Raw genomic sequence first — 55,727 nt, forward strand, 5'->3', positions numbered from 1 at the left:
TGCGCGGCGACCCCCTCTGGCCTGCCGGCCATCTCCCCCTCAAGGGGGGAGATCAAGCGCTCGGCCGCTACTGCGTCTTCACCGGCGCCGTTGTCACCTGCTCGCCCATCGCCTTGAGGTCGGCGGCTTCGCCTTCCTTTGACTTTTCCGGAACCTTGAACACCTGCCCCGGCCAGATGCGGTCGGGATCGCTGATCTGGTCCTGGTTGGCGAGATAGATGGTCGAGAAGCGCACGCCGTGACCGTAGACGCGCCGTGAGATCCGCCACAGCGTGTCGTGCCTGCGGATGATGACCGCGCCGTCGGCATGTTCAAGCTTTGGCGCCACCGTCTCTGGCACATCGGGCGTTGCCGCCGCGACGACGGCTGGAACCTCAGCGGCAGGCGCTGCCGGTGCCGCAGGTGCCCCGGCAACCGCCGGGTCAGCCGGAGCCGGCGCTTCAGCCGCCGGTGCGGCTGGTGCGGATGCGGCAGCAGCTGGTGCGGGCTTCGCAGGGGCAGCCGCGATAGTGGCTGGCGCCGCAGGCTTCGGAGCGGCCGGTGCTTCGGCAGCAGCCGGTGCGGCCGGCTCAGCAGGCTTTGCTTCGGCGGGCTTGGTCTCGGTGGGCTTGGCCTCCGCGGGCGCCACGGCGGCGATCGCTTCGCCGGGTTCGCGCTCGAACGGCACGGCGGCGCGGGCCACGACCTTCACGCCGTCGGCGTCGAGACCGTCGACATGGATGGTGTAGCTGCCGACCGGGATGTCGCGCGTCGCCTCGACCAGGAAATGACCGTCGGGCGAGGTCACCGCATCACCAAGCAGGATATCGTTGGCATAGGCGCGCACCTTGCGGCCGGCGTCAGCCAGACCGGCGACGAAGATCTTGTTGCCGTCGATCTCGACCGCCTCGACGACGATCTTGGGTGCAGCCACGCCTGCCGCCGGCGGCGCTGCAGGTACTGCTGGCGCTGCAGGGGCAGTTGCGGCTTCCACAGCCGGAGCAGCAGGTGCTGTTTCAGCGGGAGCGGCAGGCGCTGCCGCGACCACGGCAGGCGCAGCCGTAGCAGGCGCCTCAGCGGCTGGGGCAGCGGCCTGATCGCCGGCGGCCGGTGCCGCGGGCTTGGTCTCAGGCGCCGGGACGCTAAGCAGCTCGGCCGGCTTGCCGGGTTCCTCGACCATCGCCAGCACCTGGCCGGCGGCGTCCTTGGGAACCGAAACGACGGCGGTCTGCACGGAAGGGGTAACCACATCGTCGGCCGTCGCGCGCAACGCAATCGTATAGTCGCCGGGCTTCAGCGGATCGTCGAGAACGATGACGAAGGCGCCGTCCGGACCGGCGACAGTCGAGCCAAGCACCGAGGAGCCGTTGAGGATCTCGATCTTCGAATTGGGCGCAGCATTGCCGGCAACGACGATCGAGCCGTTGCTTTCGACGCGCACGACGTCGAAGCTCGGCGCAACCGGGCCGGCCGCGGCCGGCGCTGGGGTTGTTGGGGCAGCAGCGGGCGCGGCAGGTGCCGCCGGAGCCGCAGCTTCGGTCGCGGGAGCCGTTGCGTCGGCAGGCGCGGGTGCTGCGGGAGCCTTGGCATCGGTGGGCGCGGCGGGCGCCGGCGGCAGCCTTCCCTCGGTCCCCGGATCGGCCGGCTTTTCAGCCGGCGGCGTCAGCGATGCAATCGCCGCAGGCGGCGTGGGATTCAGATACGGGTCGAGTGCGCCCGATACATAGGCGGTTCCGACGACCGCGATGGTCCCACCGGCCGCGAACAGAAACGCCTTCAATGGATTAACAGCCATATTTCCCCTACCCCTTAGCCACCTGAAGCCGGTCTAGCGTGTTTTGCCGGCACCGACAAGAAAAAGCCCGGGCTTGTCAGCCCTTGGGGCTTGACCCCGCATTCAGACCCAATCACCAATCACGAATGAACACGATTCGATCCGTCTGCGTCTATTGCGGCTCGTCTCCGGGCCGCGATGAAATCTATGCCAAGGCCGGGCACCTGCTTGGCCGCTCGCTCGCCAAAGCCGGCCTGCGGCTGGTCTATGGCGGCGGCACCAAAGGCATTATGGGCGCAGTCGCCGAAGGCGCGCTCAAGGCCGGCGGCAAGGTAACGGGCATCATTCCGCGCTTCCTCATCAACAAGGAGGCGACCGAAACCGCGCTTGACCGGCTCGACGAGTTGCTGATCACCGACAACATGCACGAGCGCAAGCACAAGATGTTCGAGAAATCCGACGCCTTTGTGGCGCTGCCCGGCGGCATCGGCACGGTCGAGGAAATCGTCGAGATCATGACCTGGGGCCAGCTCGGCCATCACCGCAAGCCGATCGTCTTCGCCAACGTTCAAGGATTCTGGGATCCGATGCTGGCGCTGCTCGACCATATGGCCAGCGAAGGCTTCATCCACACCGCGCAACGGGTCAAGCCGCTGGTGGTCGAAGACCCCGAGGCCATCGTCGCCGCCATCATGGTGGCGGGGTCGTCGGTCGATGCGCCGACGGAAGGCGTGCAGTCTGTAATTGACAAGATGTGAGGACGAAGCCGGCCTTGGCGCAGGCGGCCAGGAATTGAGCCCGGTTGGTGTCGTCGGCCTGGCGCACCAACTGCGCCGCGTCGTGCTGGCGCTCAAGGCTGCCGGCTACGAAACACTGGGCAACACCTGGATCGGCGACAGCAACAAGGCCAGCCTGGCCCAGAAGCAGAAGTCCAATGCGAAGCCACTGATCGACTGCATCTGCTTGGCAAGGATCTGTAGCGTTGGGGCAGCTGACTTCGATCTGTCCAGCTTTTCTTGAGCTCCGTCTTGTGCGCAATGTAAGCACGTTGGCGACGATTTCCATTTGCAGCCCGCTTCGCAGTTGGTTATCGGAGAACATTGGGCGGGAACGGAAATTTGGAGAGCGAGACAAAGGGGAGATGAATCCGCGCGAGCGATTGACGGCCGCGAAGGGCGAGATCGCGTCGGAACCAAGGACGGCGATCCTGGTCCTCGGAATGCACCGCAGCGGCACCTCGGCGCTCGGCGCCCTCGTCGCCGCGCATGGAGCCACGCCGCCGAAACATCTGCTGCCCGGGAGCCTCCACAATCCCAAGGGACATTGGGAAAGTACCCCACTCACCATCGCCGACGACCACCTGCTCACGGCGGCCGCCTCCTCCTGGCAAGATTGGCTGCCGCTAGATCGGCAGTGGCTGCAGTCGCCGGCAGCCGAGCGATTTCGGCCCATGATGACGGCGATCATTGCCAGCGAGTTCGGCGATGCCCCCCTGTTTTTCGTCAAGGATCCGCGGATCTGCCGGTTCCTCCCCTTCATGGCCTCGATCCTGGCCGATCTCAGGATTGACCCGATCGCATTTCTGCCTGTCCGCAACCCGCTCGAAGTCGCCTGTTCGCTGCAGGAACGGGATCAAATGGCACTGCCGACAGCGTTCATGCTGTGGCTCAGGCACGTGCTCGAAGCGGAGCATCATTCGCGACACATGCCGCGCTGTATCCTGCGCCACGAAGACCTGTTGAGCGACTGGCGACATCAGATGGACCGCGCGGCCAGGGAGACCGGAATCGTCTGGCCTGTCACGTCCGATCAGGCCGACGCCGCAATCGCCGAGTTCCTGGACAAGGACCTGCATCATCAGCGGGCCTCGGTCGCTGATCTGCAAAACCATCCGGATGCCACGCCATTAGTCCGCAGCGCCTATGCCATTTTGCGCAGTATGGCGTCTGAAGGCGACAGCCAGGACTTGCGCGACCAGCTCGACAGGGTGCGGGCAACGTTCGATGAGAGCTGCGATGTGGTTGGCAAGGCCGTTGCCGCAGGGAACCTGGGCGCTAAACGGCTACACGGCGAACTGGAAAAGGGCATCGTCGAGCGTGACGCCCTCGCTGACGCCCAACAGGCCCTCATCCGAGACCGAGACAGCTTCATGGCGGAGCGTGACGCGCTTGCTCACGCCCAGCAGGACCTCATCCAAGCCCGAGACAGCTTCATGGCGGAGCGTGATGCGCTTGCTCACGCCCAGCAGGACCTCATCCAAGCCCGAGACAGCTCCATGGCGGAGCGTGACGCGCTCGCCCTGGCCCAAGACGGCCTCGTAGCCGAGCGTAGCGCGCTGGCCAGGATCCGAGACGACCTGGTGGCGGAGCGCGATGCGGCGCTTGCGTCACGCAGCTGGCGATTGACTGGACCGTTGCGATGGGTGAGCTCCATTCGTCGGCGATAGCAGCAAACACTCTAAACGCTGCTCGACAAACTGTGATCGCCTGTCAAGAAACCGTCACACGGAACCCGCCTCCCTCGTGTTACGAAGGACGGGTCGGCATCCGCGCGTCGGCATAGTCGAAATCTGAACCTGGTCGAAATTTCTTGGCGAGGCGAGCCGTGAACATTGCTCTCAACGCGGAAGGCCTGTCGCCTTGCCTGCCCGACGAGCACGGGCTGTTCTTCATCTACCATTTCACCGCCGAGGGCCTGCGCACCAAGGACGCGGCCGAGGTTGCATGGACATGGCGCAGCTACCAGCTGTCCGACCTGCGCGCCCGTCATGAGATCGCCGCCGAGCAGGCTCTGCCCGGGCCGGTGCGCGAAGCTTTCCTCGGCGCCAGCCAGGGTTGCCACATCGATCTCGAGGATGCCTGGCTTTATGGCGACCTGCCGGATCTGCGCCACGACTATTCGGCGGAAGCGCGCGGGCTCGGCCATTTCCGTTTTGCGCTCAACGACAAGACGCTGATCGGCGCGCGCAAGCAGCCACTGGAATCGGTCGATCTCATCCGCAAGGCGGTGGAGAGCGGCTCGCGCAAATTCCGCTCCCCCGCCGACCTGGTCGAAGCGGTCATGGGCCAGTCGCTCGACGGCATGGCGGCCGAGCTCCACGGTCTTGGCGATACGCTGGACGGCATCGAGGACCGTATCGTGCGCGATGCCTGGCACGGCGAGCGGCAGTCGCTGGTCGAGGCGCGCCGTCAACTGGTGGTCATCCACCGGCAGATGGCGACGCTCACAAACCTTTTTCGCCATCTCGACCATTCGCATCGCAATGAGCTGCCCGATCGGATCAATGACATGGCGACAAGGCTCTCGCACCGGGCACACACGCTCTATCACGACGGCGAGCAGTTGCAGGCACGCGCAAGGTTGCTGCAGGACGAGTTGATGGCCAAGCTGACAATGCAGTCCAACCAGCTGCTCTATGTGCTGTCGGTGATGACGGCGGTGCTGTTGCCGATGACCATCATATCAGGCCTGTTCGGCATGAATGTCGGTGGCCTGCCCATGGTCAATACGCCGATGGGCTTCTGGGTGGTCTCGGCGGTTTCGATCGTGATCGCCGCGGCGACCTACATGTTCGTAAGGCGGCTCGGGCGGACGTAACGCCTCGATCCCTTTGTTTTCACTCAATTCCCAAGGGAACGCGACGCGCTTTTCCTGGAATGCCCATCACGCCGTAGCGCGAAGATCCTCGACGATGGTGCCGGCGGCAGCGACCTCCGCCTCATGGTCCGGCTCCCGCCAGGTCTCGGCGAGACCCGCCGCATACCATTCCTGCATGGCCGGCAGGCCAAGCAATTGCGGGGGACAGGCTGCAGCTGCCCCTTCGAAAGACAGCCCATAGGATAGCACACGGAACGCCACCGGAGCAAAGAAGGCGTCGACGGCGGTAAAATGGCCGCCGGCAAGGAACGGCCCGCCGAACAGGGCAAGGCCATCGTTCCAGAGATCGCCCAAACGGAACAGATCCTGCTTCAGCGCGTCCGACATCGGCAACGGTTTCACCCGCAAGCCGCAATTCATCGGGCATGCGCCGCGCAAGGCCGTGAAACCAGAATGCATTTCGGCGGCGGCCGAGCGCGCCCAGGCTCGCGCCTTGGCCTCGGCAGGCCACACACCATGGTGGCGCTCGGCGAGATACTCGGCAATAGCCAGCGAATCCCAGACAGCCCAGCCGTCATCCACCAGGCAAGGCACGCGCCCGCTGGGCGAGAACGCCCGGTAGAGATCGAAACTGGGCCCGGTCGGAAACGGCGTCAATTGCTCCTCGAACGGAATGTCGAGGGTGCGCATCAGCACCCATGGCCGCAGCGACCATGACGAATAGTTCTTGTTGGCGATATGCAGCACGTACATCGAAAGGCTCCCTACTTCGGGGCCAACGCCACCGGGCGGATTTCACGGCCACGAAACATCGACCAGGAATACATCGCCAATGCCGCCCAGATCAGCGCGAAGGCAATTGCTTGCGTGGTGCCGAACGGCTCGTCGAAAATCAGCACGGCTATCAGGAACACCATGGTCGGTGCGATGTACTGCATGATGCCGATGGTGGAGAGGCGCAGAAGCTTGGCGCCGAAGGCGAACAGAAGCAGCGGCACCGAGGTGACTGGGCCGCAGCCGATGAGCAAAGCCATATCGGTGCCGTTGCTGGAGATGAAATGGTCCTGGCCGTTGACGACCAGGAAGACGATGTAGGCAAGCGCCGGCACCGACAGCAAAAGCACTTCGAGCAGAAAGCCCTGGCTCGGGCCGATCGGCAGCGTTTTGCGGAAGAACCCATAGGCAGCGAAGGAAAACGCCAGCGCCAACGACACCCAAGGCAATTTGCCGGCATCGACGGTCAGAACGGCAACTGCGACCGCCGCCAGCAACACGGCCGCGATCTGCAGCCGGTCGAGCTTCTCGCCGAGCAACAACGCGCCGACGACGATGCTAACTAATGGGTTGATGTAGTATCCGAGCGCGGTCTCGACGGTGCGGTCGACCGAGATCGCCCAGACATAGATGGCCCAGTTGACGGAGATCAGGGTCGCCGTCAGCGCCGCCATGGCGATGCTGCGCGGCGAGCGGATCGCCGCCTTGAAATCGGCTGTGCGGCCGGCCCAGACCAGCACTGCAGCAGCAATCGGCACCGACCAGACGATGCGGTGGGCGATCACCTCGATCAGCGGCAGATGCGCAACCGCCTTCATGTAGAAGGGCAACAGGCCCCATAGCAGATAAGCGCCGAGCGCGAGGAGAAAGCCGCTGCGGGCTTTGGAGTCGGCGTCGGGCTGGATCGTGTCGCTGGCCATGGCAAACGCTATGGCCCAGTGGGCCATCCAAAACCATCGCAAAATTATGATGGATCAATGGACTTCCGCTGATGGCTCAAGGGGCGGCGCCAGTTCCTCGCCCCACTTCGGGGGGCGAGGAAACCCACGTCTTGCAACCCTACTCCGCCGCCACCAATCCCGCCATGTCGCGGTTCTTCATCAGCTTGTAGACGATCGAATCCATCAGCGCCTGGAAGGAGGCGTCGATTATGTTTTCCGACACGCCGACCGTCCACCAGCGTGCGCCGGTGCCGTCATGCGATTCGATCAGGACGCGAGTGATCGCCTCGGTGCCGCCATTGAGGATACGCACCTTGAAATCGGCGAGCTCCATGTCGGCGATCTCGCTCTGGAATTTGCCGAGGTCCTTGCGCAACGCGATGTCGAGCGCGTTGACCGGGCCGTGGCCTTCGGCCACCGACATCTTCTCCTCGCCCTCGACCATCACCTTGACGATGGCTTCGGAGACCGTCTTCAACTGGCCGTTGGCATCGAAGCGGCGCTCGACCATGCAGCGGAACGAAGTGACGTTGAAGAACTCCGGCAGGCCGTGCAGCATTTTGCGCGCCAACAGCTCGAAGGAGGCATCGGCGCCCTCATAGGCGTAGCCCTCGGCCTCGCGCTCCTTGACCACCGAGATCAGCGCATCGAGACGATGGTCGTCTCTGGGCACATCGATGCCGCGCCGCTTCAGCTCGGCGAGGAAATTGGCCTTGCCGCCCTGGTCCGAAACCATAACGCGGCGGCGGTTGCCTACCGCCTCGGGCGGCACATGTTCATAGGTCGCCGGCTCCTTGGCCAGTGCGGAGGCATGGATGCCGGCCTTGGTGGCGAAGGCTGAGGCGCCGACATAGGGCGCCTGCGCTTCCGGAGCACGGTTCAGCAATTCGTCGAAGGCGCGGGAAAGCCGGGATATCCCGGTCAGCGCCTCGGCCGAGATGCCGGTTTCAAACCGATCGGCGAAGGCCGGCTTCAGCGCCAGCGTCGGTACGATCGAGACCAGATTGGCGTTGCCGCAGCGCTCGCCGATGCCGTTCAGCGTGCCTTGGATCTGGCGCACGCCGGCCTCGACGGCGGCGAGCGAATTGGCCACCGCCTGGCCGGTGTCGTCATGGGCATGGATGCCGAGATGGCCGCCCGGAATACCTGAAACAATGACCTTGTCGACGATGGCGCGCACTTCCGAGGGCTGCGTGCCACCATTGGTGTCGCACAACACCACCCAGCGCGCGCCGGCATCATAGGCGGTCCTGGCGCAGGCCAGTGCGTAGTCCGGATTGGCCTTGAAGCCGTCGAAGAAATGCTCGCAATCGACCATCGCTTCCTTGCCGGCGGCAACAGCTGCTTCGACCGACGCGTTGATCGAGTCGAGGTTTTCCTCATTGGTGCAGCCGAGCGCGACGCGGACATGATAGTCCCAGCTCTTGGCGACGAAGCAGATGGCGTCGGACTTGGACTGCACGAGCGCTGCCAGGCCCGGGTCGTTGGACGCCGACACGCCTGCCCGCTTGGTCATGCCGAAGGCGACGAACTTTGCCTTCGCCGTGCGCTTCTGCTGGAAGAAGGCGGTGTCGGTCGGATTGGCGCCGGGATAGCCGCCTTCGACATAGTCCATGCCGAACTCATCGAGCAGCTTGGCAATCGCGATCTTGTCCTCGACGGAAAAGTCGATGCCCGGCGTCTGCTGGCCATCGCGGAGGGTTGTGTCGAAGAGATAGAGGCGTTGTTTGGTCATTGTTCTGTTGGCGCGCGAGCACCCCCCTCTGGCCTGCCGGCCATCTCCCCCTCAAGGGGGAGATCGGCAGCTTTAGCGTCGGATCTTTTCCCGCAGCGACGGAGATTTGCGAAAGGCCCGATGACAGGCAATCTCCCCCTTGAGGGGGAGATGTCCGGCAGGACAGAGGGGGGTGCCGCGCGCTGTCATTTCCCCGCAAACCCATCCGTCGCGCGTATCAGCCGATCCAGAATCCCCGGCTCCGAATAGGCATGGCCGGCGCCTTCGATGAGGTGGAAATCCGCCTTCGGCCAGGCCTTGTGCAGGGCCCAGGCATAGCGCGCCGGGCACGGCATGTCGTAGCGGCCGTGGACGATTGTGCCGGGAATATCCGCGAGCTTATGCGCATCGCGCAGAAGCTGCCCCTCCTCCAGCCAGCCGGCGTGGACGAAATAGTGGTTCTCGATGCGGGCAAAGGCGATGGCGAAGTCGTCCTCGCCGAACTTGTCGCTGGTCTCCGGCTCCGGTAGCAGCGTGATCGTCTCACCTTCCCACAGGCTCCAGGCAAGCGCGGCTTCCATCTGCGCATTGCGGTCGGAGCCAACAAGCCGTTTGCGGTAAGCGGCCATCATGTCGCCGCGCTCGGCTTCAGGGATCGGCGCTTGGAAACGCTCCCATTTGTCGGGGAACATTTCGGAGACGCCGAACTGATAGTACCATTCGAGTTCGGCGCGGGTCAGCGTGTAGATGCCGCGCACGACAAGCTCGCTGACGCGATTAGGATGCGTCTCGGCATAGGCCAGCGCCAGCGTCGAGCCCCACGAGCCGCCGAACACCAGCCATTTTTCGAAGCCGCACATCTCACGCAGCCGCTCGATGTCGGCAACCAGGTGCCAGGTGGTGTTGGCCTCGAGCGAGGCGTTGGGTGTCGATTTCCCGGAGCCGCGCTGGTCGAACAGGATGACGTCGTAAAGCTTCGGGTCGAACAATTGCCGATGTTTTGGCGAGAAGCCGCCGCCGGGACCGCCATGCAGGAAAACGGCCGGCTTGGCGCCCCTGGTTCCGGAGCGCTCCCAGTAGATATGATGGCCGTCGCCGACATCGAGCATGCCGGACTCGAACGCCTCGATCTCTGGATAAAGAGTACGAAGTTCACTGTTCATTTCATTGCTCATATCTTCAGGCCGTGCGCGGGCCAGTCCGTGGTTTCGTGGTCGGGATGCTGGAAGGAGATGATCTGCTCCTGGCGGGAGTAGAAATCCGGATCCTGATGCATGGGCTGGTCAAAGATCGTTTCCACCCAAGGCAATCGGACCGCGTAGTTGACCTGGATCTGCGGCGCCAGATCGGAGCGGTCGTCGAAGGCGCCGATGGCGATCTCCAGTGCGCCAGGTTGGCGATAGGTCAGCGGTGTACCGCAGCGGGCACAGAAGCCGCGATCGATGTTGACCGACGACTGGAAATAGGTGGGCTCTTCGCGCATCCATTCGACGCCATCCTTGAGCACTGTCACCAGCGCGCCGAAAAACGAACCGAACTGTTTCTGGCACATGCGGCAATGGCAGATGGACGCCCGGCCGAGCTTGCCCTTGATGCGGAAACGCACGGCACCGCACTGGCAGCCGCCGGTTCGAACTTCATCGGTCATAACTTTTCTCTGGCGGCCATTGTTCGGTGTCATGGTCGGGATGCTGGTAGGAGACGAGCTCGGCGAGATAAGGCGCCGACGACATGTCGGCCATAGTGTCCTCGCCCGGCAATTGCGGGATGGTATCGACATAGGGAAGTTTTGCCTCCGTGCCCCACTGGATCAGCGGCACGATATCAGCCGGATTGTCGAAGGCGCCGATGGCGAGGCCGATGCCGTCGGGCGCGGTAAAGGTCAGCGGCGTGCCGCAATTGGCGCAAAAGCCACGATCGACATGGCTGGACGAGGCGAAATATTTCGGTTCGCCGCGCGTCCAGTCGAGTTTGGCGCCACGCACCGAGACCAGGGGCGCGTAAAATGAGCCGAACGCCTTCTGGCACATGCGGCAATGGCAGATCGAGGCGTCACCCAGCGCACCCTCGACGCGAAAGCGCACCGCGCCGCACTGGCAGCCACCGGTGTAGATCGGCCGGTTGTCGAGGCTCATGGCGTCTCACTCCGTTTCATAGTCATTCGGGCGCATGGCAGACGGCCTCGACATTGTTGCCGTCGGGATCCAAGACGAAGGCGCCGTAATAGTCCGGGTGATAATGCGGGCGCAGCCCCGGCCCGCCATTGTCCTTGCCGCCGGCGGCGAGCGCCGCGGCATGGAAGGCGTCGACCTCGGCGCGGCTGCGCGCGGTGAAGGCGACGTGCTGATGGGTCCTCGGCTTGTCATCGCTGGCCTGCAGCCAGAACACCGGCCGGTCGCGGCCATAGCCACCGACCTTGGCGCCGCCGGTATATTCCAGTGGCACCATGTAGATCAGCGAAGCGCCAAGCGGCGCTATCGCCTGGTCATAAAAGGCTTTCGACGCGTCGAAGTCGGCGACATTGATGCCGAGATGGTCGATCATGAAACAAGCTCCTCCCTTGCTGGCGCCGGCACGTCGGCGCCGGCCAAGCCGGCCCCGATGACGATGTGCTGGCAGGCATTGTCGATATCGCGGATGACGTCGTCCTTCCAGAAGCGCAGGATGTTCCAGCCACTGGCACTCAATTGAGCGCTGCGTGCCTTGTCGCGTTCTGCATCTTCTACGTCGGCATGCTGACTGCCATCAACCTCGACTACGAGGTGGTGGGCCGAACAGGCGAAGTCGACAATGTAGGGTCCAATCGGTACCTGTCGGCGAAAGCTCATCCCCATCAGCCGGTGAGCCCGCAACTCATTCCACAGTTTCAGCTCGGCATCGGTCATGACGCGACGCATGGACTTTGCATTCTTGCGCTGACGCGATGGAACGAGGTCGTGACCCATGCTCAGGCCACTCCGCGCTGGCGATTAGCGAAAACCAAGGCGAGGGCTGATCTCCCCCCTTGCGGGGGAGATGTCCGGCAGGACAGAGGGCGGTGCTGTCCCGCCAGCGTCTCAACCGGCAGCCATTGCGTTCTCAGAAAGTGGCCGAAATGAAAGTGGGCAAGAAGGAACGCTGGCGTTCCTTCGAACCCCCCTCTGTCCTGCCGGACATCTCCCCCGCAAGGGGGGAGATTGGCTGTCGCTGCCGCCTTCGCCAAACTTACAACGGTGCCTAGCGCCACCCTCACCGCTTCACCTCCCACGTCGTCACGCGTTCGTTGGTGACAGGATCCTTGCCGTCCTTCAGCTGCACGCCTTGCTCCAGAAGCTCGTCGCGGATGCGGTCGGCCTCGGCCCAGTTTTTCGCTGCAATCAGTTCCAAGCGCTTGGCGATCGCCTTGGCGATCGCTGCCTCGTCGACCTTGGCCGCGCCGATATCGAAGCCGAGGAACAACAGCGATGCCTTCAGCGATGCGGCCGCTTCGTTGCCCTCCGCGGCCTCACCGGCAAGCTGCGTGAGCTGCTGGAAGGCGGCATAGGTGGCGAGGTCGTCAGACAGCGCCGCCACAACCTCCGCCGGAACTTGCCCTGCCGACGGGGAGAGATCGGCGGCGCGCTTCCATTTGCGCAGCGTATTCTCGGCCTCTTCCAGCTTGCGTACGGAAAAATCGATCGGCTCGCGGTAATGCGTCATCAGCATCGCCAGCCGCAGCACCTCGCCCGGCCATTTGCGGCCGCCGAAAGTGTCGGTTTCCAGCAGTTCGGCGATGGCGTAGAAATTGCCGACGCTCTTCGACATTTTCTGGCCCTCGACCTGCAGGAAGCCGTTGTGCATCCAGACATTGGCCATGACGTCGGTGCCGTGGGCGCAACGCGACTGGGCGATCTCGTTCTCATGGTGCGGGAAGATCAGGTCGAGGCCGCCGCCATGGATGTCGAAGACGTCGCCGAGATAGGCGGCCGACATGGCCGAGCACTCGATATGCCAACCGGGCCGGCCCCTGCCCCATGGGCTGTCCCAGCCGGGCTCCTCCGGTGACGACAATTTCCACAGCACGAAATTCCCCGGGCTCCTCTTGTGAGCGTCGACGGCAATTCGCGCACCGGCCTGCTGTTCGTCGAGATTGCGCTTCGACAGCTCGCCATAATCCGGCATCGAGGCGGTGTCGAACAGCACTTCGCCGGCGGCGACATAGGCGTGGCCGCGTTCGATCAAACGTTCGATAAGGGTGATCATGTCAACCTTGCCGTCGGCGCGGCGCGCGACGAACTCGGTGGCGCGTGGCTCGACCGTCGGCGGCAAGCAGCCGAGTGCGGCGACATCCTTGTGGTACTGATCGGCGGTTTTTTCGGTGACGCGGCGGATCGCCTCGTTGAGCGTCAGGCTTCCCGACGCGATCTCGGCGCCGAAATCGCGCAGCGCGCGGGCGTTTATCTTGTCGTCGACATCCGTGATGTTGCGCACATACGTGACACCAGCCTCGCCATAGAGGTGACGCAGCAAACGGAACAGCACGTCGAAGACGATCGCCGGACGCGCATTGCCGATGTGGGCAAAGTCGTAGACGGTCGGGCCGCAGACATACATGCGCACATTCGACGGGTCGATCGGGAGGAACACGTCCTTCGTCCGCGTTAGCGTGTTGTAGAGGCTGAGACCCTTCGATGCGTCAGACATGCGTGCCCTTCCGGCCCGTTAAGTTCTGGATGGAGTCTAACCTGTGCCAAGGCACAAATCGGCTCCAGCCTGCTGGCCGGGGCGTTTGTCCACTCTGGGGAAAGATGAGGCGAAAACGTCCGGACCAGCGCGAAGCTAGCCAATAATGCAAATGCCACAAATGGCGGAAAACGTTTTCATCGGCGGCTTTATCGCCTTGGCCGGTGTTGCCGTCAAGTCGCAACTTCCGGCAAAAGCGTCGCTGGATCATAGGTCAGGAGCCGCTGAAACATTTTATTAAACATGTCGGCACAGTCATGAAACATTCGCCGGCTAGTCCACCATAGGTCACGATTCGGTCAGATTCGGCCGGCAAACGCAGACACGGAAATGTTACCAGGGAAGAGATCGATGTCACGAACCAAGCAGGAATCGAGCCGCGCCAAGCAACCGGCGCTCGCCAACCACTATCGTGCGATCGGCCCGGCCGCGATCGTCGCCGCCCTTCTCCACACCGCGAAGAATAAAAAGCCGGCGCCGAAAATCACTTCGCCCCGCGCTGCCTGAACAGGCATCGTGCCGCCGCCGACAAGGCGTGCGCCGGAACGGAAGGCTGAGGCCCCATAGCGCGCCTGAAAACAACAGCTCTTCCTATTGAGCAGGTTCTTCCCGAAGACCGGCTATTGAGCAGGTTCTTCCCGAAGACCGGACATGGCTTCTTGGGAGCGCGCTCTAAAACAGCGTCATCTGACTGTCGTCCGCGCCGGGCTTCTGGCGCCTGACCTTGTCGGGCTCGACGATGCCCATGTCCTGTATCTCGGGCCCGATGTTGGCGACCTTGTTGACGAGGTCGGAGACCGGAATTGCCTCGAAGAAATCGGGCAGCGCGGGCTTGAGCAGGTCGGCCACATCGCGCGGTTCGAGCGTGCGGCAGTCCAGCCAGCGGGCAAAATCTTCAGGCGCGATCACCACCGGCATCCGGTCATGGATATGGGCGGTGCCGGCATTGGCGTTGACGGTAAGAATAGCGCCGGTGTCCATTTCCGAACCGCCCGGCTCGGCATAGGTTTCGATCAGCCCGGCAAAGGCGATCAACCCGCCATGCCTCGGCCGTATCCAGTAGGGCTGGCCCTTCTTGCCGCTCCCGGATTGCTGCCACTCATAGAAGCCGGAGGCCGGCACCAAGGCACGGCGATGGCGCATGGCGGCTCTGAACGAGGCTTTTTCAATAGCGCCTTCCGAACGCGCGTTGATGAGCAACGGAAATTCCCTGGTGTCCTTGACCCAGGTGGGGATCAGCCCCCAGCGCACCAGCATCGCCTGGCGATCCGGGAAATTCGAGCCCGGCATGCGCGGCGGTCCCGACAGCGCCATCAGCACCGGCTGCGTCGGCGCGATGTTGTAGCGGGCCGGAAAATCGTCCAGCTCCGCCAGGCCGAGCAAGGCGGCGGTCTGGTCGGGCGTCGCGGTCAGGGCAAAGCGTCCGCACATTGGCAAGCTCGATGAATTGATCCGATCGCGAACGTGGCGATGGAACCGGCGCTGCGCAACCGCTAAAGCTGCTCGCTGCCAGCCGGTCCACAGGGTGGGCCTCACATAAGCGAATCGATATTGATGAACGAGCAGCGCAAGATACTTCCCGCAGTCTCGGTCGCCGTCGTGCGCGGCAGGACGGTGCTGCTGGTCAAACGGGCGCGGCCGCCGTCGCAGGGGCTTTATGCCTTTCCCGGCGGCAAGGTCGAGCCCGGCGAGACGCTGCAAGAAGCAGCAGTGCGCGAATTGCTGGAGGAAACCGGGCTGCGGGCGCAGGACTATCGTCCGCTTCGCGACATCCACATCGACGGCAGCGGCGAGAATCACCCGGTCGACTATCTGCTGACCGTGTTCGGCGCCGTTTATGCCGGCGGCGAAGCGACGGCCAGCGACGATGCCGAGACCGCCGCCTTCTATAGTCTTGATGAAATGGCGACGCTGCCGCTCGCGGGTGACGTCATGGAGGTGGCTGAAGAGCTTTTGGCCTGAAGCAGGCCCATATCTGCCCGCTCCGAGAATCGCCTTGCAGGCGACAAAATGTTTCGTCAGATAGACTTATGACCCGCACCTCGCTGTTCCTTGCCGCATGCATCGCCACCGCCACGGCTTTTGCCGTGCAGCCTGCGCTGGCCGCCGAGTCGCCGTTCGAGCCCGGGCTGATGCGACTGGCCGAGGTGCTGGGGTCGCTGCATTTCCTGCGCAATCTGTGCGGCGAAAAGGGCGACCAGTGGCGCACCGAGATGGAAAAGCTGATCGATTCGGAAAATCCCGATCCGGAGCGGCGTGCCCGCTTCATCGCCAGCTTCAACCGCGGTTACCGTTCCTTCGGCGGCACCTATACCCAATGCACGCCGTCAGCGACCGAAGCCATCAGCCGCTACATGAAGGAAGGCGAGACGCTGTCGCGCGACATCGCCTCGCGTTACGGCAACTGACGAGCGCCAGACGGCGTTTAGCCAACGCCTTTTCGAGCACCCGCCTTGTATCCACGGCACGTTGATGCAATCTTGGTGTTGCACTTGCGCAACAGTATTAACGAAACGTTAGCGCGCGAATGCGGAATTAACTCAAACTGAAGGTTTTCATCCCGCTCACCGGTCTAATCGGCTAAGTTTGAATCGGACCGAACGCAGGCGACGAAGTTTGTAAAGACGATCAAAAAAACGTCGTATTTACAGATACTTACTTAGCCTGCGTGAGATAGGGGCAGCCCAAGCCGGATCCGACCCGTCGGACCGCCGCTTGAAAAGGTGGACATCGCAAATGGAACATGGCGTCAACGACATCGACGCGCTGGTCAGGGAAGAAAAGCGCCTGACCGCGGTGGAAAGCCATAGCGAGGCCTGGGCGGAAGGTCTGTCGGCCGGCATAGAACCTGAAATCATCGCCGAGGCAGCGCTTGAAACCGCGTTCGGCGAGATGCTGCGAGCCAATGGCGAAACCTCGGCCCTTGCCCTGCTCGATCGCATGCGTGAAAAGGTGATCGCCGGCGCCTTCGAGCCGGAGCGGTTTCGGCACTAGGCGTCGCGCGTCTCAGAGGGTGCACTGCCAGCTTACCGGTTCTTTGACGACGGCGAGTCGTTTGGGCATCATGCCTGAAGAGCCTAGGCCCGAGGAGAGGCAAGCGGTGAATTTTTCGATGTCAGGCCGGCCTCGCGGCGTGGTCCTCAGCATCTGGCTTGCCGCTTCCTGCGCCGCGGTTCCGCTGGCGCTTGTCCTGACCAGCAACCCTGCCTATGCGCTGAGCGAGATCAAGCGCGAGGAGCTTCCAGCTCCAGCCGGGCCACCAGCCAATGGTGAGACGGCGCCGTCTGAAAATTCAGTGCCAATGCCCGATCTGCCCGGCACGGCGCCACCGGCCGCTAGCCAGCCGAAATCGCCCACGGAGCCCGAACAAAGCCAACCGGAAGCCCCCGCCAACGATGGCGGCGTGGCCAACCCGCGTGCCGATCCAGAAGCGCCGGTGCCCGAAGTCGTCTATGACCTTTCCAAATTGCCCGAGCCCGTCAGGCGCATGCGCGATCTGATGGTCGAGGCCTGCGTAAGCGGCGACATCGAGAAGCTGCGGCCGCTGATCGGCAAGGGCGACACCATGACCCAATTGTCGCTGGGCGAAATCGAGGGCGACCCGATCGCCTTCCTGAAAGAGCTATCGGGCGACAAGGAAGGTCAGGAAATCCTCGCTATCCTGGAAGAGGTGCTCAATGCCGGCTATGTCCATGTAGACGTCGGCACACCGCAGGAACTCTATGTCTGGCCATATTTCTTCGCCCTGCCGCTGGACAAGCTCAACGCCAGGCAGCGGGTCGAACTGTTCAAGATCGTCACCGCCGGCGACTATGACGACATGAAGCAGTTCGGCGCCTACATCTTCTACCGCGTCGGCATCACGCCGGCCGGGCAGTGGACATTCTTCGTCGCCGGGGATTGAACGGCGATTCCCCTGGGATGGCTACTGGCTAGGGCTAGAAAGCTCGAGGCCTGTGTCAGGCCATATGCGGATACCTTCATTTCGAAGGGCCGAAATCGCTTCGACCGCCGCGTTGGGATCCATTTGCAGCACCTCGGCGGCATGCCGCAATTCTTCCTTGTCCCGCAGCCTGTTTACCACCCAAGCCACCTTGCGCTCGATATCCACGCCATAGGCCGCCTTCGCCTTGCCAACAGCGTCGCTCGGGATTTCCTTATAGATGCCAACCAGCACTCCAAGATCGATGGCATCGCGATATGCAATTGCACGGTCCTGACATCGATCCGCGTTCGCCAGCAACTTCTCGGCAAACATATCCGCCGGGACCAGGGCGGATACATTCAGATCGTCGTCGAAATGGCCTCGCAGTTTTATGCGGCCTTCGCGGATGACTTCAAACTTGATCGTTTGGCCTTTCAACCGCACGATCGTCCGCAAGCCATATTGATCGATCTGGAAGTCCCGAACAGCCTCGACCGGCTCAGGAAAGAATGCTCTGACGCCACGTTCGGCTGCGGAGGTCCGCAATTCGCGATAGCCATCACTGTCGGCACACAGGAAGTCCACATCCAGTGAGCGGCGATATTCCCCGAATTTCATAACGATCGCAGTGCCACCGCCGAACCAGCACTGGTTTGCGGTCAGGAAATGGCGATCCATCAATCCGAGCGCTTCGGCAATGATCTGGTGCTCGGGCCTCTTGAATTCCATCATGACGCTCGCGGTGTGTCCTGTTGATATTCCGGCTGCGAGGAACGATCAGGTGAGGGAAATCAGCCGGCGGTCAAGAGCACGCCGTGACCGAATTTGTCTGCCAAACTTTGGATAAGCATCTTCTCACGCACAGTAAGACGCTTTTGATCGACAAACCGCCAATTACGCTCATACAGCGCAAATGCCTCTTCGGCCGGAATCGGGCGTGCCGCATCGCGGTTCCAGGCGAGCGCCTGGAGCTCCGGAAACTCCGCAGGGACAATCATGGGCGCGATATCTGCGTTCATAATGCCCTTAACGTAGTGGATAGCGCTTAAAAAATCCAACGCAGCAAGAAACCGCTAAGCCGGCAGCGCCTCGGAAAACTCTACCGGCCTGCCCTGCCCGGGCGTGACGATCTCGCCTTCCCACATCACGCGACGACCGCGCACAATGGTGCCGATCGGCCAGCCGGTGACTTCCTTGCCGTCATAGGGCGTCCAGCCGGCCTTGGAGCCGGCTTGCGCATTGGTGATGGTCTCGCGCCGCTGGAGGTCGACAATGGTGAAATCGGCGTCATAGCCTGCGGCGATGCGGCCTTTCCGGGCCATGCCGAAGATGCGCTGTGGGCCATGGCTGGAGAGGTCGACGAAGCGCTGCAGGGTCAGCCGGCCTGAATTGACGTGGTCGAGCATGATCGGCACCAGCGTCTGCACCCCGGTCATGCCAGACGGTGAGGCCGGATAGGGCTTTGCCTTTTCGGCCAGCGTGTGGGGGGCGTGGTCGGAGCCGAGCACATCGACAATGCCTTGCGCAATGCCGTGCCAGACGCCGTCGCGATGGCGGGCCGCGCGAACCGGCGGATTCATCTGGATCAGCGTGCCCAGCCGCGCATAGTCGTCGGCGGTGAGCGTCAAATGGTGCGGCGTCGCCTCGCAGGTGGCGACATCCTTGTGCTGTTCGAGGAACACGATTTCTTCGGCAGTGGAGATGTGCAGGACATGGATGCGGGCGCGGGTGCTGCGCGCGATGCGCACCAGCCGCTCGGTGCAGCGCAAGGCCGCGATCTCGTCGCGCCAGACGGGGTGTGAGGACGGGTCGCCCTCGACGCGCAAGCCGAGGCGCTCGCGCAGCCGGAACTCGTCCTCCGAGTGAAAGGCGGCTCGGCGGCGGGTGTTGCGCAGGATCGATGCGACACCCTCGTCGTCCTCGACCAGCAGGTCGCCGGTGGACGAGCCCATGAACACCTTTATCCCGGCAGCACCCGGCAGCCGCTCGAGCTCACCGACATCATTGGCATTCTCGCGTGTGCCGCCAACCCAGAAGGCGAAGTCGCAATGCATCCGGCTGGTGGCGCGGCGCACCTTGTCGGCAAGCGCCGCCTCGCTGGTGGTCAGCGGATTGGTGTTGGGCATTTCGAAGACGGCGGTGACCCCGCCCAGAACAGCGGCGCGCGATCCACTCTCGAGATCTTCCTTGTGCTCCAGCCCCGGCTCGCGAAAATGCACCTGGCTGTCAACGACGCCGGGCAGGACGTGCAGCCCGCGACAGTCGATCGCTTTGCCGGCCGAAGCTTGGCGAAGATCGCCCATTGCGACGATGCGACCACCCTTGACGCCGACATCGCGCGCGCCCTCGCCATCATGGTTGACCACCGTGCCGCCTGTCAGGATGAGGTCGTAGGTGGTGGCCATGGGCGTTCGGTCTCTTGCGGGGGGAGTATCGTCGGCTTACGTAAAGGCCGACCGTTTTGCAAGATCAGGTTCTTTGCCGCCCATGCCTTTTGCCCTGCTCAAAGACCGCGCTCTCATTTCTGTGTCAGGCCCGGATGCCGAGCATTTTTTGCAGAACATCCTCACCACCGACCTCGACACGCTGGGCGCCGGTGCGGCAAAACCCGGTGCGCTGCTTTCGCCGCAAGGCAAGATCCTGTTTGATTTCCTGATCTCGCGTAGCGGCGAGGACGGATTCCGGCTGGATTGCCGTGCCGACGTCGCAGACGACTTCCTGCGCCGGCTGATGCTTTACAAGCTGCGCGCCAAGGCCGAGATTGCTAGGCAGGATCAAGTGCTTGTGACGGTTGCGTGGGGCGATGATTCAAGCGCCTCACCTTCTGATTCAACGACACTTGCCGATGTCCGCTTCCGCGATGTGGTTGTGAGCCGTTCCTATGGCGGCGCATCCGCAGGTGGCGACCCGGCTGCGTGGAAGGCGCTCCGCATCGCCAAAGGCATTGCCGAAAGCGGTTCCGATTATCAGCTCGGCGACGCCTTCCCTCACGACGTGCTGCTCGACGAGACCGGCGGCGTCGGCTTCAAGAAAGGCTGCTATGTCGGCCAGGAAGTGGTCTCGCGCATGCAGCATCGCGGCACCGCCAGGCGCCGCGTGCTGATCGTTTCGGCCGACCATGCCTTGCCTGCGCCGGGCTCGGAGCTGACGGTTGCGGGGCGGCCGGTCGGCACGCTCGGTTCCAGCGCGGGCACGGTCGGACTCGCCATTGCCCGCATCGACCGGGTCAAGGCGGCGCTCGACGCTGGCCAGCCGGTACTGGCCGGTGATGTCACCGTCTCGCTCGCCATCCCGGCCTGGGCGCAGTTCAGCTTTCCCAGGGAAGCCATCGGCGCGGAGGACGCCTGATGGCTGCCGATCGCGTCGGAGCGCCACCGCGCGCGTGGCAGCGCATGCTGTCGGGACGGCGGCTCGACCTGCTAGATCCCTCGCCGCTCGACATCGAAATCTCCGACATCGCCCACGGGCTTGCCCGCGTCGCCCGCTGGAACGGGCAGACCCGCGGCGATCACGCCTTTTCGGTCGCCCAGCATTCGCTGCTGGTCGAGGCGCTGTTCAGCGAGTTGCAGCCGGACGCCTCGGCCAATGCGCGGCTGGCAGCACTGCTGCATGACGCGCCGGAATATGTCATCGGCGACATGATCTCGCCGTTCAAATCGGTAATGGGCGGCTCCTACAAGGAGTGCGAGCTGCGTCTCCAGCGCGCCATCCATCAGCGCTTTTCGCTGCCGCCCGAACTCGGCGTCGGCTTGCGCAAGGAGATCAAGCGCGCCGACCAGATCGCCGCCTATTACGAGGCGACGCTGCTTGCCGGTTTCTCGACCGCGGAAGCAACCGAGTTCTTCGGCCGGCCGCGCGGGTTCAATGCCGACCGCTTCGACTTTAAGCCGCACTCGGTGACCTCGGCGCAAGCTGCCTTCCTCAAACGCTACGCAACGCTTGAAAAGCAACGCCAGGCAACGGTTGCCGTGCATTCGGCGCAGTGAACATACGCTAAATTAACCAGCGGTAACCACAGTACCGGGTTTCGATCACGGTCAGCAGGCACGCCTCATGTCCGTTGCGCACGTCAAGGGTGGTTCGCCCGTCCGCAGACGGGGAGCCGGAGGCGTCGCCGCGCCACGGCAGATCGCCGACGAACTGCGCCACCAGAACGAGCGCTTTTCCGCGGCCGTCGAGAATATGTCGCATGGGCTGTGCATGTTCGACGCCGACGAGCGGATGATCATCTGCAACGGCAACTATATCAGCATCTTCTCCCTCGACGCGAAGATCGTGCGGCCCGGCATCGCGTTCCTGGACATTCTAAAGCACAGCGTCGACATCGGTGTCGCCTCACAGAGCGCCGAAGACCTGTATGCCATCCGCAAGCCCTATATCGAGCGCGCGCAAGCCTCGACCTACGAGGAAATACTGTCGGACGGACGCATCGTTTCCATCACGCACCGGCCGCTGGCCTCAGGCGGCTGGGTGTCGATCTATGAGGACATTACGGAGCAAAGGCGGGCCGAGCAGGAACTGAAGGAGCAGCACCGCCGCTTCGATGCGGCGCTCGCCAACATGTCGCAAGGCCTGTTGATGTACGACGCCGAAGGCACGCTGATCGTGCGCAACCAGCGCTTCCTCGACCTCTACAAGGTCACGCCTGACGACTTCCCGCTCGGCATGAGCCAGCGCGCCCTGCTCGAACAGATGGTGCGACTGCGCATCTATCCGTCGATGGACATCGACGGCGAGATCGCCAACACCAGAGCCAGCCTGCAGGCCGGTGAGGAGCGTTCGACAGACCGCAGCCTTGCCGATGGCCGAACGCTGCTGGTTGCGCGCCGGCCGCTTGCCGGTGGCGGCTGGGTGGCGACCTTCGAAGACATCACCGAGCGCCGGCGCGCCGAAGAGCGCATGAGCCACCTTGCCCATTACGACACGCTGACCGACCTGCCCAACCGATCGATGTTTCGCGAACGGCTCGACCAGGCGATGGCCGGCGATACACCGTTGGCGATCTTCTCGCTCGACCTCGATCGCTTCAAGGCCGTCAACGACACCTGGGGACACCCGGCCGGTGACTGGCTGCTGAAATGCGTGGCGGAGCGGTTGCGGCACAGCCTGCGCAGCGACACCGATGTGGTCGCCCGCCTCGGTGGCGACGAGTTCGCCATCCTGCAGTTCAATCCCAAAGGCGCCACCGATGCGGAACAACTGGCAAAACGCATCGTCGCTGTCGTCAGCCAGCCGTTTCGCGACAAGGGCCGCGACATGCATGTCGGCATCAGCCTTGGCATCGCGCTGTATCCCGGTGACGGCAAGGACGCCGACACGCTTTTGAAGAACGCCGACATGGCGCTTTACAGCGGCAAGAGCGAAGGCCGCAACGTCTACCGCTTTTTCGAGCCCGGCATGGATGCCTTGGTGCGGGCGCGCCTGGCGCTCGAAACCGATCTCGAGACGGCACTGAAGCGGCGGGAGTTCGTGCTGGAGTTCCAGCCGATCACCAACATCGCGTCGGGCAAGATCGTCGGCGCCGAAGCGTTGATGCGGTGGAATTCACCGACGCGCGGCCTGGTGGCGCCCGACGATTTCATCGCAGCCGCCGAAGACAGCGGGCTGATCGTTCCGCTGGGCGAATGGGCGCTGAAACAGGCCTGCAGCGTGGCCGCCGGCTGGCCGCCTGGAATGCGCATCGCCGTCAATGTCTCGGCAGTGCAGATCAGAAGCGCCGACTTTGCCCGCAGCGTGATTTCGGCGCTGGCCGTTTCCGGTGTGCCGGCCAGCCGGCTCGAACTGGAAATCACCGAGACCGTGCTGATGGATGAGAGCGAGACGGTGCTGAAGACGCTGAGGCAGCTGCGCGAACTCGGTATCCGCATCGCGCTCGACGATTTCGGCACCGGCTATTCGTCGCTCGGCTATCTCAGGCGTTTTCCCGTCGACAAGATCAAGATCGACCGCTCCTTCATCCACGATATCGACAACAAGGACACGGCGGCGATCGTGCGCACGATCATCGGGCTTGGTGCCGAACTTGGCATCACCGTCACCGCCGAAGGCGTCGAGACCGAAGCGCAGCTCGACATATTGCGCAAGGCTGGCTGCGTCGAGGCGCAGGGCTTTCTGATCGGCATGCCGTCAAAGGCCGCCGACATGGCTCGACTTCTCAAGACGAGGGCAGCGTCCCGGCGCGCCTGAACATCCCCGGCGTCATTCCATGCGCGGCGCGGAAGGTGCGCGAGAGATGGCTTTGGTCGGAGAAGCCGGCCGCAAAGGCGGCACCGGCGAGATCTGAACCTTGCCGGATCAGCAGATCGGCACGGCGCAGCCTGCGGTCACGGATGAAGGCAGCAGGGGTGAGACCCAGCACTTTCCTGAAATCGCGGATAACTTGAAAGCGCGTCACGCCTGCGGCTTCAGCGAGCCGCTGCAAATCGAGGTCCGAGTTCAGATGGTCTTCGATGACCTGTTCATAGACCCGGAGCCGGCTTTTCGATCCGAAGCTTTCGACCGCCTCGCGCCGCCGGCCGCCCCAATCGCCATGGCGCAGGATGAGCTTGCGCAAGGCGATCAGCATGGATGTTTCGGCGCTCGTGGCATCACCCGATGTCGAAGCCAAGTGCGCGACGCCTACTGCCTGGACGAGATCGGCATCATCGACGATCGCTTGCGAAAACAACGGCGGGCGATCCTGCCCGAGTTCGTCCGCGATCGCACCCATGAGCGAGGCCGACGGATAGAAGGTGCGGTAAGCCCAACCCTGGTCGGCACCCGCCTCGCCGTCATGCCATATCTCCGGATTGACGAGCAGAACCGTGCCCGACGGCGCGAGGACAGTCTCGTTGCCGATGCGGACCCGCTCGCACCCTTGCGTGATCAGGGCGACGACATAGGTCGGGTGCGTGTGCAGCTGGTAGCGATGCCGCGTGAAGCGCGCCTTGAGCATGCCAAGATCGCGAAAGCGCGGATGACGCCAGAACTGCGTCGTCTCCTGAGGCTGTTGAATTCCAGACACGGTCAATCCTGTTCAAGACGCTGCCGGCGCAAATCCTTTACGTGCTGGCATCGACAAGGCCGAATTTACGATAGCCGGCAAGGAGAGCGCAATGCTGCACAACGACCCCATCGCCGCCCTCACCCCGCAGGTGGTGGAATGGCGGCATCACATCCACGCCAACCCCGAACTCGGTTTCCAAGAGTATGAGACCGCGCGCTTCGTCGCCGACAAGCTGCGCACCTTCGGGCTCGACGAGGTTCATGAAGGCAAAGGCGGCACCGGCGTGGTTGGCGTCCTCAGAGGACGACCAGGCGTGCGCGCCATCGGGCTTCGGGCCGAACTCGATGCCTTGCCCGTGCTGGAGAAGACAGGATTGCCATATGCGTCGAAGAAAGACGGCGTGATGCATGCCTGCGGCCACGACGGGCACATCGCGATGCTGCTCGGCGCCGCCAAGCTGCTCGCCGACAACAGAGCCTTCGACGGCACCGTCTGTTTCATCTTCCAGCCGGCGGAAGAAAATGAAGGCGGCGCCATGCGGATGATAGAGGACGGACTGTTCGAGCGCTTCCCCGTGGAAGCCGTCTACGCCGTCCACAACTGGCCGGGGCTGCCGCTCGGAAAGATCGCGGCCCGTGCCGGGTCGATGATGGCGGCCGTCGACACTTTCGAACTGAACTTTGAGGGGACCGGCGCGCATGCCGCCATGCCGCAGCTAGGCGACGATCCCGTGCTCGCGGCCGGCGCCTTCGTTCAAGCCGTGCAGCGCATCGTCAGCCGTTCGGTCGACCCGCAAATGGCGCTGGTCGTTTCGATCACCCAGATCCATGGCGGCAATGTCGGCAACATCGTGCCGGGCAAGGTCTGGCTGCAGGGAACCTGCCGCTTCTTCGAGCCCACTTTGTCGGACCATTGCGAAAGGCTGATCGGCGACATCGCGCAAGGCACTGCCTCGGCGCATGCACTCACCGCCAAGCTCGCCTACAAGAAAGGCTACCCGCCGCTGGTCAACACGTCGGCTGCCACTGACCGGGCCGTCCAGGCGGCAACCGCGGTTGTCGGCCGCGAGCAGGTCGAGACCGCATTCAACCCGAGCCTCGGCTGCGAGGATTTTGCCTACATGGTCCGCGAAGCCGGCGGCTGCTATGCCTGGGTCGGCGCAGGAGCGGTCGGACTGGGCGAAGGGCTGCACGGCGATCGCTATGTCTTCAACGACGCCATCGTCCCCACCGTGCTCCGCTATTTCGTCACGCTCGTTGAGCAGACGCTACGCTGACGGCCGAGCGCCTCAGCGCAAGGTCTCGACGTATTTCTCGTGGAAGCTGACATAGCCGGGTTCGACGACTTTGAGATGGCGCTCGATCAGCTGGTGGAAGGCCGGCAGCTGATGGAAGGGCACGCCGGGATTGGCGTGGTGCTCGGCGTGATACGGCATGTTCCAGGCGACTTTGCGCACCAGCCAGTTGGTCAGCGTGGTGCGGGTGTTTTCCAGCATGTTGGCGACAAGCGGGCAGCGGCCATGCTCGGCCAGCAGATAGAGCCTGAGGAAGGGCTGGCCGAGCAGCGCGGGCACGATCCAGACATAGAGCAGTACACTTGCCTCGAACCACAGGGCTAGCGCGGCGACCACGACATAGAAAGCGATCATGGCGCGGGCTTCAGTGCGCACCTTGGGCAGGCCTTTCGGCGGCACGTAGCTGTCGTGGCAGCCGCCAATCGCGTTGGTGTAGAGTGTCTGCAAATGCCCCCACCACACCGGCAGGCCCGAGACGTGGACGATGTATTGCCGCATCGTCTCCGGTTTCGGGAAGGCGAGTTCCGGATCGTTCTCGGGATCCTGGGTGAAACGGTGATGGGCGAAGTGGAAATAGCGAAACCAGTCGGCGGGCAGCGCGATCGCCAGGCTGCAGACCCTTGCGGCGGCATCGTTGAGCCACTGCGTCTCGAACGCCGTCCTGTGCACCGTCTCATGCAGCAGCGTGAACAGGAAGACGATAAGAATGCCTTGCGGCAACATCAACAGCGGCCAGTACGACACCTTGGCCGCAATCAGCCCGCCGATAGCCACAATCGCGCCGAGATGGAAGGCGAGTTGGACCAGACCCGGCCCATCCGACTTGCCGGTCAGGCGGCTGCGCTGCTCATTGGTCAGAGACGCGACGACGTCGCGATGGTCTCTGGGTTCAAACTGGGCCGATACGGTCATGGCGCCAAGCTACTCGAATAAGAAAGCTTTCGAAAAACGAGGATTTCTGCGACATAGATAAGCTTACCTTACTATCGGATAGCCCATGACCGCGCTTCCTTCCCTGAGAGGACTTCAAGCCTTCGAGGCAGCGGCGCGCTCGGGGAGTTTCGCCGCAGCGGCGGATGAGCTCTCGATCTCGGCGGCCGCGGTCAGCCAGCTCATTCGCACCGTCGAGGAGCAGATGGGTCGAAAACTGTTCCATCGCGTCAACCGCCGCGTGGTGCTGACGGAAGCCGGCGTCGAGATGCTGCCCCGGCTGACCCTGGCTTTTCGGGAGATCGGCAGCATCGCGCGTGGCAGCGATGCCTTCCGCCCGCGGCTTGTCATATCGGTGCCGCCGTCCATGGCGATGGGCTGGCTTTCCGAACGTCTCGCCGGCTTTGTGGCCAGCCACGGCGCCGTCGACATATCCCTGCGCGGCGATGACGATCCGGTGCCGTTCGACCGCGAACTGATCGACATCCGGCTGTCCTTCGGCCCGCACTATCGTGAACACCCGACCGAAGACATTGTCAGGGACGCCGTCTACCCCGTCTGCGCGCCAGAACTCACCGCCAAAACCGACAGCCTCGCCGGCCTGCCACTGATTCACACCGACTGGGGACCGACCGGCGCGTCGTTTCCGTCTTGGCGCAACTGGTTCGAGGCGGCGGGCATAGAGCCCGGCCGCGCAGTGCAGCGCGGCCTGTCGGCGAACTCGTCGCGGGCAGCGCTCGACCTTGTCATTTCAGGGCTGGGCGTGGCGCTGGCGCAAGGCATTTATTGCGCCGGGGCGCTGGAAGACGGCCGTTTGGTCCGGGCGAATGCCCTATCGATCGCGCTGCGTCAGCCATATTGCCTGACGATCCCGGAACGCAGTGCAAGGCGCGACCTGGTGGCCGCGTTTCGCAATTGGCTGATTGAGGAATGCCGGCGGTCGGTGGGTTCGCCGGTGCTCGGCTGATGGACCGAACTGCTCAGAGATGGCCGGCCAGTGCGGCGACCATGTCCTTGTTCGTCGCCACGGGAATGATCTCGAACTCCACCAGGTCAGACCATTCGATGACCCAGCGCTGCAGCAGCGTGACGTCATCGGCCTCGACCAGCAGGAAGCAGCGGCTCATATCAGCCGCGATCCAGGAGTGGTGCACGACAAGCGCGTCCGGCTTCAATCTGCCGCGCTCGCCGAAACGGCGGTAGATCTCCTTGCGGTCGCAGCCGGTGAAATCCTCGATGACGATGAACTGCATTTTCCCCCTCGGTTGAATTACCGCCCGGGACCGCAAACTAACGCCCGGGACGGTCCAGCCGCTCCAGGAACCATTGCGTCAGCCGCACCCAGACTTCGTCCTTTTCGCCGGAATCCTCCCAGCCATGGTCGAGGTTCGGGTTGTCGTTGACCTCGATGACGAAGACGCCATCCTTGGTTTCCTTGAGATCGACGCCGTAAAGCCCGTCGCCGATGCAGCGCGCCGCCTTCACCGCGGTGTCGACGACATGCGGCGGCGTCTCTTTCAGCGTGAAGGTCTTGATGCCGCCCTGGTCGGGCTTGCCGCTGGCCTTGTGGTTGACGATCTGCCAGTGTTTTTTCGCCATCAGATAATGCACGGCAAACAGCGGCTGCCCGCCGAGCACGCCGACGCGCCAGTCATATTCGGTCGGGATGAATTTCTGCGCGATCAGGAGATCGGAATCCTCCAGCCACTCGGTGGCGAGCGTCTTCAGTTCTTCGAAGTTGCCGCATTTCTTGACGCCGCGCGAGAACGATGAATCCGGGATCTTCAGCACCAGCGGAAAGCCGAGCATCTGCGCCGCCAGTTCGAGATCCGAGGTGCCGGCTATCATCACCGTCGGCGGCACCGGCACCTTGTTGTAGGCCATCAGTTCGTTGAGATAGACCTTGTTGGTGCAGCGGATCATCGACAGCGGGTCGTCGATCACCGGCATGCCTTCCTGCTGGGCGCGGCGCGCGAAGCGGTAGGTGTGGTTTGAGATCGAGGTGGTCTCGCGGATGAACAGCGCGTCGTAGTTGGCGAGCTTGGCCAGGTCCTTCCTGGTGATCGGCTCGATTTCGACGCCCATCTTTTCGGCGATCTTGGCCCAGTAACGCAGCGAGGAAATCTCCGACGGCGGCAGTTCCTCATGCGGATCGACCAGCGTGGCGAAGGTGTACCGTGCCGGGGTGCGGCCCTTGGTGTCGCGCCACTCGCGGTTGGTGTACGTCTCGAGCGCCTGCACGAATAAGGCTTCTTCCTCCTCGGCCATCCTGGCCAGCGGCAGGAATCCGATCTTGCGGATCGAAGCCCATTCGGCGCTGTCCTTGATGTGAACCTCAAGCGCCGGAGCGCGGAACCAGTCGAACAACAGCTTGGCGAAGCGGTCCCAGACCTTCGACGGTCCGATGCCGAAGAAGATGCAGATTTTTTGCGGGAAAACGCCTCCAAGATCCTTGCGGCATTTGTTGAGCGCCAGCTCCAGTTCCGGCAGCGCGTGCTCGTAGAGCTTGCGCTCGGACAGGTCGATCATCGTCTCGACCGTCGGGATGACCTTGTGGCCGCGCGAACCGGCGAGCAGAGAGGCATAATAGCCGCGGCTCTGGTAGGCGTAATTGTTCGACAGGTTGATGACCTTCGGCTGCTGGCCGCGAAACAGCGCCGGATGCGCAAGATAGTCACGGTTGGTGATGATCTTGTGCGGCGTCGCCGCCGGGTCGAGATCGTTCTGACGGCCGGTGAGGATGACCCAGGTCATTGTTATCAGCGTTTCCCAAGAGTGATGGCAGCACGCAGTCCGTCGCGGCCGAATTGCGCCATGTTCATGAAGATGCCGTGCGGCACGGGAATGTTGGCGGCATCGAGGATGGTCTCCTGTCTTTCGTCCTCGACCCAGGGATCGTGGATCAGGATGTGGTCGCCATCGTCGCCGATAGCCAGCACCCAATGCGGCACCTTCTTGCCGAACATCAGGAAGCCGCTGATCAGCACCAGCACCAGTTTTCCCTGAGCCAGGGCGCCGCGGATATCATCGATGGTGAACGGACGGTAATTCACCGGGATGCCGTAAAGTTCCGCGCGGCGGCGAAAGTCCACCTGGGCAAGTTCCATCACCCGGCGCTTGTCGTCGCTGCGCACCGATTGCAAGAACAGCGCGCCATAGAAGGACACGAAGATTTCCGCCGCAAGCCCGCTTTCGTAGCCGGAAACCGCAAGGCCGAAGGGCTCGCAGCCGCCTGGGCCGGACATCATGAACACGGTCGTTGCCTCGCGCCATAGGCGGATTTCCATGACCGGATCGGGCACGAAGCCGGAATCGAAATTGGCCATCGCCATCATCAGGCAGCATGGACCGCAGGTGAACTCGCAGGTCTGCTGGTAGAATGGGACTTTGGTGGCGACCGGAATATCGCCGCGCAAGGTCTTCTCGTAGCGCAGCGCGGTGGCGCCATCCTCGTAATAGTGAGGCTCGCGACCGATCTTGCGGTAGCCGCTCTGCTCATAGATGCCAATGGCGCGAAGATTGTCCTCGCGCACTTCGAGACGCAACATCATGCGGTCGTGCTCGAAGGCAGCTTCTTCGGCCGCTGCAAGCAGCATGCGGCCAATGCCGCGGCCGCTGAAAAACGGGCTGGTGGCAAGCGAATAGAGCCGGGCGACGCCGCTGCCCTTGCGAAACAGCACGATGGCGTAGCCGGCGACACGACCATCGCTTTCGGCGACCAGCATCTCGGCTGTCTCGCGTTCGATCAACAAGCGGAAGGAGCGCCGGGAAATGCGGTCACTGGAAAAGACCGCCTTCTCGATGGCGGCGAGGTCATCGACGTCGGACGCGCGGGCCTTGCGAATCTCGGCAGGCATGCGGGTTTGGAAAACCTCGATTGGGTGGAGGAAAAGACCGCAGTCAAAAACGTCGCAAACATCAGCCGAAACGCCGATATCCATCAAGCGCTATCGCACTTCGAATAGGGCCGAATTGTGACACTTTCTACCCCGGCGCATTCCCGAAACGGAATGCGCTTAACTGGCGATACCAGCCAGAAGCTGACCGTAGGCCCGCTTGGCGACCGCAGCCAGTTGCTCGCGCGGCAGCGAGCCGACGACGGCGCAGGCATAGCCCTTGTCCAGCCAGTAGACCGCCTCGGGGCCGTCGGCCTCGGCCATGTAGGTGCCCTTGGACTTGGCTGAGGAATCAGCGGTAACGAACAAGGAGATGCGCTGACCCTTGGCGTCCTCGTAAAGCAGCATCGCTGCCTTGCCCTGGCCGGCGGGCAGCAGCCGGCCGCCAACCAGCTGGAAGCCTTCCGCCACCAGATCCGGCGCCACCAGTTTCAGGCCGACGCGGTTGGACAGCCAGGTCTGCAGGTGATCCTTGTCGCTTGCCGGCACTTCCACCGCATGGCGCTGTTCGGCGGCATAGATGACATGGGCGGCGATCGCCTCTTCGGCCAGTTGGTCATCGGCGCCATCTTCCCTGCCGATGCCGTCGATGCCGGCAAAATAGCCGCCAAGACCGCCGATGACGAGCACTGCGGCCGCCGCGGCCGCAAGCCACCAGCGCGACTGCCGCGCCGCCGCTTTGGTCGCGCCTTCACCGCTAACGATCTGCTTGAACAGCACCGGCACGGGCTCGTCGAGCACACCGGCAAAGGCGGCGCGCAACGCGGCGCGGTCGGCGGTGTAGCGGGCGCTTTTGGCCTTCATTTCGGGATTGGCGTCGATCCAGGCGTCGTAGGCGGCGCGCTCGTCGCCCGGCAGCTCGCCGTCGAGAGCCATGTGGATATCGCGTTCGGAAAAATCGCGGCGGGTCATTTCTCGACGATCCTTATCGAGCGGCGGCGCGCCGTGTCATCGAGCAGGCTGCGCAGCTCCTCGCGTCCGCGCGCTATGCGCGACATCAGCGTGCCGGCGGGCACGCCGAGAATGTTGGCGGCTTCGGCATAGGAGAATCCTTCGATGGCGACCATGACGAGAGCGGCGCGACGGTCGGGGCTGATCGCCTGCAATGCGTCGATGATCTCGCGCGAGGCGGCGTTCTCCGCCTGCTCGGCGGGGACTGCCTGCGCCTCGTTTGCGTCAAGCGGCAGGATCGTCGCCTCACCGCGCCGGTTCACCTTGCGCATCTGATCGATGAACAAATGATGCATGATCGTAAACAGCCACCTCCGGGGGCTTTCTCCCGTCTGCCAGCTTTCAAGCCGCAAGAGCGCTCGTTCGAGGCAATCCTGGACGAGATCGTCAGCGGATTCGCGGTCGCGCAGAAGCGAGCGTGCGTAGCGGCGCAGGCGCGGTATTTCGCCAAGGATTGCTGCCTTCTTTTCGTCCATGACCGCTGGTTCTGAGGTCGCCCTTGTTTAACCCGATTGAACGCGCCTTCCCGGCGCGGCGCAAGCGGCCAGCGCGAAGCGGTCTGCCGCCCCGGTCACCCAAGCAGTGAGATAACGAGTTGATCGGCTAAATTATTCCCCGCAATCAACAAAAGGGCCGAATTATCCTAAATCGGTCAGTGCGAAATCATGGCCTTTGTACAGCAGTGGAAGATCGCGGCTTTTCGCGCAGGCGTAAGCAAAACAGTCCCCGAGATTCAGATCCGCCTTGTGGCCAACGGCTTTGCCGTAACGGGCGCTCGCGTCAATGGCCCGAGAGCCGATGTTGTCGTCAATGGCCAGACTCTCTCCCATGATCTCCACAATGAACTCATCGATCAGATCGCGGGCATGGAGAAGGGCTTCAGCGCTGGGTCTGCGCGGGCCGGCGCCGGCCCTTGCCAATGCCTGTGTTGCTTCGAAGTGAACCAACGGAGAAACCCAGACCTGCCCGGAAAAACCGGATAGCTGCTTCAGCAATTCCTCCCACCCAGGTTCCTGGTTGAGAATGGCGACGATCACCGACGCGTCGACAAACATCAGTCTTCCCACAGCTCGTCGGTGAACTTCTTCATATCGAAATCGGGATTGGGCAGGCCAAGCTTCCTGGCCCTGTCCTGAAGACTGGCGATCCGGTCGCGCAGCGGCACCTTCGCTCGATTGCGCTCAAGTTCGTGCACGAGCGCGACCCGCACCGCCTCCGTTTTGCTCGGAGCGTTCGTCTCGCGTTGCAATCTGCTGGCCAGCGCATCCACTTCGTCGTCGCGGATATAGAGCGGCATCGAATATCCTCCGTTGGATATTCATATATTCCACCTCGTATATCACTTCAAGTTGCAGCGTTGGCCTCCCTCGCCGCCCGCGTCAGCAGCCGCTGGTAGAACAAGCCGATGCCGATCAGCACGGCGCCAAGACCGATGAAGGACAGCGCCCTGAGCACGCCTTCCAGTTCCGACATGTCGAATAGGAAGACTTTTACCACGGCGATCGCGATCAGCGCCGCCGAGGCAATGCGCAGCACCTGCGACTTCAGCCAGACGCCGGCGGTGAGCAGCACGACGCCAATGACCAGCCAGAGCGCCGAATAGGTGTAGGTCTCAAGCTGCCCGAGGCCGCTCCACAGGCCGATGAACTCGCCCTTGAACACGCGCCTGACCGACAGTGTGGCGTAGGCGAAGACAAGCAATGCCGCCACCACCGCCAGCATCTGCGCATACCATGGCGGCCGCTTGTCCCTGGCATAGAGCGCCAGCCCGCCGGCGGCTATGGCCGGCAACAGGTAAGCCAGGAACAAGAGGTTGAACACCGGGATCTGGCCGGTCGATTCGTCGGTGAACAGCGGATTGAGCACCAGGAAATGCTGGAGGACGATGAAGGCGACCGAGAGTACGCCGGCGGCCATCGAGCCGTAGCGCAGCACAGAGCTTGGCGAGCGCATGTCGATGGCCACCAGTATCGCGCCGGCACCGATGGCGATCAGCGTATAGATCGCCTGTTCGGCGAGCGTCACCGGGCCGGTGTCGATGACGCCGCCATGCATGGCGTGGCGCACCAGCATGGCGACGGTGAGCAGCGCAAACAGGGCTGCACCCGCCTCCATCGCAAGGCGCGGCCGGCCATTGCCAGTTGTTGGTAGTGCGGGGGTGGTACGCGCGAGTTGCCAGGCGGCAAAGCCGAAGGCCAGCGCCGGTACGCCGTATCCCGGCAGCAGCCAGTTGAACACCGGCGTCGTCGTCAGGAACTCGGCGCCGACGATGGTCGGATCGAAGGCGACGCGGCCCAGCACGGCAACGACCGCGCCGACCGAAATCCAGCCAAGCACCGGATAGCTGCGCCACCGCGTCGCCAGCGCCGGCACGATGGCGGCAACGCCGGCAAGAATGGTCGTCCAGCCGGATCCGAAGGCCATGTGCAGCATCAGCAGGCCGGCCAGAGCCGAGCCGCAAAGCGCGAAGGAGACCGCGATGTCGCCCTTGAGCGGCGGCTGTTCGGCGCGCGCGATCCATTCGCCACCGGCAGCGAAGACAACAACCAGAAGGGCAGCTATCGCTGCGTAGACAAGGTCGCGGTCGAGATTGCCGTAGGCAAGCCACAGCGTCAGCAGAATAAGCAGCGGCGCAGCGACGCCCCATGCCGCCCAGCATGCCGCGCGGACCCGTGCTGAGGCGGCGAAGCGGCGTGCGGCCCAGAAGCCGGCGCCGATGAAGACCAGGCCGAGGCCAATGCCGATGCGCAGCGTCAACGGATTTCCGGCCGCCACCGGCATGCCGTCAAAGCCGATATTCCCTGGGTTATGTCGGAGCCGATGGTGGTGGGCGGAATGATGCCGAGATGGATCATCACGCTCACCACGCCGGCGGCATGCAGCAGCGGCAGCGCGCGCGGCCGGTAGAGTGCGGTGGCGACAAGGGCGACGAGGACGAAGGCGCCCGGCAAGGCGCCACCGGCGGCGACCAGCGTCGTGTCGACGGACAGGCCTAGCGCTGAAAACGCAACGAAAACGCCAGGCACGATCGAGGGCCAGTCGAAGCCCGCCTTTGCAGGTTCCGCTTCGCCGCCACGACTGCCCAGCCAAACAAAGGCAAGCACCGCCAGCGTCACCGCGTCGATGAACAGGACGACGGCAAGGTCGGCGAACCGGATGACGGCAAGGTCGGCGACGAGCGTACTCATCATGTAGGCGATGGTCCAGGCGCCGGTGCCGAAGAAGGCGGCCGCAATCAGGAATTTCCAGTCGCGAATGCGGGCGATCACGGCTGTGGCGGCAAGCACGATCGCCAGGTAGACGAACAGCGCCCATGGGTTGGGCGCCTGCGAGGACACAAGCGCCGGCGTCGCCATCGAGCCGACAAGGCCGATGCCGGCCATGGCCTGACCGTGGACGAGAGCGGCGACAATGGTCGCTACGCCGATGGCGCCGAGCACGGTGAAAGCGAAGGCCGGGCCGACGAAACCGTAAATGGCGTGCGCGGCATAGACCGTACCGAACAGAATGAAGGCGCCGGCAGCCGTCAGGATCGCCGGAATATAGGCGCCTGCAGCCCCTTGCACCGGCACCTTGAAGCCGGTGCGGCGGATGAACTCGCCGCCGCCGATCAGCACCAGGCCGAGCAGCGCCGCCAGGGACAGCCGCACTTCGGGGCCGAAAATGCCGGCCTCGATGGTGTAGCGGATCAGGAACAGGCCGCCCAAAGCCAATGCGACGCCGCCGACCCAGACCGCCCAACGGGTGCCGAGCGCCGTTTCGACCTCGGACTGGCGGGCTGCCTTCGCCGTGGCGGCAGGCGCGGATCCGGTGAATGCCGCCTTGGCCGCGGCTGACAGTTCTGGCACGGCCTCGCTGGTGGCCGCATCGGCTTCGGCGGCCGGTGCCTGGGCATGTGCCGCGTCTGCTGTTGTTGGCGAAGCTATGTCGGCAACTGGTGCGCTAGCGTGAGCGGCATCCGCCGGTGCGCTTGCAGCCTGCTCGGCCGGTTTGGCAACGGGCGGTGTCGCATGCACGCCGGACAGAACCAGGCCGCGCAGCGCTCCGAGCTCGCGCTCGATCAGACTGACGCGGCCCTGCTGGCGCAAGACGAGGACAAAAAGCACGATAACGACGACGGCGCCAATCAGGCTTTCAAACATGGCGGTTCCCCCAAACCAGGCCAGTTTTCACTGACAATTGCGGCGGCCACACGGCCACCCCAGACGGCTATTCAAGTCACGCCACCGCAATGGTGGCCGAAAAGAAGTTATCGAGCATGTTTCGTCGGCAAATTCCAGCGGCCTACGGTCTTTATCCTCACCCATCATCTGAGATAGCCAGGAATGGCATGCCGCCGCCACTTGCCCAGGAGCCATGCTATCCTCGGATGAACTACGAGGAAATCGAATGCCGAAACGAAGTGCAGGGCTGCTGATCCACCGGACAAGGGCCGGCATTCTCGAATTTCTGCTCGTCCATCCCGGCGGCCCATTCTGGGCAAGGAAGGATGAAGGCGCTTGGTCGATCCCCAAGGGCCTCGTCGAGGACAATGAAGATGAGTTGGCCGCCGCCCGGCGCGAGGCTGGGGAAGAACTCGGAGTCAGCATCGAGGGTGATTTCGAGCCTGTCGGCAGCTATCGGCAAGCCGGCGGCAAGATCGTCATCGCCTGGAGTGTCGAAGCCGATTTCGATCCCGATGCCGTTAAAAGCAACATGTTCACGATGGAATGGCCGCCCAGGTCAGGCGTGACGAGGGAATTTCCCGAAATCGACAGGGCCGGCTGGTTTTCCTTCGCGGAGGCCAGCCTCAAGATCCTCGGCGGTCAGCGCGCCATCCTCGATGATTTCATGGAGCATCGCAAGGCCGGCTGAGGCTCTTGCCCTACGAGTACCCCCACCCTAACCCTCCCCACAAGGGGGAGGAATGCTGCCGCATGCAGCTTTTGCTGTGAACCTGGACGGTTGCGGAGGTCAGCACCCACCGAGTCTCCCTCCCCTTTCTGGCGCAGCGTCTGCCGTAGTGGCGGCATTGCCGCCCGAATGATGCTTGCGCAAGGCGGCGAGGAAGCCGGCACGGGCATCGGGCTGTTCAATGCCGCGCGGCTCGTAGACATGGCGGGTGAAAAAGAAACCGGTCAGATGGAAGGCGTCCTCGAGTGCCGCGTGGTCCGCCCGCAAGCCGGAGCCGCGCTGCAGGAAGGCCGGCAGCGCCAGCATCTTGTCGCGCCACGGCGCACCGGCGGCTCGCGACACGGCACGGCCGGATTTCGGCGAGACATAGGCCAGATCCTGCCTGGCGCCGGTCGCCGCGCATTGGCTGAGATCGAGGCCGAAGCCGAGTTCGTCGAGGATGAGCAGTTCGAAGCGCGCCACCAGTTCGCCGGCGGCATCGGAATCGTCGAGATGGGCGATCATTACTGCAAGCGTCTCATACAGGCCGCCATGGGCGTCGCGCTCCGGCAGGAGCCTGAGATGCGCGGCCATGGTCTGCAAGCCGTACACGGCGACAGCGCTGTCCATCAACCGGGCGGCGTTCATCTCGATCGCCTCGGCCTGGAAGGTGCCGAGATGCTCGTCTAGGCGTGCCCGCCACAAAAGGTCGACGCGGTTGCCGGGCTGCAGCACCGGCTGCTGCTTGCGCGATCGGCCGCCGCGCACCAGGCCGAGATGGCGGCCATGCGCACGCGTCATTACCTCGAGAATGGCGCTGGTTTCGCCATGCTTGCGGGTGCCGAGTATGATTCCCTCGTCGCGCCATTCCATGGCAGGAGCTTGTCACCGGTTGCGTGGCGAAATCAAGATTTTGGCGCGCCGCGTGCGATCTGTGCTGACATTGGATCCCCACACATCGTCGAAAGGCTCTGATCACGCGAATTCCCGGTGATCGGCCAGGACGTCGTCGATGACGCGGCGCGATCGCTCGGCTTCGGCTTGGTTGGCGTCGTGTCCGGCAACCGTGATCAGCGCCTTCCACAGCGTCCAGCCGCGGCCGCGCGCCCAGGTCGCTTCATCGACGCCGATCGCGGCGCGGAACGCCTCCCGGCTCTCGCCCTGGAAGAACGTCCAGGCGATCGCCAGGTCGCAGGAGGGATCGCCGATGCCTGAGGTGCCGAAGTCGATGATGGCGCTCAAACGGCCGTTTTGGACCAGAAGGTTGCCCCAGGCGACGTCGCCGTGAAACCAGACGGGCGACCCTTGCCAGGTGGCGGCAAGGGCCGCATCCCAGACAGCGGTAGCCGCCTGGGTGTCGATCTGCCCCTCCAGCGCCTGGAGTGCTTCCCTTGTCTGGTTGTCATACACGCTCGGCGATCCGCCGCGGAAGAAATTGTGCTGGCCCGCGGGCGGCCCGCGCGCCGGATCGATCCGCCGGAGCGCAATGAGGAACTTGGCCAGATCGACCGCGAACTGTGGGCGATCGGCGATTTCGGCGGTCTTGGCTGTTTCGCCGTCGATCCAGCGGTAGACGGACCATTGCCAGGGGTAGTCCTCCCCAGGCTCGCCCATCGCCAGTGGAACCGGGATCGGCAGCGGCAGAAGCGGCGCCAGCCTGGGCAGCCAGCGGTGCTCTTTTTCGACCTGCAAGGCATATGGTGCGGCACTCGGCAGCCGCACAGTCATATCATTGCCGAGGTGGAAGGTTCGGTTGTCCCAGCCGCCAAACGCCACCGGCCTCACCGGCAGATGCCGCCATTGCGGAAACTGCGCGTTGACCAGCCGGCGCACGAGATCGGTATCGATGGTCGGTTTTGGATCAGGCATGTCATCGTCTCAAACTGCCGGGCGGCATTTCTAGACGATGAAGCTCAATGGGGAAACTCAAGCCCCATCTCACGGTAGCGTTCGGGGTCGTCGCCCCAGTTTTCACGCACTTTGACGAACAAGAACAGGTGCACTTTCTGCTCGAGAATGCCGGCTATTTCCATGCGCGCCGACTGGCCGATGGCGCGGATCGTCTCGCCCTTGTGGCCGAGCACGATCTTCTTCTGGCTGTCGCGCTCGACATAGATGGTCTGGTCGATGCGTACCGAGCCATCCGGTTTCTCTTCCCATTTCTCGGTCTCGATATGGGAGGAATAGGGCAACTCCTGATGCAGCCGCAGATACAGTTTCTCGCGGGTGATCTCGGCGGCCAGTTGGCGCATCGGCAGGTCCGAGATCTGGTCTTCCGGATAATACCAGGGGCCGACCGGCAGCGCTTGCGCGAGATAGTCGAGCAAATCCTTGCAGCCGGAGCCGGTCAGCGCCGAGACCATGAAGGTGCGCTTGAACGGCACCTTTTCGTTTGCTGCCGCGGCCAGGGCCAGCAGCGCCTCGTGCTTGACCCGGTCGACCTTGTTGAGGATCAGCACCATCGGCTGGCGGACGTCCTTCAGCCGCTCGAGGATGGCGTCGGCGTCGCCCCTGATGCCGCGCTCGGCATCGATCAGCAGCAGCACGATATCGGCGTCCTTGGCGCCACCCCAGGCGCTGGTCACCATCGCGGTGTCGAGCCGGCGCTTCGGCTTGAAGATGCCGGGCGTGTCGACAAAGACGATCTGCGCGTTGTCATGCGTGGCGATGCCGCGCACGATGGCGCGGGTGGTCTGCACCTTGTGAGTGACGATCGACACCTTGGCGCCGACCAATTGGTTGACCAGCGTCGACTTGCCGGCATTGGGCGCCCCGATCAGGGCAACGAAACCGGAATGCGTGGCCTCCGCGGCCGGAGGGAGATCTTCGCTGGCGGTCATGCCGCACTCCCGTGGTTGGCCCAGATGCCCTCGCGCATAAGAAACGCCGATGCCGCCGCTTCTTCGGCTGCGCGACGAGAGCCGCCCGTGCCGCTTGCCGGCGCAAAACCGCCGACCTTCACGGACACCGTGAAAACCGGTTGATGTTCAGGTCCCTCGCGTCTCTCGATCGCGTATTCGGGCCTGACATCACTGGTCTTGGCGATCCATTCCTGCAGGTCGGATTTCGGATTGGGCGGCTTGGCCACCACCTTTTGCGAGCGCGGCTCCCAGTAACGCAGGACGAATTGCCTTGCGGCATCGAGGCCGCCGTCGATATAGACCGCCGCGATCAGCGCCTCGACCGCATCCGCCAGATAGTTTCCGCCCGAGCCGCGCGAGCGCGCCTTCAAGGCAGCGTCGGCCCGAACCAGATCTTCGAGCTGCATTTCAATGCCGATCTCGGAGCATGTCCGCGCATCGACCAAGGCATTGAAGCGCGGGGCGATTTCACCTTCCGGCGCTTCAGGAAACTTTTCGAAAAGCAGATCGGCAACGATCAGGCCGAGCACGCGGTCGCCAAGGAATTCGAGGCGCTGGTTGTTGCTGCTTGCCTTGACCGCACTGGAATGGGTCAGCGCGGTCTCGAGCAAACGGACGTCCCGGAAGGAATGGCCGGTTTTGGCTGTCACCAAATCGGCCAGAGTCTCACCCGTCGGGCGCTTCAAAGCCATCAATTTACGAAATGGAACAGGCGCGACAGGCGCACGAGCGACGGCCATTTCCAGATCTCGAGGGGGCTCGCCTTCCCGGCGATCGAGAAGAAGACGATGTTGGCGCGGCCGACAAGGTTCTCCGCCGGCACGTAGCCGACGCTGAGGCGGCTGTCGGAGGAATTGTCGCGGTTGTCGCCCATCATGAAATAGTTGCCGGGGGGCACGACGAACTCGCGGGTGTTGTCGGTGATCGAATTCGGTGTCAGGTCGAGCGTGTCGTAGCTGACACCGTTGGGCAGGGTCTCGCGATAGACGTCGACCGGCTCAGGCACTTCCGTGATATCAGGATTTTGGATCTGGCCGGTTTTCACACGAGGCACGCCCTGGCCGTTGATGAACAATTGGCCGTCCTCCATCTGGATCTTGTCGCCGGGCAGGCCGACGACGCGCTTGATGTAGTCGAGCGACGGATCCGGCGGGAACTTGAAGACCACCACGTCGCCGCGCTTCGGATCGGAACCCCAGATGCGGCCGGAAAAGATGTCGGGTCCGAATGGCAGCGAATAACGCGAGAAACCATAGGACCATTTGGTGACGAACAGATAGTCGCCTTCGAGCAAGGTCGGCCGCATAGAGCCGGACGGAATCGAGAAGGGCTGGAACAACAAGGTGCGGATGACCATGGCCAGCAGCAAAGCCTGGATGATGACGCTGACGATTTCGCCAAGCCCGCCGGATTTCTTCTCGGATTTTTCAGCCACGCTCATGTCGTCCTCGATTGTGCGTTGGATGGTATAGAGTCTCGGCGCGCGCTGGGCAACGTCAAGTCGGCGTTAGATAGCGGTCGTCTGATGCAATCAATGTGGCGCTTGTTCGGCGGGCAACGCCTCGATGATCACAAAGGCTTGAGCAAGCGGGAAATCATCGGTGATTGTGAGGTGGATCGCCGCTCTGTGCCCCTGTGGCAGGATTTTGGCCAGCCGTGCCGCCGCTCCCCCGGTCAGCGCCATGGTCGGCGCGCCGCTGGGCAGGTTGGCGACCCCCATGTCGCGCCAGAACACGCCCTGCGCCAGGCCGGTGCCAAGCGCCTTGGCGCAGGCCTCCTTGGCGGCGAAGCGCTTGGCATAGGAGGCTGCGCGGCCCTTGCGGCCTTCCGAGCGGACCTGTTCGACCTCGGTGTAGATGCGCTGGATGAAGCGCTGACCATGCCGTTCCAGCGACTTTTCGATGCGTCTGATGTCGATCAGGTCGCTGCCGATGCCGATGATCATTCCGCCGGAACTTCCCGTCCGCCGTGCCCGGCCTTATGCGCCCGCTCTGCCATGCGCTTCCTGCGCTGCTCGCGAAAGGCTGTCATCCCCCAGCGGGTGATACCGTAGAAGATCAGCCCGAAGATCAGGCCGAGCGGCACCGCGCCGATCAGCATCGGCTCGAGCACCGGATGCCACAGTTTTGCAAACGACAGCGTGTGCATCATCTCACCAAGATGCGCAGGCGGTCCGTTCTTGGGCAGGCGTTCATGCAGGATCAGCTTGCCGACTTCCCAGGACGCTCCCCACAGCAGCGGGAAAGTCAGCGGATTGCCGAAGAATACCGCGCCGAGGGCGGCGGCCACCAGATTGCCGGCGACCACCCAGCAGAGCACGGCGGCGACGGCGAAATGGAAGCCGAGCGGAAAGAAGGAGGCGAAAACGCCGGCCGCGACGCCGGCCGCCACCGCATGCGGTGTCGCCTTCAGCCGCAGGATGCGCTTGGAGAAATATTGCAACGAGCGCGAAAACGAGCGGCGCGGCCACAGATAGGTACGCACCCGCTCCAGAATGCCATCAGGCTTTCGGCGTCGAAAAAGCACTCTGTTCCAGTTCCCGGTTCATCACGCCCAAATTGCAACCATCCCTGGCCGGGCGCGGTCGCTCCATCTTGCGCTTCGAGGGCGCAGAAAGGCAACAACGACTTTGATATAGCGACTGCCTTGCGGCGGAACAATGAAACGCCGCCGCGATGGTCTGCCGCAGGCGGGTAACAAGAGCGCCATTGGGGCGAAACTGAGGACAACACAACATCCAAGCGAGACTTTCATGACGACGATCAGGCCTGCCCGGGAAGACGACGCCGAGGCGGATAGACTATTCCCGATATTCGCTGACTTCGACCAAATTGCTGTCCGGATCGCGGAAATAGACCGAGATCATCTTACCGCGGGCGCCGGTGCGCTCGACCGGACCGACTTCGATGGCAACGCCATTGGCTTCCAGACGGGCGCAAATCTCGGCAAGCGGCCTTGCGGCGACCAGGCAGAAATCGCCGGACCCAGGCATCGGCACCTTGGCCTTGGGCTCAAAGGTGCGGCCCACCTGATGCAGATTGATCTTCTGCGATCCGAACAGCAACGCCGTCGGCCGGTTCGGCTCGTCGAGGCGCTTGAGGCCAAGCACCCGCTGGTAGAAGGCGCAGCTGTCCTCCACAGAGCGGACCGTCAGCACGAAATGATCGATGCCGGCGATCATGGTGATGTCCCCTAGATGTTGCGGCTTCCCGGCTTAACGGCGGGAATGGCGGCAAGTTCCGGCGGCAGGCGGTCGGCGGGATAGGCCGGGACCTCGTATTCGGCAAGCGCGATCAGCGGCACGCCGACATTGGTCTTGCCGGCCGAGCGGTCGATGATGCAGGCCGCCGCCACGACCTCGGCGCCAATCGCGCGCAGGCAGTCGATGGTTTCGCGGATCGAAAGACCAGTGGTGACGATGTCCTCGACGATGACGACGCGCGAGCCGGCAGCGATCTCAAAGCGGCGCAGCCTGAACTCGCCGCCTTCGCGCTCCACCCAGATTGCAGGCACACCGAGATGGCGCGACGTCTCATAGGCCGGGATCAGGCCGCCGATCGCCGGGCCGACGACGTAGTCGATCTTGCCCGGCACCGCCTTTTGAATCTTCTCGGCCAGCGCCTTGCAAAGCCGCTCGGTCTTGTCGGCATGCATGAAGACGCGCGCCTTCTGCAAGAAGACCGGGCTGCGCAGGCCGGACGTCAGGATGAAATGCCCCTCCAGAACAGCGCCCGCCTCGCGGAAAATGCCCAGCACCTCGTCGGTATTCATAACTCGCCCCATGTCCATGGTGAATGGTGAAATGGTGAAATGGTGAATGGTGAATGGTGAATGGTGAATGGTAGTGAGAGCGCCTTCTTTCACTATTCACTATTCACTATTCACTATTCACTATTCACCCATTCACACGCCGCGCATCGCTGACGCTCGAATTATCCTTGAGCTGCGACAGCAGCCGGTTGAGGTGCTTCAGATCCCAGACTTCGAGATCGATCAGCATTTCGGTGAAGTCGGGCGCGGTGCGCACCATCGACAGCGTATGAATGTTGGCGTCGTTGGAGGCAACGACCTGGGCGATATCGGCGAGCGAGCCCGGCGCGTTGATGGCGGTGACCGAGACGCGCGCCGGAAAGCGCTCCTTGGTCTGCTCGTCAATGTCCCAGCGCACGTCGATCCAGCGCTCCGGCTGGTCGTCGAAGGCCTGCAGCGCCGGCGACTGGATGGGATAGATGGTGATGCCGGTGCCCGGCTGGACAATGCCGACGATGCGGTCGCCTGGCACGGCCCCTTCCGGCGCGAAACGCACCGGCAGGTCGCCGCGCACGCCGCGGATCGGTACCGCGCCATCGCGCGGCTGGTCCTTGTCCTTGCGCGCGGCTCGGGTGCCGGGCATCTGGAACAGCATGCCGGCGGCGTTGCGGATCTTCGACCAGCCCTCCTCGCGCTGCTTGGGGGCGCTGACAGTGACACGCTCGTCCTTGTAGTCTGGGAAGACCGCCTTCATGACGTCGGTCGAGGCAAGTTCGCCGCGCCCGACCGAGGCAAGGACATCCTCGATGTCCTTGCGCGCCAGCCGGTGCAGCACCGGCTTCAGGCTTTCCTTGGTGAAAGTCTTGCCGGCGCGCTCGAAGGCGCGCTCGAGAATGCGGGCACCAAGACCTGAATATTGCTTGCGAATGGCGTTCTTGGTGGCGCGGCGGATGGCTGAACGCGCCTTGCCGGTGACCACCACCGACTCCCACGCCGCCGGCGGCACTTGCGCCTTGGAGCGGATGATCTCGACCTCGTCGCCGTTCTTAAGTTCCGTCATTAGCGGCATGATGCGGCCGTTGACCTTGGCGCCGACGCAGGTGTCGCCGACATCGGTGTGCACGGCATAGGCGAAGTCGATGGGCGTGGCGCCGCGCGGCAGAGCGATCAGCATGCCCTTGGGCGTGAAGCAGAATACCTGGTCCTGGAACAGCTCCAGCTTGGTATTTTCGAGGAAGTCTTCCGGGTTGTCGCCTTCTGCCAGTTGCTCGATGGTGCGCCGCAGCCAGGCATAGGCGTTGGTCTCCTTCGAGATCGCATGGGCGGCGCCGTTCGTCTTGCCGCCGGTGTCCTTGTAGATCGAATGGGCGGCGACGCCATATTCGGCGATCTTGTTCATCTCGCGGGTACGGATCTGCAGTTCGACGCGCTGGCGCGAGGGGCCGACAATGGTGGTGTGGATCGAACGGTAGTCGTTCTGCTTGGGCGTCGAGATGTAATCCTTGAAGCGGCCAGGCACCATCGACCATGTGGTGTGGATGGCGCCGAGCGCGCGGTAACAGTCTTCGACGCTGTCGAGGACGACGCGGAAGCCGAAGATGTCTGAGAGCTGCTCGAAGGACAGCGCCTTGGCCTCCATCTTGCGGAACACCGACCACGGCTTCTTCTGCCGGCTCTTCACGCCGGCGTTGATGGCATGCTTTTCGAACAGCGCTGACAGCGCCTTTTCGATGTCGGTCAGCACGCCCTTGTTGCGCTCGAATATCTCGGCAAGCCGCGCGGTGACGGCGCGATAGGCTTCCGGATTGATGAAGCGGAAGGCGATCTCTTCCAGTTCCTCGCGCATGCCTTGCATGCCCATGCGCCCGGCGAGCGGCGCATAGATGTCCATCGTCTCCTCGGCGATGCGCAGGCGCTTGGCCTCGGGCATGTGGTCGAGGGTGCGCATGTTGTGCAGACGGTCGGCGAGCTTGACCAGCAGAACGCGGACATCCTCCGAGATGGCCAGCAACAGCTTGCGCAGGTTTTCCGCCTGCTCGGCCTTCTTGGAGACGAGATCGAGCTTCTTCAGCTTGGTCAGGCCTTCGACCAGCTTGCCCATTTCGGGGCCGAACAGATCGTCGATCTCGGCCCGCGTCGCGGTGGTGTCCTCGATCGTGTCATGCAGCAAGGCGACGGCGATCGTCGCCTCGTCCATGTGCATTTCGGTGAGGATGGCGGCGACTTCGAGCGGATGCGAGAAATAGGGATCGCCGGAAGCGCGCTTCTGGTGGCCATGCTTCTGCATGGCGTAGACATAGGCCTTGTTGAGCAGCGCCTCGTTGACGTCAGGCTTGTAGCGCGCGACGCGCTCGACAAGCTCATACTGACGCATCATGGGCGGGTTCTCACGGTGCTGAAATGATTGATGCGCCGCACTGATGTACGGCGCATCTCATAGATAGCCACGAAACTCACGGGACGGAAGTGCCGGAACCATATTCCCGGCAGGTCCAGGGCAGCGATTAGTAGTCGTCGCTCTTTTCCGGGGGAACCAGGCCCTCGATGCCGGCCAAAAGGTCTTCCTCGGTCATGCGATCAAAGGTGACGTTTTCTTCCGCGTCGTCGGCGTCGGTAGCTGCAACTGCGTTGCCGGTCTGGTCGGCGATCGCCTCGCCGTCGGCCTCGGGCTCGTCAACCTCGACATGCTTCTGCAGCGAGTGGATCAGATCTTCCTTGAGGTCGTCGGGCGACAGCGTCTCGTCGGCGATCTCGCGCAGCGCCACGACCGGGTTCTTGTCGTTGTCGCGCGGCACGGTGATCGGCGCGCCCTGGCTGATCTGGCGGGCGCGATGGCCGGCGAGCAGCACGAGCTCAAAGCGGTTGTCGACCTTGTCGATGCAGTCTTCAACGGTTACGCGGGCCATTGATTGCCCCTTTCATGCCTGGATTTGATGGAAAACAGGCGCGGTCCATAACCCGAACGCCGCCGAAATACAAGCATTATGGCGCTGTGGCCTCGTGGGCTGGCGGATGCCAGTTTCTGGGCGCCGGTGAATGCCTTGCCGGCGAAGCCCGCCTACCGGCGACGACACGGCTCCGATCACAATTGCTTGCAGTGCGCCCCGGCACCCTTGGATTGCCGTAAAACTGGCGCTATCTCGGTTGACGATAGGTCAGCCGGTTTATTTACGAGCCGAGCGATATAACGACCCATTTCGATTAGTCCGCCACCTATTTCGAAAAAGGAATATTGCCATGTTCGACCCCCGTGAAAAAATCGCTCTATTCATAGACGGCGCCAATCTCTACGCCACCTCGCGCGCACTCGGCTTCGACATAGACTACCGCAAACTGCTGTCCAGCTTCCAGAAGCGCGGCTATTTGCTGCGGGCCTATTACTACACCGCTCTGGTCGAGGATCAGGAATACTCTTCGATCCGTCCCTTGATCGACTGGCTCGACTATAATGGCTTCAAGGTGGTGACCAAGCCGGCCAAGGAGTTCACCGACTCGACCGGCCGCCGCAAGATCAAGGGCAATATGGACATCGAACTGACCGTCGATGCGCTCGAACTTGCCGATGTCGTCGACCACTATGTCATCTTCTCCGGCGACGGCGATTTCCGCACACTGGTCGAAGCGCTACAGCGGCGCGGCCGCAAGGTCTCGATCGTCTCGACCATGGCCTCGCAACCGCCGATGATCTCGGACGATCTGCGCCGCCAGGCCGACCATTTCATCGATTTGACCTCGCTGAAGAACGAGGTCGGCCGCGATCCCTCCGAACGGCCGGTGCGCAGGCCCGAGCCGGCCGAAGTCGAAGAGGAAGACTATTGACGGCGGCGGCCTTGGAGGCCGCTCCCGAACCCGACCGCGACTGCCCCCTCTGCCCACGCCTGCATGATTTCATCTCAGACTGGCGACGGCGCGAGCCGTCGTGGTTCAACGCGCCGGTGCCGACCTTCCTGCCGCCTGATGGCGAGGACGCCGTCGAGCTGCTGATCGTCGGGCTGGCGCCCGGCCTGCGCGGCGCCAACCGCACCGGGCGACCGTTCACCGGCGACTATGCCGGCGACCTGCTCTACTCAACGATGATCGCTCACGGTTTTGCCCGCGGCGAGTTCAAGGCGCGGCCGGATGACGGGCTCGAACTGATCGGCACCGCGATCACCAATGCGGTGCGCTGCGTGCCGCCGGAGAACAAGCCGGTCGGCGCCGAGATCTCCACTTGCCGCAGCTTTCTGGTGCCGACGATCGCGCGCTTTCCAAAATTGCGCGCCGTGCTGGCGCTGGGCTCGATCGCCCACCAGTCGACCGTCAGGGCGCTCGGTCAGCGCGTCGCTGCCTATCCGTTCAAGCACGGCGGTCGGTTGCCGGCCGGCGGCGTCACGCTGTTTTCCAGCTATCATTGCTCGCGCTACAACACAAACACCGGTGTTTTGACCGAACCCATGTTTGTCAAGGTATTCAGCGACATCGCCGCCTTCCTGCGCAATTAACGCCTTCAGAACCCCGCCAGCACGATCTTGCCCTTGGCTTGCCCGGGCGCGGATGACGAAGCTTGCCGAAAGGCAGGCATGACGAGACAGGCGCTCTCCAAAGCCTTGAGCGGCGACGGGAAGCCGGAATTGCGACAATCATGAAAGTCCCGGAAGCGCTCGGTCTGAAACCGACCTTCGTTAGCGCGCAGACTGGCCGGAACGCTGGGTAGGGCCGATCAGCGCCGCGATGTTTGGTTCCAATCTCGCGCCGGTCGAGCACGCCAGGTCAAGGCGCGGCAAACAACTCAGCCAGCTTCTCCTGCCCGCCCTTCAGCACATTCAGATCGACATCGCCGATGATACCGTCGACGCGGCCCATATTGTGGTACTGCCAGTAGATCCAGTCGTTGCGACCTGGCTCCAGGAGCAACGAGCGACGCCAGAGCGGGCGAACGTCGATTTTCCCGGCATAGGCGTCCTCAGCCTCGTCGGTCAGGTAGATGATCGCCGGCTTGCCGAACGCAGCTTCAACCGGTCCGAGGAAGGCCTGGAGTTCCGCGCTCAGCTGTTCCGGCGACGGGCGTTGCGGGCAGTTGCCGCCGAATTCGATGTCGACGACCGGTGGCAGCAGCGGCTGGTCGTGCGGCACCACCGCGATGAAATTTTTCGCCTGGTCGGCGCCCGGCCGGCAGAAGGTGAAGAAGTGATAGGCGCCGACGGCGAGGCCGGCCGCGCGCGCCTCGCGCAGATTCTTGGCGAAGGCATCGTCGACATGGTCGCCGCCCTCGGTCGCCTTGATGACCGCGAAGGCGACATCGTCGGCGGCAACGCGGCGCCAGTCGATCTCACCCTGATGATGGGAAACGTCGATACCCCTGACCGGATAGCTGTCACGATCCGGCGAGAAGGTCCGGAAATAGAAGAAGCCGCCTGCCGCGACGAGGCCGGCAAAGACCAGACTGGCCGCACCCCAGAGGATGATCCGGTTCTTCAAACCTTTCCCCATCGTGTGTCGCTGCTGCAGCTGTTCGAAACTTGAAAGCCGACGTCTGGCTTTTCTGGGACTGCCCGAGGTTCTAGCCGCGTTCCTTCATGAGCCGGCCCTTTTCGCGCGACCAGTCGCGCTGCTTTTCGCTCTCGCGCTTGTCGTGCAGTTTCTTACCGCGGCCGACGGCGAGCAGCAGCTTGGCACGGCCCTGGTCGTTGAAGTAGATTTTCAGCGGCACCAGCGTCATGCCTTCGCGATCGATGCTCTGCGCCAGTTTTGCCATCTCGCGCTTGTTGAGCAGCAGCTTGCGGCGCCGCCTGGGCTCGTGGTTGAAGCGGTTGGCCTGCAGATATTCCGGCAGATAGGAGTTGATCAGCCAGATCTCGCCGCCCTCGACCGAGGCGTAGCTGTCCTGGATGTTGGCCTGACCCTGGCGCAACGACTTGACCTCGGTGCCGGTCAGCACAAGGCCGGCCTCGACCGTGTCGAGCACCTCATAGGAAAACCGCGCCTTGCGGTTTTCCGCAACGGTCTTGTTGTTGGGATCGGCTTTTCTGACCTGGTTCATGATGCGGAGAGGTGGCGCCTCATCCTTAATTTATCAAGCCGGCGTGTTTCATCGCCGCATCGATCTTCTCGGCGGTCGACGCCTCGATGGTCACCAGCGGCGAGCGCACCACGTTCTCGACCTTGCCAATTTTCGACAGCGCGTATTTGACGCCGCACAGGCCGGGCTCGAGGAAGATCGCCTTGTGCAGCGGCAGCAGACGGTCCTGCAATTCCAGCGCCTTGGCGCTGTCACCGGACAGTGTGGCTTCCTGGAATTCGGCGCACAGCCGCGGCGCGACATTCGACGTCACCGAGATGCAGCCGACGCCGCCATGGGCGTTGAAGCCGAGCGCCGAGGCATCCTCCCCTGAAAGCTGGATGAAATCCTTGCCGCAGGTGGCGCGCTGTTCGGACACGCGCTCGACCTTGCCGGTGGCATCCTTGACGCCGACGATGTTCTGGAAGTCGTGCGCCAGCCTGCCCATCGTCTCCGGCATCATGTCGATCACCGAGCGCGGCGGGATGTTGTAGATGATGATCGGCAGCTTGGTCGCCCTGGCGACAGCGGCGAAATGCTCGTACAAGCCGCGCTGTGTTGGCTTGTTGTAGTAAGGCGTGACCACCAGAGCGGCATCGGCGCCCGCCTGCTCGGCATATTGCACCAGACCGACCGCTTCCGCGGTGTTGTTGGAGCCGGCGCCGGCGACGACCGGAGCGCGGCCCTTGGCCACATCGATGCAGACCTTGACGACATGGCGATGCTCGTCATGCGACAGCGTCGGCGACTCACCGGTGGTGCCGACCGGGACGAGGCCCGTCGTGCCCTCGCCAAGTTGCCATTCGACGAAAGCGCGAAAGGCTTTCTCGTCGAAACGTCCGCTCTTTTCGAACGGCGTCACGAGCGCAGTAAGCGAGCCTCTCAGCATGTCGTCCAACTCCTTGGGACTTGTTTGTTTATGCATGTCGTCGTCCCAAAACCGGTTCCCACTTTTGGGCGACTGCATCGGGCGCCTTCTAGCCGAAAGCGAAGCCGCGCACCATAGTCTCGACACTGTTGCGCGGCAACCATGCCGATGGTGCCAGCAAGCGCAATTCGAACGGCCTGGATAACCCTTTGTTTACGGGCTCTTCACGACCTAAGTCTAGGCTCTCGGGCACCTGGGCTTGCCATCTAAAGTGCCGCAACAGGGAAAGATCAGGATCATGCCGGCCAGTCGGCCACTCCGCTTCATATTGCTTGGCGCCGTTGCCCTGCTGATAGTGGGGACGGCGGCAAACGAGAGCGTCGACGAGCAGACGACCTCATCGATCCCGATGCCTGACATGCAAGACAGAGCGCAGACCGATGCGCCCTCCGCCAGTATCGTCGTGCTGAAAAGCGGTCTCGACGCATTGGCCACCGGCGATATCGCCGCGGCACGAGCGGTGCGCGAAACATTGCCGGCCAATTCGCTGGACCGTCATATCCTGGCCTGGGCGATCGCGCTCTATGGCGGCGACCGTGTGCCGAGCAGCGAGATTGCCGATACCGCAAAGATGCTGCCGAACTGGCCGGGCACCATGGCCTTGCGCAAGAACAGCGAGCGCGCGCTCTACCGCGAAAACCCCTCGCCGCAGACCGTGGTGAAAGCCTTTGACGGCAGCCAGCCGCTGACCTTTCAAGGCGTGGTCATCCTTGCCCGTTCTTATGTAGCTCTTGGCAACACCAAGGCTGCGCTTTCCGTGCTGTCGCCATTCTGGCGCACCGAGAAGCTGGAAGCCAGGGACGAGGCGGCCGTCAGCAAGGAGTTTGGCGCCATCATTCCGGCTGCCGACCATCGTTTCCGCATGGAACGGATGTTTTATGCCGACCGGGAGAATTCGGCACTGCGGGTCGCAGCCCTTGCCGGCGCGCAACCGCTGGCCGATGCCTGGGCCGCCGCCTCGCGTGGCGACAAGAACGCGGCCAAGCTGTTGAACGCGGTGCCTGCCGCGCAGCAATCGGCCGGCTATTTCTTCGCGCAAGCCGAATATCTGCGCAAGCAGCGGAAGTTTGCGGACGCCGCCGCGGTGATGATGAAAGCGCCAACGAACCGCGACGCGCTGGTCGATCCCGATGCCTGGTGGGTCGAGCGCCGCGTGCTGTCGCGCGCACTGGTCGACCAGGGCGACTGGAAGACCGCCTACAAGATCGTTGCCGCGCATGCCGCCGAAAGCCTCGCCAGCGCCGCCGAGGCCGAATTCCACGCCGGCTGGTATGCGCTGCGCGGCCTCAACGATCCTGCGACGGCCTCGACCCATTTTGCCCGCATCGCCGATCTCGCGCAGGGACCGATGTCGCTGTCACGCGCCTATTACTGGCTTGGCCGCGCGGCGGAAGTCGGCGGTCCCGGCAATGCGAAGGATTATTTCACCAAGGCGGCAGCCTATGGCACCACTTTCTACGGGCAGTTGGCGGCGGAACGGGTTGGCTTGCGCACGCTGAACATCGCCTATCCCGAGCGAAGCACTGCCGACCGCCAAAGCTTTGACGGCCGCGAAGCGGTCAGCGCCATCAAGCGGCTGCAGGAGGCGGGCTACGACCGCTATGCCGAGACGCTCTACCGCGATCTCGCCGGGCAGTTGACCAGTCCCGGCGAGCTGGCGCTGCTTGCGGTGCTGGCGGAAAAGCAGGGCAATCATTTCATGGCGCTGAAGATCGGCAAGATCGCCGGCGCGCGCGGCATCGACGTCGGCGCGCTGTCGCATCCGCTGGGCGTCATTCCCGACACCGCCGACATTTCCGGCTCCGGCAAGGCGCTGGCCTATGCGATCGCTCGCCAGGAAAGCGAATTCAATGTCGGCGCCGTCTCCAGCGCCGGCGCGCGCGGCCTGCTGCAGCTGATGCCGGGCACCGCCAAGCAATTGGCGAAGAAGGCAGGACTGAGCTTTTCCCAGGATCGGCTGACCAGCGATGCCGGCTACAATGCGACGTTGGGGGCTGCCTTCCTCGGCGAGCAGCTCGACCGCTTCGGCGGCTCCTATGTGCTGACCTTCGCCGGCTACAATGCCGGCCCCAACCGCGCCAGCCAATGGGTAGCCAAGTACGGCGACCCGCGCGGCAAGGGCATCGACGCCGTCGTCGACTGGATCGAGCGGATTCCCTACACCGAAACAAGAAGTTACGTGCAGCGCGTGATGGAGAATTACGAGGTCTACAAGATGCGTATTTCGGGGAAGTACGACATCGTTGGGGATTTGGTGAACGGGCGGGGTTGAGGCGGCAGAGCTGTCGCCATGGGCAGACGTTGGCGATCCTTCGCGCCCCCCTCTGGCCTGCCGGCCATCTCCCCCACGAGTGGGGAGATCAGCTGTCATTGCCGATTTCGCCAATCTCCAACGTCGAAGGAAGGGCGTAGCGCCTGAACCGCCAATCTCCCCCCTCGTGGGGGAGATGTCCGGCAGGACAGAGGGGGCGCTGTCCCTCCGACATTTCCAAGAGTGTCAGCTTGCCGACAACCCTCGATTTGACCGCTCCCACCCTCGCCTGTAGCAGACGGAGACAATCCGGCCAGGGAGTCCTTTCAATATGTCGAGCACCGACGGCTTTTCCGATTTCTTCTACACAGCGCCGGACGGCCTCAGACTTCACGCTCGCATCTACGGTGAGACAAACTCGGGAAACTGGCCGGTGGTCTGCCTGCCCGGCCTGACCCGCAACGCGCGCGACTTTCATGAGTTGGCGCTTTATCTGTCGCAGCGGGCCGACAATCCGCGCAAGGTCATCGCCTTCGACTACCGTGGCCGCGGCCAGTCCGCTTACGACCCTGATATCGGCCACTACACTATCGGCATCGAGGCCGGCGATGTCCTCGACGGGCTGGCTGCCCTGGACGTCGAGGAAGCGGCCTTTATCGGCACATCGCGTGGCGGACTGATCATCCACGTGCTCGGCGCGCTGCGGCCAGCCATACTGAAAGCCATAGTGCTGAACGACATCGGACCCGTGATCGAGGCCGCGGGGCTGGCCCATATCCAAACCTATCTCGACCCGGCACCGAAACCGAAGAGCCGCCATGAGGCGATCGATGCGCAACGCGTCGCGCACGGCGCGGATTTTCCCGCTCTGACCGCGGCGGATTGGGAGCGGATGGTGTCGGCCCTCTACCGCGAGACGGACGAAGGCCTCCTGTTGCCGGATTTCGACCCCCAACTGGTCGAGACGGTGGCGGGCCTCGACCTCAGCAAGCCGTTGCCGGATCTGTGGCCGCAGTTCGAGGCGCTGGCGGCGATACCTTTGCTTGCCATTCGCGGCGCCAACTCGAAACTCCTGTCGGCCGACACACTCGACGAGATGCAAAAGCGTCATTCCGGCATGGAAGCGATCACCGTCGAGGGCCAGGGCCATGCGCCCTTCCTGGAGACAGGCAATCTGCCGGGCGCCATCGCGGCTTTCCTGGATGAAGCGGAATGTTTGGATCGGATAAGTAAACCCCAAGATCAAATCTGATCCTGGGGTTGTCGTGGCAGTATATGAAAGCCTTTGGTAACTATTTGGCTTTCGAGCTTTTCCGGGGCGCCTTGGGTGCCTTCGCCGCTGCCGCTTTGCTTTTTTGAGCAGGCGCTGGCACTGAGGCCGTGGTCAGCGGCGATGCGAAGGCCGAGCTTTTTCCGTCGCCGGACAGCCCTTCGCCGCGGGGCGTTTCCAGCACGACGACGCAGCCGTCGAGATCGTTGGTGGCCAGATGCGCATAGCGCATGGTCATCGAAAGCGTCTGGTGGCCAAGCCACATCTGTACGCGCCGGATGTCGATGCCGCCCTGGACAAGACGCGAGGCACAGGTGTGACGCAAGATGTGCGGAACCACCTGGTCGTCGGCGCCGAGACCGACTTCGGCCTTGGCATCGTTCCAGATGGCGCGAAACTGTGCCTGGCTGAGTTTGGTGAACGGACCCTTGGGCCGGCGGCCCTCTGACGGGGGCAGTTTGATGACCTCCTTGACCCGCTCGGTCATCGGGATGGTGCGGCTGCGGCCGGATTTGGTGATCCAGAACGAGACGCGATGTTCCTGGATGTCGTTCCAGATCAGTCCGAGCGCTTCGCCAAGGCGGCAACCGCTGTCGACGAGAAAGACCGAGAGACGGTAGGCATCCTCGCTGCGGGTCCTGATGGCGGCGAACAGCCTTGCTTCTTCGTCCCTTTCGAGGAAACGAATCCGTCCCGCCCGCTCCTTCTGGCGGCGGAACTCGGGCAGGCTGTGGATATCCCCCATCTTGTAAGCCTTGCGCAGCAGTTTGCTGAGGGCAGCCATCTTTCGATTGATGGTTGCGTTGCTGTTGCCGCGCTGGCGCAAGGTGCCGATAAGATTGTCCAGGGTGCTCTGGTCAAAGGCGCTGAACCGTTCTCCGAGGAGAATCTCGTCTATTTCGCCGATGAAGGAGCTGACATTGTATTTATGCCGCCCATCATCCCAGAGTATGTCTCGGTATGCTGAAAAAAGCTCTCCGACCCGGTGCGACTTTACTTCTCTGATCTTGTTGTAGCTGTATTTTATCTTCGCATTTTGAGAAGAGAACATTGAGAAATGTTCGGAGGGGTCACCCTCTTGTATCGCGTCGATGGTCATAAATTGCCACACCCCCGAGTGGATAGAGTCAGACCTACCCGCTTGGAAGCGTCCTTTCAAGAGATTTAATCACGCAGTTGTGAATTCATCCGCCCATCAGCGGATCCCACGAACTCACCCTACGGACTGTTCAGCTGCCGATTCCCCCTGTTCCTTCTGCTTGCCTTGTTCCAGTCACGAAACAAAAACAGCCCGGGCGTAGATGCGCCCGGGCTGAATTTCACCTGTATAAACCCAGCCCTTAGAACGAGCGCTGGAAGCGGAGCATGCCGCCGATGGCGTCGTCATCGCGGGCATCGGTCCAATCGGAGTCGCCAACGTTGATGTAGTCGACTTCGGCCGTGACCGTGAAGCCGGGAACGACGTCGTAGGCGATGTTCGCCGCGGCGCCGAAGTTCTTGTCTTCGTCATACGAAAGCTGGACGTTGAACGAGGTCTTCTCGTTGATGGTGTAGGTGCCACCACCCCAGACTGCCCAGTTGCCGCCCCACTGCTTGTAGAAGCCGCGGCCGCCGGCCGGGATTGCCCAGGTCGGATCCGACAGGTTGTCGTCGGTGCCATAGCCGCCAATGATGAACAGCGACAGGTTCTGCATCGGGGTGACGTCCAAACGCACCTTGCCGGCGACTTCTTCGTAGTTGCTGTCGTAAGCAATCACGCCGGTGATGGCGCCCCAGCCCTGTGTGTACTTCAGACCGCCGACGACATGCGGAACATAGCTGTCGATGGTGCCGACGACGCCAGAGCCTTCTTCGAGCGAGAGGACGGCGGAGAAGCCGTTGCCCGCATCGAAGTAGTACTGGATGACGTTGGTGTCGAAGCCGCCGTAGGGGACCAGCGTATCCTGGATGACGTTGCCGGCATAGCCGATGAACGTATTGAAGGCCGATTCGTCTTTACCGACGCGCAGGCCACCGAGCTGGATCCAGGCGAAGTTCAGCGAAACGCTCTTCATGCCGGCCGGATTGCTATCGAAAGCGGTTTCATCGACGAGGGGGGTGTTCGGATCATCAGCGATGTTGGTGGCGTACCGATTGTTGTTGCCGAAGTTGAAGCGGGTCTCGGTGTAGGTCTTCAAGGTTCCGAGTTCGGTTTCCTGGCCGGTCCAGGTCTTGAAGGTGGCGCGGGCATTCTTGTACCAGGTGTCCTGCGCGTCACCATCTTCGTGGTCGAGCGACTCCGCACCCGTGAATGCGCC

Annotated in this window: 58 protein-coding genes and 1 pseudogene (1 of these 59 running past the window's edge); 19 read left to right on the top strand and 40 right to left on the bottom strand. The window is 63.1% G+C overall.

Going from position 1 to position 55,727, the window contains the following annotated elements; all coding sequences use genetic code 11:
• Positions 1-67: 67 nt before the first annotated feature.
• Positions 68-1,774, bottom strand: a complete 1,707-nt coding sequence (locus NL532_RS25030; protein ID WP_286487489.1) for a LysM peptidoglycan-binding domain-containing protein — start codon at positions 1,772-1,774, stop codon at positions 68-70.
• A gap of 125 nt (positions 1,775-1,899) precedes the next feature.
• Between NL532_RS25030 and NL532_RS25035 the strand changes: the two genes are divergently transcribed.
• The 4 genes from NL532_RS25035 to NL532_RS25050 all read left to right on the top strand — a co-directional run bounded on the left by NL532_RS25035 (position 1,900) and on the right by NL532_RS25050 (position 5,350).
• Positions 1,900-2,511, top strand: a complete 612-nt coding sequence (locus tag NL532_RS25035; RefSeq protein WP_023673582.1) for an LOG family protein — start codon at positions 1,900-1,902, stop codon at positions 2,509-2,511.
• Entirely contained in the window at positions 2,498-2,773 is a 276-nt protein-coding gene (locus NL532_RS25040) for a hypothetical protein (protein ID WP_023727585.1), read from the top strand. Before NL532_RS25035 ends, NL532_RS25040 begins: the two co-directional genes overlap by 14 nt.
• Before the next feature lie 121 nt (positions 2,774-2,894).
• Positions 2,895-4,199, top strand: coding sequence for a sulfotransferase family protein (locus tag NL532_RS25045; RefSeq protein WP_023829038.1), 1,305 nt, complete (start codon positions 2,895-2,897; stop codon positions 4,197-4,199).
• A 158-nt stretch (positions 4,200-4,357) separates the two neighbouring features.
• Positions 4,358-5,350, top strand: coding sequence for a transporter (locus tag NL532_RS25050; RefSeq protein ID WP_023673579.1), 993 nt, complete (start codon positions 4,358-4,360; stop codon positions 5,348-5,350).
• A gap of 66 nt (positions 5,351-5,416) precedes the next feature.
• On the opposite strand, the gene NL532_RS25055 is transcribed toward NL532_RS25050, so the two are convergent.
• From NL532_RS25055 to cysS, 9 genes are all read right to left on the bottom strand, one after another.
• Complete coding sequence (locus NL532_RS25055; protein WP_023829039.1) at positions 5,417-6,103, bottom strand: glutathione S-transferase family protein; 687 nt, start codon at positions 6,101-6,103, stop codon at positions 5,417-5,419.
• 11 nt (positions 6,104-6,114) lie between these two features.
• Positions 6,115-7,044, bottom strand: coding sequence for an EamA family transporter RarD (gene rarD, locus NL532_RS25060; RefSeq protein WP_023673577.1), 930 nt, complete (start codon positions 7,042-7,044; stop codon positions 6,115-6,117).
• Positions 7,045-7,183: 139 nt separating this feature from the next.
• Positions 7,184-8,800 carry a citramalate synthase gene (gene cimA, locus NL532_RS25065; RefSeq protein ID WP_023684468.1) on the bottom strand — a complete coding sequence of 539 codons (1,617 nt, stop codon included), beginning with the start codon at positions 8,798-8,800 and terminating at the stop codon, positions 7,184-7,186.
• Positions 8,801-8,985: 185 nt separating this feature from the next.
• On the bottom strand, positions 8,986-9,942 hold the full coding sequence (gene pip, locus NL532_RS25070; protein WP_023829040.1) for a prolyl aminopeptidase: 957 nt from the start codon (positions 9,940-9,942) through the stop codon (positions 8,986-8,988).
• A gap of 8 nt (positions 9,943-9,950) precedes the next feature.
• On the bottom strand, positions 9,951-10,427 hold the full coding sequence (locus NL532_RS25075) for a GFA family protein (RefSeq protein WP_023673574.1): 477 nt from the start codon (positions 10,425-10,427) through the stop codon (positions 9,951-9,953).
• Positions 10,417-10,914, bottom strand: coding sequence for a GFA family protein (locus NL532_RS25080; protein ID WP_023829041.1), 498 nt, complete (start codon positions 10,912-10,914; stop codon positions 10,417-10,419). The genes NL532_RS25075 and NL532_RS25080 overlap by 11 nt, the downstream gene beginning before the upstream one ends.
• 22 nt (positions 10,915-10,936) lie before the next feature.
• Positions 10,937-11,323, bottom strand: coding sequence for a VOC family protein (locus tag NL532_RS25085; RefSeq protein ID WP_023673572.1), 387 nt, complete (start codon positions 11,321-11,323; stop codon positions 10,937-10,939).
• Complete coding sequence (locus NL532_RS25090; RefSeq protein ID WP_023829042.1) at positions 11,320-11,724, bottom strand: endonuclease domain-containing protein; 405 nt, start codon at positions 11,722-11,724, stop codon at positions 11,320-11,322. The genes NL532_RS25085 and NL532_RS25090 overlap by 4 nt, the downstream gene beginning before the upstream one ends.
• Positions 11,725-12,007: 283 nt before the next feature.
• The gene (cysS, locus tag NL532_RS25095) at positions 12,008-13,441 is read right to left on the bottom strand and encodes a cysteine--tRNA ligase (protein ID WP_023829043.1); all 1,434 of its coding nucleotides are present in this window, start codon (positions 13,439-13,441) and stop codon (positions 12,008-12,010) included.
• A gap of 390 nt (positions 13,442-13,831) precedes the next feature.
• Between cysS and NL532_RS25100 the strand changes: the two genes are divergently transcribed.
• Positions 13,832-13,987, top strand: a complete 156-nt coding sequence (locus NL532_RS25100; RefSeq protein ID WP_023673568.1) for a hypothetical protein — start codon at positions 13,832-13,834, stop codon at positions 13,985-13,987.
• A 165-nt stretch (positions 13,988-14,152) separates the two neighbouring features.
• Here the strand turns inward: NL532_RS25100 and NL532_RS25105 are convergent, their stop codons facing one another.
• On the bottom strand, positions 14,153-14,911 hold the full coding sequence (locus tag NL532_RS25105) for an SOS response-associated peptidase (protein ID WP_023829044.1): 759 nt from the start codon (positions 14,909-14,911) through the stop codon (positions 14,153-14,155).
• 123 nt (positions 14,912-15,034) lie between these two features.
• On the opposite strand from NL532_RS25105, the gene NL532_RS25110 reads away from it, so the two are divergent.
• The 4 genes from NL532_RS25110 to NL532_RS25125 all read left to right on the top strand — a co-directional run bounded on the left by NL532_RS25110 (position 15,035) and on the right by NL532_RS25125 (position 17,384).
• Positions 15,035-15,442: an NUDIX hydrolase gene (locus NL532_RS25110; protein WP_031203100.1), complete on the top strand. Its 408-nt coding sequence runs from the start codon at positions 15,035-15,037 to the stop codon at positions 15,440-15,442.
• 68 nt (positions 15,443-15,510) lie between these two features.
• Positions 15,511-15,888: a TIGR02301 family protein gene (locus tag NL532_RS25115; protein ID WP_023692875.1), complete on the top strand. Its 378-nt coding sequence runs from the start codon at positions 15,511-15,513 to the stop codon at positions 15,886-15,888.
• A 328-nt stretch (positions 15,889-16,216) separates the two neighbouring features.
• Positions 16,217-16,474: a hypothetical protein gene (locus NL532_RS25120; RefSeq protein WP_023673564.1), complete on the top strand. Its 258-nt coding sequence runs from the start codon at positions 16,217-16,219 to the stop codon at positions 16,472-16,474.
• 106 nt (positions 16,475-16,580) lie between these two features.
• Entirely contained in the window at positions 16,581-17,384 is an 804-nt protein-coding gene (locus tag NL532_RS25125; RefSeq protein ID WP_023829045.1) for a hypothetical protein, read from the top strand.
• A 21-nt stretch (positions 17,385-17,405) separates the two neighbouring features.
• On the opposite strand, the gene NL532_RS25130 is transcribed toward NL532_RS25125, so the two are convergent.
• From NL532_RS25130 to NL532_RS25140, 3 genes are all read right to left on the bottom strand, one after another.
• A complete protein-coding gene (locus tag NL532_RS25130; RefSeq protein WP_023684480.1) occupies positions 17,406-18,134 on the bottom strand; it encodes a nucleotidyl transferase AbiEii/AbiGii toxin family protein in 729 nt (242 codons plus the stop codon).
• 62 nt (positions 18,135-18,196) lie between these two features.
• A complete protein-coding gene (locus NL532_RS25135) occupies positions 18,197-18,424 on the bottom strand; it encodes a hypothetical protein (protein WP_027049982.1) in 228 nt (75 codons plus the stop codon).
• Positions 18,425-18,478: 54 nt separating this feature from the next.
• Positions 18,479-19,810, bottom strand: a complete 1,332-nt coding sequence (locus tag NL532_RS25140; protein ID WP_023829046.1) for a dihydroorotase — start codon at positions 19,808-19,810, stop codon at positions 18,479-18,481.
• Positions 19,811-19,892: 82 nt separating this feature from the next.
• Between NL532_RS25140 and ygfZ the strand changes: the two genes are divergently transcribed.
• The 3 genes from ygfZ to NL532_RS25155 all read left to right on the top strand — a co-directional run bounded on the left by ygfZ (position 19,893) and on the right by NL532_RS25155 (position 23,591).
• Positions 19,893-20,753: a CAF17-like 4Fe-4S cluster assembly/insertion protein YgfZ gene (gene ygfZ, locus NL532_RS25145; protein WP_023829047.1), complete on the top strand. Its 861-nt coding sequence runs from the start codon at positions 19,893-19,895 to the stop codon at positions 20,751-20,753.
• A complete protein-coding gene (locus NL532_RS25150) occupies positions 20,753-21,391 on the top strand; it encodes an HD domain-containing protein (RefSeq protein WP_023742620.1) in 639 nt (212 codons plus the stop codon). The genes ygfZ and NL532_RS25150 overlap by 1 nt, the downstream gene beginning before the upstream one ends.
• Positions 21,392-21,458: 67 nt before the next feature.
• Positions 21,459-23,591, top strand: coding sequence for a putative bifunctional diguanylate cyclase/phosphodiesterase (locus NL532_RS25155; protein ID WP_023670259.1), 2,133 nt, complete (start codon positions 21,459-21,461; stop codon positions 23,589-23,591).
• Here NL532_RS25155 and NL532_RS25160 read toward each other — a convergent pair.
• Positions 23,560-24,408 carry an AraC family transcriptional regulator gene (locus NL532_RS25160; protein WP_027049985.1) on the bottom strand — a complete coding sequence of 283 codons (849 nt, stop codon included), beginning with the start codon at positions 24,406-24,408 and terminating at the stop codon, positions 23,560-23,562. The two genes, NL532_RS25155 and NL532_RS25160, sit on opposite strands and share 32 nt — an antisense overlap.
• A gap of 91 nt (positions 24,409-24,499) precedes the next feature.
• On the opposite strand from NL532_RS25160, the gene NL532_RS25165 reads away from it, so the two are divergent.
• Positions 24,500-25,666 carry an amidohydrolase gene (locus NL532_RS25165; RefSeq protein ID WP_023829049.1) on the top strand — a complete coding sequence of 389 codons (1,167 nt, stop codon included), beginning with the start codon at positions 24,500-24,502 and terminating at the stop codon, positions 25,664-25,666.
• Between the two features lie 12 nt (positions 25,667-25,678).
• Here NL532_RS25165 and NL532_RS25170 read toward each other — a convergent pair whose 3' ends face one another.
• Complete coding sequence (locus NL532_RS25170; protein WP_023829050.1) at positions 25,679-26,596, bottom strand: fatty acid desaturase family protein; 918 nt, start codon at positions 26,594-26,596, stop codon at positions 25,679-25,681.
• Between the two features lie 85 nt (positions 26,597-26,681).
• Between NL532_RS25170 and NL532_RS25175 the strand changes: the two genes are divergently transcribed.
• On the top strand, positions 26,682-27,581 hold the full coding sequence (locus NL532_RS25175; protein WP_023829051.1) for a LysR substrate-binding domain-containing protein: 900 nt from the start codon (positions 26,682-26,684) through the stop codon (positions 27,579-27,581).
• 13 nt (positions 27,582-27,594) lie between these two features.
• Here NL532_RS25175 and NL532_RS25180 read toward each other — a convergent pair whose 3' ends face one another.
• The 8 genes and pseudogenes from NL532_RS25180 to NL532_RS25215 form a co-directional block, all read right to left on the bottom strand.
• Entirely contained in the window at positions 27,595-27,867 is a 273-nt protein-coding gene (locus NL532_RS25180) for a DUF3303 domain-containing protein (RefSeq protein ID WP_023670254.1), read from the bottom strand.
• A gap of 37 nt (positions 27,868-27,904) precedes the next feature.
• On the bottom strand, positions 27,905-29,368 hold the full coding sequence (locus tag NL532_RS25185) for a RimK family ATP-grasp domain-containing protein (protein ID WP_023829052.1): 1,464 nt from the start codon (positions 29,366-29,368) through the stop codon (positions 27,905-27,907).
• A 5-nt stretch (positions 29,369-29,373) separates the two neighbouring features.
• Positions 29,374-30,471 (bottom strand): peptidase C39 family protein, encoded by a 1,098-nt coding sequence (locus NL532_RS25190; protein WP_023692865.1) that lies wholly within the window; start codon positions 30,469-30,471, stop codon positions 29,374-29,376.
• Between the two features lie 159 nt (positions 30,472-30,630).
• Positions 30,631-31,422, bottom strand: coding sequence for an anti-sigma factor family protein (locus tag NL532_RS25195; protein WP_023670251.1), 792 nt, complete (start codon positions 31,420-31,422; stop codon positions 30,631-30,633).
• Positions 31,419-31,937, bottom strand: coding sequence for an RNA polymerase sigma factor (locus NL532_RS25200; RefSeq protein ID WP_023702686.1), 519 nt, complete (start codon positions 31,935-31,937; stop codon positions 31,419-31,421). The genes NL532_RS25195 and NL532_RS25200 overlap by 4 nt, the downstream gene beginning before the upstream one ends.
• Before the next feature lie 162 nt (positions 31,938-32,099).
• On the bottom strand, positions 32,100-32,516 hold the full coding sequence (locus NL532_RS25205; RefSeq protein ID WP_023692861.1) for a type II toxin-antitoxin system VapC family toxin: 417 nt from the start codon (positions 32,514-32,516) through the stop codon (positions 32,100-32,102).
• Complete coding sequence (locus tag NL532_RS25210) at positions 32,516-32,758, bottom strand: type II toxin-antitoxin system VapB family antitoxin (protein WP_023687289.1); 243 nt, start codon at positions 32,756-32,758, stop codon at positions 32,516-32,518. Before NL532_RS25210 ends, NL532_RS25205 begins: the two co-directional genes overlap by 1 nt.
• 47 nt (positions 32,759-32,805) lie before the next feature.
• Positions 32,806-35,603: pseudogene (locus NL532_RS25215) on the bottom strand (DUF2339 domain-containing protein).
• A gap of 247 nt (positions 35,604-35,850) precedes the next feature.
• Here NL532_RS25215 and NL532_RS25220 point away from each other — a divergent pair.
• Positions 35,851-36,315, top strand: a complete 465-nt coding sequence (locus NL532_RS25220) for an NUDIX hydrolase (protein ID WP_023687287.1) — start codon at positions 35,851-35,853, stop codon at positions 36,313-36,315.
• 99 nt (positions 36,316-36,414) lie between these two features.
• Here the strand turns inward: NL532_RS25220 and recO are convergent, their stop codons facing one another.
• The 11 genes from recO to rpoZ all read right to left on the bottom strand — a co-directional run bounded on the left by recO (position 36,415) and on the right by rpoZ (position 45,850).
• Positions 36,415-37,206, bottom strand: coding sequence for a DNA repair protein RecO (gene recO / locus NL532_RS25225; RefSeq protein WP_023692858.1), 792 nt, complete (start codon positions 37,204-37,206; stop codon positions 36,415-36,417).
• A 102-nt stretch (positions 37,207-37,308) separates the two neighbouring features.
• Positions 37,309-38,202: an aminoglycoside phosphotransferase family protein gene (locus tag NL532_RS25230; protein WP_023754773.1), complete on the bottom strand. Its 894-nt coding sequence runs from the start codon at positions 38,200-38,202 to the stop codon at positions 37,309-37,311.
• Between the two features lie 44 nt (positions 38,203-38,246).
• Positions 38,247-39,173 (bottom strand): GTPase Era, encoded by a 927-nt coding sequence (gene era / locus NL532_RS25235; protein ID WP_023829054.1) that lies wholly within the window; start codon positions 39,171-39,173, stop codon positions 38,247-38,249.
• The gene (gene rnc / locus NL532_RS25240; RefSeq protein WP_023754775.1) at positions 39,170-39,886 is read right to left on the bottom strand and encodes a ribonuclease III; all 717 of its coding nucleotides are present in this window, start codon (positions 39,884-39,886) and stop codon (positions 39,170-39,172) included. Before rnc ends, era begins: the two co-directional genes overlap by 4 nt.
• A complete protein-coding gene (gene lepB / locus NL532_RS25245; protein ID WP_023754776.1) occupies positions 39,886-40,635 on the bottom strand; it encodes a signal peptidase I in 750 nt (249 codons plus the stop codon). The genes rnc and lepB overlap by 1 nt, the downstream gene beginning before the upstream one ends.
• 90 nt (positions 40,636-40,725) lie before the next feature.
• Positions 40,726-41,139, bottom strand: coding sequence for a holo-ACP synthase (gene acpS, locus NL532_RS25250; RefSeq protein WP_023670240.1), 414 nt, complete (start codon positions 41,137-41,139; stop codon positions 40,726-40,728).
• Positions 41,136-41,720: a DUF2062 domain-containing protein gene (locus NL532_RS25255; protein ID WP_023754777.1), complete on the bottom strand. Its 585-nt coding sequence runs from the start codon at positions 41,718-41,720 to the stop codon at positions 41,136-41,138. Before NL532_RS25255 ends, acpS begins: the two co-directional genes overlap by 4 nt.
• A 274-nt stretch (positions 41,721-41,994) precedes the next feature.
• The gene (locus NL532_RS25260; RefSeq protein WP_023747464.1) at positions 41,995-42,375 is read right to left on the bottom strand and encodes a VOC family protein; all 381 of its coding nucleotides are present in this window, start codon (positions 42,373-42,375) and stop codon (positions 41,995-41,997) included.
• Between the two features lie 11 nt (positions 42,376-42,386).
• The gene (pyrE, locus tag NL532_RS25265) at positions 42,387-42,965 is read right to left on the bottom strand and encodes an orotate phosphoribosyltransferase (RefSeq protein ID WP_023754778.1); all 579 of its coding nucleotides are present in this window, start codon (positions 42,963-42,965) and stop codon (positions 42,387-42,389) included.
• Between the two features lie 124 nt (positions 42,966-43,089).
• Positions 43,090-45,321: a RelA/SpoT family protein gene (locus NL532_RS25270; RefSeq protein WP_023743763.1), complete on the bottom strand. Its 2,232-nt coding sequence runs from the start codon at positions 45,319-45,321 to the stop codon at positions 43,090-43,092.
• A 127-nt stretch (positions 45,322-45,448) separates the two neighbouring features.
• On the bottom strand, positions 45,449-45,850 hold the full coding sequence (gene rpoZ, locus NL532_RS25275; protein WP_023670235.1) for a DNA-directed RNA polymerase subunit omega: 402 nt from the start codon (positions 45,848-45,850) through the stop codon (positions 45,449-45,451).
• Positions 45,851-46,181: 331 nt separating this feature from the next.
• Between rpoZ and NL532_RS25280 the strand changes: the two genes are divergently transcribed.
• Both NL532_RS25280 and NL532_RS25285 read left to right on the top strand, forming a co-directional pair.
• On the top strand, positions 46,182-46,763 hold the full coding sequence (locus NL532_RS25280; protein ID WP_023670234.1) for a LabA-like NYN domain-containing protein: 582 nt from the start codon (positions 46,182-46,184) through the stop codon (positions 46,761-46,763).
• Positions 46,760-47,425, top strand: a complete 666-nt coding sequence (locus tag NL532_RS25285) for a uracil-DNA glycosylase (protein WP_023754779.1) — start codon at positions 46,760-46,762, stop codon at positions 47,423-47,425. Before NL532_RS25280 ends, NL532_RS25285 begins: the two co-directional genes overlap by 4 nt.
• A 268-nt stretch (positions 47,426-47,693) precedes the next feature.
• On the opposite strand, the gene NL532_RS25290 is transcribed toward NL532_RS25285, so the two are convergent.
• The 3 genes from NL532_RS25290 to dapA form a co-directional block, all read right to left on the bottom strand.
• Positions 47,694-48,401, bottom strand: coding sequence for a glycoside hydrolase family 25 protein (locus tag NL532_RS25290; RefSeq protein WP_023754780.1), 708 nt, complete (start codon positions 48,399-48,401; stop codon positions 47,694-47,696).
• An 82-nt stretch (positions 48,402-48,483) separates the two neighbouring features.
• The gene (smpB, locus tag NL532_RS25295) at positions 48,484-48,963 is read right to left on the bottom strand and encodes an SsrA-binding protein SmpB (protein ID WP_023687280.1); all 480 of its coding nucleotides are present in this window, start codon (positions 48,961-48,963) and stop codon (positions 48,484-48,486) included.
• A 25-nt stretch (positions 48,964-48,988) separates the two neighbouring features.
• A complete protein-coding gene (gene dapA, locus NL532_RS25300; protein WP_023829055.1) occupies positions 48,989-49,870 on the bottom strand; it encodes a 4-hydroxy-tetrahydrodipicolinate synthase in 882 nt (293 codons plus the stop codon).
• Between the two features lie 277 nt (positions 49,871-50,147).
• Between dapA and NL532_RS25305 the strand changes: the two genes are divergently transcribed.
• Both NL532_RS25305 and NL532_RS25310 read left to right on the top strand, forming a co-directional pair.
• Complete coding sequence (locus NL532_RS25305; RefSeq protein WP_023829056.1) at positions 50,148-52,181, top strand: lytic transglycosylase domain-containing protein; 2,034 nt, start codon at positions 50,148-50,150, stop codon at positions 52,179-52,181.
• A 310-nt stretch (positions 52,182-52,491) separates the two neighbouring features.
• Positions 52,492-53,412, top strand: coding sequence for an alpha/beta fold hydrolase (locus tag NL532_RS25310; protein ID WP_023829057.1), 921 nt, complete (start codon positions 52,492-52,494; stop codon positions 53,410-53,412).
• A gap of 40 nt (positions 53,413-53,452) precedes the next feature.
• On the opposite strand, the gene NL532_RS25315 is transcribed toward NL532_RS25310, so the two are convergent.
• A complete protein-coding gene (locus NL532_RS25315) occupies positions 53,453-54,529 on the bottom strand; it encodes a tyrosine-type recombinase/integrase (protein ID WP_023829058.1) in 1,077 nt (358 codons plus the stop codon).
• Between the two features lie 241 nt (positions 54,530-54,770).
• Positions 54,771-55,727, bottom strand: partial view of a porin gene (locus NL532_RS25320; protein WP_286487506.1) — the 3' portion only. Its footprint extends 216 nt past the window's final position; 957 of the gene's 1,173 nt are visible here — the last part of the coding sequence; its start codon lies off the right edge, out of view — the gene reads right to left on this strand; it ends in the stop codon at positions 54,771-54,773.

The organism is Mesorhizobium sp. C120A, assembly GCF_030323105.1.
Taxonomy (GTDB): Bacteria; Pseudomonadota; Alphaproteobacteria; order Rhizobiales; family Rhizobiaceae; genus Mesorhizobium.

Coding starts and splice junctions, on each gene's coding strand:
- NL532_RS25030 (WP_286487489.1), bottom strand. CDS start 1,774: ATGGCTGTTAATCCATTGAAGGCGTTTCTGTTCGCGGCCGGTGGGACC.
- NL532_RS25035 (WP_023673582.1), top strand. CDS start 1,900: ATGAACACGATTCGATCCGTCTGCGTCTATTGCGGCTCGTCTCCGGGC.
- NL532_RS25045 (WP_023829038.1), top strand. CDS start 2,895: ATGAATCCGCGCGAGCGATTGACGGCCGCGAAGGGCGAGATCGCGTCG.
- NL532_RS25055 (WP_023829039.1), bottom strand. CDS start 6,103: ATGTACGTGCTGCATATCGCCAACAAGAACTATTCGTCATGGTCGCTG.
- rarD (WP_023673577.1), bottom strand. CDS start 7,044: ATGGCCAGCGACACGATCCAGCCCGACGCCGACTCCAAAGCCCGCAGC.
- cimA (WP_023684468.1), bottom strand. CDS start 8,800: ATGACCAAACAACGCCTCTATCTCTTCGACACAACCCTCCGCGATGGC.
- pip (WP_023829040.1), bottom strand. CDS start 9,942: ATGAACAGTGAACTTCGTACTCTTTATCCAGAGATCGAGGCGTTCGAG.
- NL532_RS25075 (WP_023673574.1), bottom strand. CDS start 10,427: ATGACCGATGAAGTTCGAACCGGCGGCTGCCAGTGCGGTGCCGTGCGT.
- NL532_RS25080 (WP_023829041.1), bottom strand. CDS start 10,914: ATGAGCCTCGACAACCGGCCGATCTACACCGGTGGCTGCCAGTGCGGC.
- NL532_RS25085 (WP_023673572.1), bottom strand. CDS start 11,323: ATGATCGACCATCTCGGCATCAATGTCGCCGACTTCGACGCGTCGAAA.
- NL532_RS25090 (WP_023829042.1), bottom strand. CDS start 11,724: ATGGGTCACGACCTCGTTCCATCGCGTCAGCGCAAGAATGCAAAGTCC.
- cysS (WP_023829043.1), bottom strand. CDS start 13,441: ATGTCTGACGCATCGAAGGGTCTCAGCCTCTACAACACGCTAACGCGG.
- NL532_RS25100 (WP_023673568.1), top strand. CDS start 13,832: ATGTCACGAACCAAGCAGGAATCGAGCCGCGCCAAGCAACCGGCGCTC.
- NL532_RS25105 (WP_023829044.1), bottom strand. CDS start 14,911: ATGTGCGGACGCTTTGCCCTGACCGCGACGCCCGACCAGACCGCCGCC.
- NL532_RS25110 (WP_031203100.1), top strand. CDS start 15,035: ATGAACGAGCAGCGCAAGATACTTCCCGCAGTCTCGGTCGCCGTCGTG.
- NL532_RS25115 (WP_023692875.1), top strand. CDS start 15,511: ATGACCCGCACCTCGCTGTTCCTTGCCGCATGCATCGCCACCGCCACG.
- NL532_RS25120 (WP_023673564.1), top strand. CDS start 16,217: ATGGAACATGGCGTCAACGACATCGACGCGCTGGTCAGGGAAGAAAAG.
- NL532_RS25130 (WP_023684480.1), bottom strand. CDS start 18,134: ATGGAATTCAAGAGGCCCGAGCACCAGATCATTGCCGAAGCGCTCGGA.
- NL532_RS25135 (WP_027049982.1), bottom strand. CDS start 18,424: ATGAACGCAGATATCGCGCCCATGATTGTCCCTGCGGAGTTTCCGGAG.
- NL532_RS25140 (WP_023829046.1), bottom strand. CDS start 19,810: ATGGCCACCACCTACGACCTCATCCTGACAGGCGGCACGGTGGTCAAC.
- ygfZ (WP_023829047.1), top strand. CDS start 19,893: ATGCCTTTTGCCCTGCTCAAAGACCGCGCTCTCATTTCTGTGTCAGGC.
- NL532_RS25150 (WP_023742620.1), top strand. CDS start 20,753: ATGGCTGCCGATCGCGTCGGAGCGCCACCGCGCGCGTGGCAGCGCATG.
- NL532_RS25155 (WP_023670259.1), top strand. CDS start 21,459: ATGTCCGTTGCGCACGTCAAGGGTGGTTCGCCCGTCCGCAGACGGGGA.
- NL532_RS25165 (WP_023829049.1), top strand. CDS start 24,500: ATGCTGCACAACGACCCCATCGCCGCCCTCACCCCGCAGGTGGTGGAA.
- NL532_RS25170 (WP_023829050.1), bottom strand. CDS start 26,596: ATGACCGTATCGGCCCAGTTTGAACCCAGAGACCATCGCGACGTCGTC.
- NL532_RS25175 (WP_023829051.1), top strand. CDS start 26,682: ATGACCGCGCTTCCTTCCCTGAGAGGACTTCAAGCCTTCGAGGCAGCG.
- NL532_RS25180 (WP_023670254.1), bottom strand. CDS start 27,867: ATGCAGTTCATCGTCATCGAGGATTTCACCGGCTGCGACCGCAAGGAG.
- NL532_RS25185 (WP_023829052.1), bottom strand. CDS start 29,368: ATGACCTGGGTCATCCTCACCGGCCGTCAGAACGATCTCGACCCGGCG.
- NL532_RS25190 (WP_023692865.1), bottom strand. CDS start 30,471: ATGCCTGCCGAGATTCGCAAGGCCCGCGCGTCCGACGTCGATGACCTC.
- NL532_RS25195 (WP_023670251.1), bottom strand. CDS start 31,422: ATGACCCGCCGCGATTTTTCCGAACGCGATATCCACATGGCTCTCGAC.
- NL532_RS25200 (WP_023702686.1), bottom strand. CDS start 31,937: ATGGACGAAAAGAAGGCAGCAATCCTTGGCGAAATACCGCGCCTGCGC.
- NL532_RS25205 (WP_023692861.1), bottom strand. CDS start 32,516: ATGTTTGTCGACGCGTCGGTGATCGTCGCCATTCTCAACCAGGAACCT.
- NL532_RS25210 (WP_023687289.1), bottom strand. CDS start 32,758: ATGCCGCTCTATATCCGCGACGACGAAGTGGATGCGCTGGCCAGCAGA.
- NL532_RS25220 (WP_023687287.1), top strand. CDS start 35,851: ATGCCGAAACGAAGTGCAGGGCTGCTGATCCACCGGACAAGGGCCGGC.
- recO (WP_023692858.1), bottom strand. CDS start 37,206: ATGGAATGGCGCGACGAGGGAATCATACTCGGCACCCGCAAGCATGGC.
- NL532_RS25230 (WP_023754773.1), bottom strand. CDS start 38,202: ATGCCTGATCCAAAACCGACCATCGATACCGATCTCGTGCGCCGGCTG.
- era (WP_023829054.1), bottom strand. CDS start 39,173: ATGACCGCCAGCGAAGATCTCCCTCCGGCCGCGGAGGCCACGCATTCC.
- rnc (WP_023754775.1), bottom strand. CDS start 39,886: ATGGCTTTGAAGCGCCCGACGGGTGAGACTCTGGCCGATTTGGTGACA.
- lepB (WP_023754776.1), bottom strand. CDS start 40,635: ATGAGCGTGGCTGAAAAATCCGAGAAGAAATCCGGCGGGCTTGGCGAA.
- acpS (WP_023670240.1), bottom strand. CDS start 41,139: ATGATCATCGGCATCGGCAGCGACCTGATCGACATCAGACGCATCGAA.
- NL532_RS25260 (WP_023747464.1), bottom strand. CDS start 42,375: ATGATCGCCGGCATCGATCATTTCGTGCTGACGGTCCGCTCTGTGGAG.
- pyrE (WP_023754778.1), bottom strand. CDS start 42,965: ATGAATACCGACGAGGTGCTGGGCATTTTCCGCGAGGCGGGCGCTGTT.
- NL532_RS25270 (WP_023743763.1), bottom strand. CDS start 45,321: ATGATGCGTCAGTATGAGCTTGTCGAGCGCGTCGCGCGCTACAAGCCT.
- rpoZ (WP_023670235.1), bottom strand. CDS start 45,850: ATGGCCCGCGTAACCGTTGAAGACTGCATCGACAAGGTCGACAACCGC.
- NL532_RS25280 (WP_023670234.1), top strand. CDS start 46,182: ATGTTCGACCCCCGTGAAAAAATCGCTCTATTCATAGACGGCGCCAAT.
- smpB (WP_023687280.1), bottom strand. CDS start 48,963: ATGAACCAGGTCAGAAAAGCCGATCCCAACAACAAGACCGTTGCGGAA.
- dapA (WP_023829055.1), bottom strand. CDS start 49,870: ATGCTGAGAGGCTCGCTTACTGCGCTCGTGACGCCGTTCGAAAAGAGC.
- NL532_RS25305 (WP_023829056.1), top strand. CDS start 50,148: ATGCCGGCCAGTCGGCCACTCCGCTTCATATTGCTTGGCGCCGTTGCC.
- NL532_RS25310 (WP_023829057.1), top strand. CDS start 52,492: ATGTCGAGCACCGACGGCTTTTCCGATTTCTTCTACACAGCGCCGGAC.
- NL532_RS25315 (WP_023829058.1), bottom strand. CDS start 54,529: ATGACCATCGACGCGATACAAGAGGGTGACCCCTCCGAACATTTCTCA.